At 58.6% G+C, this 55,211-nt stretch carries 40 protein-coding genes; 12 read left to right on the top strand and 28 right to left on the bottom strand.

Annotated elements, in window-relative coordinates; genetic code table 11:
* Nucleotides 1-198 precede the first annotated feature (198 nt).
* On the bottom strand, nucleotides 199-3,195 hold the full coding sequence (locus QQJ86_RS13275) for a TonB-dependent receptor plug domain-containing protein (RefSeq protein ID WP_284321437.1): 2,997 nt from the start codon (nucleotides 3,193-3,195) through the stop codon (nucleotides 199-201).
* 716 nt (nucleotides 3,196-3,911) lie between these two features.
* Here QQJ86_RS13275 and QQJ86_RS13270 point away from each other — a divergent pair.
* Nucleotides 3,912-4,349 carry a DUF2501 domain-containing protein gene (locus tag QQJ86_RS13270; protein ID WP_284321436.1) on the top strand — a complete coding sequence of 146 codons (438 nt, stop codon included), beginning with the start codon at nucleotides 3,912-3,914 and terminating at the stop codon, nucleotides 4,347-4,349.
* 56 nt (nucleotides 4,350-4,405) lie between these two features.
* Here QQJ86_RS13270 and QQJ86_RS13265 read toward each other — a convergent pair whose 3' ends face one another.
* From QQJ86_RS13265 to QQJ86_RS13225, 9 genes are all read right to left on the bottom strand, one after another.
* Nucleotides 4,406-4,852: an SRPBCC family protein gene (locus QQJ86_RS13265; protein ID WP_284321435.1), complete on the bottom strand. Its 447-nt coding sequence runs from the start codon at nucleotides 4,850-4,852 to the stop codon at nucleotides 4,406-4,408.
* Nucleotides 4,853-5,027: 175 nt separating this feature from the next.
* Entirely contained in the window at nucleotides 5,028-5,312 is a 285-nt protein-coding gene (locus QQJ86_RS13260) for a hypothetical protein (protein WP_284321434.1), read from the bottom strand.
* Nucleotides 5,302-5,751 (bottom strand): hypothetical protein, encoded by a 450-nt coding sequence (locus tag QQJ86_RS13255; RefSeq protein WP_284321433.1) that lies wholly within the window; start codon nucleotides 5,749-5,751, stop codon nucleotides 5,302-5,304. Before QQJ86_RS13255 ends, QQJ86_RS13260 begins: the two co-directional genes overlap by 11 nt.
* Before the next feature lie 189 nt (nucleotides 5,752-5,940).
* Nucleotides 5,941-6,243: a hypothetical protein gene (locus tag QQJ86_RS13250; protein ID WP_284321432.1), complete on the bottom strand. Its 303-nt coding sequence runs from the start codon at nucleotides 6,241-6,243 to the stop codon at nucleotides 5,941-5,943.
* A gap of 140 nt (nucleotides 6,244-6,383) precedes the next feature.
* Entirely contained in the window at nucleotides 6,384-8,591 is a 2,208-nt protein-coding gene (locus QQJ86_RS13245; RefSeq protein WP_284321431.1) for a penicillin acylase family protein, read from the bottom strand.
* Nucleotides 8,592-8,760: 169 nt separating this feature from the next.
* Nucleotides 8,761-9,168, bottom strand: a complete 408-nt coding sequence (locus QQJ86_RS13240) for a GFA family protein (protein ID WP_284321430.1) — start codon at nucleotides 9,166-9,168, stop codon at nucleotides 8,761-8,763.
* 56 nt (nucleotides 9,169-9,224) lie between these two features.
* A complete protein-coding gene (locus QQJ86_RS13235; protein WP_284321429.1) occupies nucleotides 9,225-10,646 on the bottom strand; it encodes a GGDEF domain-containing protein in 1,422 nt (473 codons plus the stop codon).
* Between the two features lie 212 nt (nucleotides 10,647-10,858).
* Nucleotides 10,859-11,704 carry an S-formylglutathione hydrolase gene (fghA, locus tag QQJ86_RS13230; RefSeq protein WP_284321438.1) on the bottom strand — a complete coding sequence of 282 codons (846 nt, stop codon included), beginning with the start codon at nucleotides 11,702-11,704 and terminating at the stop codon, nucleotides 10,859-10,861.
* 155 nt (nucleotides 11,705-11,859) lie between these two features.
* Entirely contained in the window at nucleotides 11,860-12,969 is a 1,110-nt protein-coding gene (locus QQJ86_RS13225) for an S-(hydroxymethyl)glutathione dehydrogenase/class III alcohol dehydrogenase (protein WP_284321428.1), read from the bottom strand.
* 218 nt (nucleotides 12,970-13,187) lie between these two features.
* Here QQJ86_RS13225 and QQJ86_RS13220 point away from each other — a divergent pair, with 218 nt between their 5' ends.
* The 4 genes from QQJ86_RS13220 to QQJ86_RS13205 all read left to right on the top strand — a co-directional run bounded on the left by QQJ86_RS13220 (nucleotide 13,188) and on the right by QQJ86_RS13205 (nucleotide 18,276).
* Nucleotides 13,188-14,543, top strand: a complete 1,356-nt coding sequence (locus QQJ86_RS13220) for a hypothetical protein (RefSeq protein ID WP_284321427.1) — start codon at nucleotides 13,188-13,190, stop codon at nucleotides 14,541-14,543.
* Between the two features lie 243 nt (nucleotides 14,544-14,786).
* On the top strand, nucleotides 14,787-15,620 hold the full coding sequence (locus QQJ86_RS13215) for a CPBP family glutamic-type intramembrane protease (RefSeq protein ID WP_284321426.1): 834 nt from the start codon (nucleotides 14,787-14,789) through the stop codon (nucleotides 15,618-15,620).
* Between the two features lie 92 nt (nucleotides 15,621-15,712).
* Nucleotides 15,713-17,086 (top strand): alkaline phosphatase family protein, encoded by a 1,374-nt coding sequence (locus QQJ86_RS13210; RefSeq protein ID WP_284321425.1) that lies wholly within the window; start codon nucleotides 15,713-15,715, stop codon nucleotides 17,084-17,086.
* Between the two features lie 170 nt (nucleotides 17,087-17,256).
* Nucleotides 17,257-18,276 carry a LamG domain-containing protein gene (locus tag QQJ86_RS13205; protein WP_284321424.1) on the top strand — a complete coding sequence of 340 codons (1,020 nt, stop codon included), beginning with the start codon at nucleotides 17,257-17,259 and terminating at the stop codon, nucleotides 18,274-18,276.
* Between the two features lie 138 nt (nucleotides 18,277-18,414).
* Here the strand turns inward: QQJ86_RS13205 and QQJ86_RS13200 are convergent, their stop codons facing one another.
* The 4 genes from QQJ86_RS13200 to QQJ86_RS13185 form a co-directional block, all read right to left on the bottom strand.
* Nucleotides 18,415-20,463, bottom strand: coding sequence for a M13 family metallopeptidase (locus QQJ86_RS13200; RefSeq protein WP_284321423.1), 2,049 nt, complete (start codon nucleotides 20,461-20,463; stop codon nucleotides 18,415-18,417).
* Between the two features lie 242 nt (nucleotides 20,464-20,705).
* Complete coding sequence (locus QQJ86_RS13195) at nucleotides 20,706-22,010, bottom strand: c-type cytochrome (RefSeq protein WP_284321422.1); 1,305 nt, start codon at nucleotides 22,008-22,010, stop codon at nucleotides 20,706-20,708.
* Nucleotides 22,007-24,283, bottom strand: coding sequence for a xanthine dehydrogenase family protein molybdopterin-binding subunit (locus QQJ86_RS13190; protein ID WP_284321421.1), 2,277 nt, complete (start codon nucleotides 24,281-24,283; stop codon nucleotides 22,007-22,009). The genes QQJ86_RS13195 and QQJ86_RS13190 overlap by 4 nt, the downstream gene beginning before the upstream one ends.
* The gene (locus QQJ86_RS13185; RefSeq protein WP_284321420.1) at nucleotides 24,280-24,783 is read right to left on the bottom strand and encodes a (2Fe-2S)-binding protein; all 504 of its coding nucleotides are present in this window, start codon (nucleotides 24,781-24,783) and stop codon (nucleotides 24,280-24,282) included. The genes QQJ86_RS13190 and QQJ86_RS13185 overlap by 4 nt, the downstream gene beginning before the upstream one ends.
* 240 nt (nucleotides 24,784-25,023) lie before the next feature.
* Between QQJ86_RS13185 and QQJ86_RS13180 the strand changes: the two genes are divergently transcribed.
* The 4 genes from QQJ86_RS13180 (at nucleotide 25,024) to QQJ86_RS13165 (ending at nucleotide 29,278) form a co-directional block, all read left to right on the top strand.
* Nucleotides 25,024-26,115 carry an XdhC family protein gene (locus tag QQJ86_RS13180; protein WP_284321419.1) on the top strand — a complete coding sequence of 364 codons (1,092 nt, stop codon included), beginning with the start codon at nucleotides 25,024-25,026 and terminating at the stop codon, nucleotides 26,113-26,115.
* Nucleotides 26,115-26,738: a nucleotidyltransferase family protein gene (locus QQJ86_RS13175; RefSeq protein WP_284321418.1), complete on the top strand. Its 624-nt coding sequence runs from the start codon at nucleotides 26,115-26,117 to the stop codon at nucleotides 26,736-26,738. Before QQJ86_RS13180 ends, QQJ86_RS13175 begins: the two co-directional genes overlap by 1 nt.
* 514 nt (nucleotides 26,739-27,252) lie before the next feature.
* Nucleotides 27,253-27,825 carry an acetate uptake transporter gene (locus tag QQJ86_RS13170; protein ID WP_284321417.1) on the top strand — a complete coding sequence of 191 codons (573 nt, stop codon included), beginning with the start codon at nucleotides 27,253-27,255 and terminating at the stop codon, nucleotides 27,823-27,825.
* A 25-nt stretch (nucleotides 27,826-27,850) separates the two neighbouring features.
* Nucleotides 27,851-29,278, top strand: coding sequence for a hypothetical protein (locus QQJ86_RS13165; RefSeq protein WP_284321416.1), 1,428 nt, complete (start codon nucleotides 27,851-27,853; stop codon nucleotides 29,276-29,278).
* Between the two features lie 155 nt (nucleotides 29,279-29,433).
* Here QQJ86_RS13165 and QQJ86_RS13160 read toward each other — a convergent pair whose 3' ends face one another.
* The 8 genes from QQJ86_RS13160 to QQJ86_RS13125 form a co-directional block, all read right to left on the bottom strand.
* On the bottom strand, nucleotides 29,434-30,972 hold the full coding sequence (locus tag QQJ86_RS13160) for a peptidoglycan-binding domain-containing protein (RefSeq protein WP_284321415.1): 1,539 nt from the start codon (nucleotides 30,970-30,972) through the stop codon (nucleotides 29,434-29,436).
* Nucleotides 30,973-31,028: 56 nt separating this feature from the next.
* On the bottom strand, nucleotides 31,029-32,006 hold the full coding sequence (locus QQJ86_RS13155) for a hypothetical protein (RefSeq protein ID WP_284321414.1): 978 nt from the start codon (nucleotides 32,004-32,006) through the stop codon (nucleotides 31,029-31,031).
* A 99-nt stretch (nucleotides 32,007-32,105) separates the two neighbouring features.
* Nucleotides 32,106-33,890 carry a type IV secretory system conjugative DNA transfer family protein gene (locus tag QQJ86_RS13150; protein ID WP_284321413.1) on the bottom strand — a complete coding sequence of 595 codons (1,785 nt, stop codon included), beginning with the start codon at nucleotides 33,888-33,890 and terminating at the stop codon, nucleotides 32,106-32,108.
* Between the two features lie 268 nt (nucleotides 33,891-34,158).
* Complete coding sequence (locus QQJ86_RS13145) at nucleotides 34,159-35,616, bottom strand: efflux transporter outer membrane subunit (protein ID WP_284321412.1); 1,458 nt, start codon at nucleotides 35,614-35,616, stop codon at nucleotides 34,159-34,161.
* A gap of 7 nt (nucleotides 35,617-35,623) precedes the next feature.
* A complete protein-coding gene (locus tag QQJ86_RS13140) occupies nucleotides 35,624-36,646 on the bottom strand; it encodes an HlyD family secretion protein (RefSeq protein WP_284321411.1) in 1,023 nt (340 codons plus the stop codon).
* Nucleotides 36,647-36,672: 26 nt separating this feature from the next.
* The gene (locus QQJ86_RS13135) at nucleotides 36,673-36,870 is read right to left on the bottom strand and encodes a DUF1656 domain-containing protein (protein ID WP_284321410.1); all 198 of its coding nucleotides are present in this window, start codon (nucleotides 36,868-36,870) and stop codon (nucleotides 36,673-36,675) included.
* Complete coding sequence (locus QQJ86_RS13130) at nucleotides 36,860-38,986, bottom strand: FUSC family protein (RefSeq protein ID WP_284321409.1); 2,127 nt, start codon at nucleotides 38,984-38,986, stop codon at nucleotides 36,860-36,862. Before QQJ86_RS13130 ends, QQJ86_RS13135 begins: the two co-directional genes overlap by 11 nt.
* A 12-nt stretch (nucleotides 38,987-38,998) precedes the next feature.
* Nucleotides 38,999-39,490: a MarR family transcriptional regulator gene (locus tag QQJ86_RS13125; protein WP_284321408.1), complete on the bottom strand. Its 492-nt coding sequence runs from the start codon at nucleotides 39,488-39,490 to the stop codon at nucleotides 38,999-39,001.
* Nucleotides 39,491-39,701: 211 nt separating this feature from the next.
* Here QQJ86_RS13125 and QQJ86_RS13120 point away from each other — a divergent pair, with 211 nt between their 5' ends.
* A complete protein-coding gene (locus QQJ86_RS13120) occupies nucleotides 39,702-41,171 on the top strand; it encodes an MFS transporter (protein ID WP_284321407.1) in 1,470 nt (489 codons plus the stop codon).
* A gap of 261 nt (nucleotides 41,172-41,432) precedes the next feature.
* Here the strand turns inward: QQJ86_RS13120 and QQJ86_RS13115 are convergent, their stop codons facing one another.
* A complete protein-coding gene (locus QQJ86_RS13115; protein ID WP_284321406.1) occupies nucleotides 41,433-42,413 on the bottom strand; it encodes an LLM class flavin-dependent oxidoreductase in 981 nt (326 codons plus the stop codon).
* Nucleotides 42,414-42,972: 559 nt separating this feature from the next.
* Between QQJ86_RS13115 and QQJ86_RS13110 the strand changes: the two genes are divergently transcribed.
* Nucleotides 42,973-43,950, top strand: coding sequence for a hypothetical protein (locus QQJ86_RS13110; RefSeq protein WP_284321405.1), 978 nt, complete (start codon nucleotides 42,973-42,975; stop codon nucleotides 43,948-43,950).
* Nucleotides 43,951-44,113: 163 nt separating this feature from the next.
* Here the strand turns inward: QQJ86_RS13110 and QQJ86_RS13105 are convergent, their stop codons facing one another.
* From QQJ86_RS13105 to wecB, 4 genes are read right to left on the bottom strand one after another with little or no spacing between them, the layout of a single operon-like run.
* On the bottom strand, nucleotides 44,114-45,016 hold the full coding sequence (locus QQJ86_RS13105) for a DUF4434 domain-containing protein (RefSeq protein ID WP_284321404.1): 903 nt from the start codon (nucleotides 45,014-45,016) through the stop codon (nucleotides 44,114-44,116).
* Nucleotides 45,010-47,913, bottom strand: coding sequence for an NfrA family protein (locus QQJ86_RS13100; protein ID WP_284321403.1), 2,904 nt, complete (start codon nucleotides 47,911-47,913; stop codon nucleotides 45,010-45,012). Before QQJ86_RS13100 ends, QQJ86_RS13105 begins: the two co-directional genes overlap by 7 nt.
* Nucleotides 47,910-50,132, bottom strand: a complete 2,223-nt coding sequence (locus QQJ86_RS13095) for a glycosyl transferase family protein (RefSeq protein ID WP_284321402.1) — start codon at nucleotides 50,130-50,132, stop codon at nucleotides 47,910-47,912. The genes QQJ86_RS13100 and QQJ86_RS13095 overlap by 4 nt, the downstream gene beginning before the upstream one ends.
* A 16-nt stretch (nucleotides 50,133-50,148) precedes the next feature.
* Nucleotides 50,149-51,261 carry a non-hydrolyzing UDP-N-acetylglucosamine 2-epimerase gene (gene wecB / locus QQJ86_RS13090; RefSeq protein WP_284321401.1) on the bottom strand — a complete coding sequence of 371 codons (1,113 nt, stop codon included), beginning with the start codon at nucleotides 51,259-51,261 and terminating at the stop codon, nucleotides 50,149-50,151.
* 407 nt (nucleotides 51,262-51,668) lie between these two features.
* Here wecB and QQJ86_RS13085 point away from each other — a divergent pair, with 407 nt between their 5' ends.
* Nucleotides 51,669-53,429 (top strand): DUF2334 domain-containing protein, encoded by a 1,761-nt coding sequence (locus tag QQJ86_RS13085; RefSeq protein ID WP_284321400.1) that lies wholly within the window; start codon nucleotides 51,669-51,671, stop codon nucleotides 53,427-53,429.
* 107 nt (nucleotides 53,430-53,536) lie between these two features.
* On the opposite strand, the gene QQJ86_RS13080 is transcribed toward QQJ86_RS13085, so the two are convergent.
* On the bottom strand, nucleotides 53,537-54,559 hold the full coding sequence (locus tag QQJ86_RS13080; RefSeq protein WP_284321399.1) for a cupin-like domain-containing protein: 1,023 nt from the start codon (nucleotides 54,557-54,559) through the stop codon (nucleotides 53,537-53,539).
* Nucleotides 54,560-55,211: the final 652 nt, after the last annotated feature.

The raw sequence follows: 55,211 nt of genomic DNA, 5'->3' as shown, positions 1-55,211 counted from the left end.
TGGCCCGTGGCACACCTTGCCACCTTGGTGAGGCCTCATACATAGATGCAGCCGGCATTCGGGGATGAAAAAAGCGGTTGACGAAGGGGGCGAGTCCATACATAAGCTGGGATGATAATCCCAGCCTTGTCATGCATGCCTATGACGCGATGCTTGGATTACCCCGGACTTGATCCGGGGGTAACCCAATCTACGGCTTCAGAACTTCTGCGAATAACGCAGATACACAAATCGCCCATAGTCATACGAGGCGTTATACGAATACGCACTGTCGCTGCCGGACGAACCGTAGAAATACGGCCCCTTACGATTGAACACGTTGTTCATGCCAAGCGCGATGATGCCGCCCCACGGCGCCTTCCAGTGCACCTGCGCATCGCTGAACGTCACCGATGCAATCTGCGTCATGGGCGTAACACCCACGCCCGGCTGGTAATAGTTGGGCAACGTGCAAGGGAATGCAGAATACTGCTGGTTGTAGCAGGAATCCTTCAGCGGCGAGTAGTAACGCAGCGTCCACTGCGCGCCGAAGTTGCGATAGTCCCAGTTGATGGTGAAGTTGGAGCGAAGGCGCCAGCTAGATCCGATGCCGTTGCCGGAGGTAACCGGCGTATTGGCATATTGCTGGTTGTCGTTGCGCGTGTAGTACGTGGACTGCGAGGTCAGCTTGAACTCGCCGAACGAAAACTTCGGCAACGCGTACGACACATTGACGTCGTAACCGGCAGCGCCCATGTAGCCCTGGTTTTCTTCGCCCATGAACAAGCTGCTGACCTGATACTGGTCTGCGGCCGTGCGCTGGAACAAGGCACAATCGGCGGCGATGGAAAGCGCATAACAGTTGTACAGCACCTCGTTCGCCGAGACGTACGAAATGACATGGCGCACTTTGTAGTTGAACCAGTCGACCGAGGCATTGACACCAGGCAGATAGCTGGGGCTGTACACGAAGCCGATCTGCGTACTCTTGGAGGTTTCAGGCCGCAGCTTGGAATTGCCGCCTGCGGTAAAGGGTTCGTACACGGGGGCACCACCCGGCGCATTCACCAATACGTTGGGTGATTGCTCCTGCATGAAGCCATTCGTGTACAGACTGCCAAGGCCCGCTGCATTCAAGGCATCCTTGCTCAATGCGGGCTGACCGCCGATGCCGTTGGCGCAGTTCTTGGCCACGGTGGCGTTGTAGCGGGCCAGACCATAGGTGACGTCGCAAGGATCGGTGTAGCCGGGATAGGTCGTGCTGACGCCACCATACAGATCCCCGACCGTCGGCGCGCGGAAACCGGAGCCGTAGCTGCCGCGGATCAGCAGGTCGTCGATCGGCTTCCAGCTGATCTTGTACTGGTTGTTGTGCGTGTTACCGAAGTTGGTGTAGTGCGAGAAGCGGCTGGCAACGTCGATACTCAGCGATTGCGCAAACGGCAGATCCTTGAGCACCGGCACGTTTACTTCGGCATAGGCCTCGTTGACGCCATAGCCACCGCTAGTCGGCTGTCCGGCGAGGTTGGTGGTAAGGCCATTCATCGAGTTCGTGTCCGGCGTGTCGTAACCGGAGATCGAACGGTGCGAAGCGCCCATGGCAAGATTCACCTCACCCGCCGGCAGTTCCAACACTTCGCCGCTCACATCCACCTGCGGCCCCTTTTCGGTGCTGCCGTAACGCTCGTACGAATCGATGGCGATGTAGTTGAGCATGGCCGCGGTGTATCCGCCGGGACCGGCCAGCGCATTGAGTGGCACGCACCCTGCAATGACGTTGCCAGGCGTACCGCATTCCACCGTGCCGTTGGACGCCATGAACGATGGCCCCAGCGCATTGGCCAGATGCGGCAGATAGAAATTCCCGGTGTCGGTGATGGTGCCGATGTAGCGCGTTTCGTAGTAGTAGGCATCCCAGCTGAACTGGTGATCGCCCAGGTGGAAATAGCCGTCCAAACCGGCGCTGAAGCGGAAGTTCTCCGACTTGTTGATGTTCAGGCGTGGCAACTCCACCACGTAACGCTGGAAGGACAGATCGGTCGGTGTCTGGCCATCCGCATTGGTGGGATTGTAGTAACTCTGAGCCGACAACATCGGATCGTTGTATTGCGGCTGCAGCGTCGACACGATGCTGGACGTGGAAAGCGGAAGACCACCCAGCATGCCGGTGTTGCTGTCCTGGTTGACGCTGGCGCTGAAGCTGGCCGAGAGATTGTCCGAGATGTTGTACTGTCCCTGCAGGAACAGGTTCTTCATGCTCGTTGCGCTTTGCAGCGTGGATTGATTGCTAAGGTTGTAGGTATCGCCCGCGCTGGTGACACGGCCATCGGCACCGACGGTAGGCTGCACCTGGGTGTGGTAGTCATTGATGTTGCGCGGATCACCACCCGCGTTGAGCACGGAAAGCGTTCCGTCCGGGTTGTAGAACGCACCGTAGCCACCCATGGTGCTGAGGCCGTTCAAGGGGAATCGCTCCGTCAGCGGATAATCGCTATAAGAACGGCGATCCGCATTGATGGCGTCCTGCTTCTGATACTGCGCCGAGAACAGAATCGAACCGCGCGATCCGCTCTTGCCGAAGGTAACGCCATACTGCCCTTGCGAACCGTCCCCATGCGGCATGAACTTGCCGTCGTACGTATCGATCTGCGCGCCGTTGAAATCCTTTTTGGTGATGACGTTGATCACGCCACCGATAGCGTCCGAGCCGTACACCGCCGATGCGCCGTCGGCCAGCACGTCGACGTGATCGATGATCGACACGGGAATGGTGTCAAGGTTGGCCATGCCCATGAACGAGGTGCCCATGCGCTTGCCGTCGATAAGCACCAGCGTACGCGACGAACCGAGGCCGCGCAGATCGACGTAGCTGCCACCGACATCGGGGCCGCCTTCGAACGGATCGGACTTGCTGATATCCGTGCTCGATGCAACGGTCAGGTTCTGCAGGAACTGGCCGAGCGTGGCGAAGCCCTGGCGCTGAATATCAGCGGACGAGAGGGTAACGACAGGCTGCGCCTGTTCGATGTCGACGCTGCGAATCAGCGAGCCGGTAACCTTGATCACCTGCAGCGACTTTTGCGAACCCGATGGAACGGTCGCTTGACTCGTATCGGCTGAGGTCGTCTGAGCCATGGCGACATCGGCATGTCCAAGCGTGCCTGCCAGCGAACTGCAAATAAGCATGCACAGCACTTTACGCTGCTGATCTTTCATACAAAAAAGCCCCTAACGGATAGTCGAAAACCGATGTTTCGGCATGAAGAAACCGCCTCAGCCGTTCAGAATGGCCAAGGAAAAAGATGTCGCGCCGTTTGAAATAAGTTAAGCGATTACCGTCAACGACTCACTGTCCAAAATGGGCCAATGAAATGTCTTAGCCGGCCGATAATTTTTGCGCCGGCATTCATCAAACGCGTCATTTCATTTATAAGTGGCCTAATGAAACCGGAGCTTGTCCCGTCGGGAGATGGAGAAAACCTGCATGAAAAATCTAGAATTAAAATCGCATAGCAAGTTCTTCGGCTATCGCCGAGTCGATACGCAGCGGATGGCACATACCTGCGGGTTCGATGTGTGTGGGGGCACAGGAAACGATATGCACGACGATTCCCGCTGGTTTTGGCGGGTACGTTAATCTGGCCAATGGCGCCGGCGATGCTTGTCATCGCCGGCGCTTTCTTTTTGTGGTTGGGTCAGGCTGCCGAAAAACTTCGCCGTAAAGCCGAGACCAAGCGACTTATAAAATCGTCAAAGACACTGGGCCCCGGCCCGCGCCGGGGCGACGAATCTGCTGCGGTCTTCTCTTCCCAGTGACGCACTGGCTATGCTTTGGCAGGATGACGACAAGTCACAAAGATAGGCGTCGACATACTTCTAACAAGCTTCGGTATTGAATGCACCAGTCCACAAGAACACAAGGAGGGATGCTCATGAACGCGCAAATGAAAAAAATCACCACCCACACCCTGGCAGCCTTGGCCTTGAGCCTTGCTTGCGGCACGGCGGCAGCGCAGGACCTTGGCAATCTGGGTGGAAAACTCGGCGGGGTGCTTGGCGGCAACACCGGCTCGATGAGCTCCGGCAGCATGGGCAACGTGGCCGGTCTGCTGCAGTATTGCGTAAAGAACAACTACCTCGGCGGCGACTCCGGCGCATCCGGCCTCGCCAGCAAGCTGCTCGGTAAAACCCAGGGTGGCACCACCAATACCGACTACCAGAGCGGCCTGAGTGGTCTTCTCAAGGGCAACAATGGCAAAACCACCAACCTGGCCGACGTCGGTGGTGGCAACAGCGATCTGAAGTCGAAAATCACGACCAAAGCCTGCGACGTCGTGCTCAAGCAGGGCAAAAACTTCCTCGGGCACTGAACGCATACAGCGCGCCATGAAAACGCACCGGCCGCTTGGCGACCGGTGCGTTTTTCTTATTGTCGAATCTCGGCTTCGACCAGTTGGGCAAGCAGCACCAGTGATTCCTGCCAACCTAAGTAGCAGGCCTCCACAGGAATCATCTCCGGAATCCCTTCCTGCACCACAGTCAGCTCGGTACCGCAGAACACTGCGCGCAGCGATACCGTAATCTGCATCGTCCCAGGCAGATTCGGATTGTCGAACACGCCGGTATATCGCAGCCGCTCATTCGGCACCAATTCCAAATATTCCCCGCCGAACGAATGGCCGTCGCCCGTGGTGAAGTTAGTGAACGTCATCTTGTATTGTCCGCCCACCTTCGGCTCCAGCTTGTAGACGCGGCCCGTAAACCCATTGGGCGGCAGCCACTTGGCCATGGCATCAGCATCGAGGAAAGCGCGATAGACGCGCTCGGGAGTGGCACGGAGTACACGGTGAAGGCGAACGGTGTTGGTAGTCATGGCTTTGGTCCCGGTCTCGGAAGCAGAGGAAGGCCCTCTGATAGGGATGACGAATGGAGCCTAGCGGAATCGACATCGTGTTCTTGCGTTTGTGGCGATAAAGCGTAGGTGGATTCGTCCGGCGGCTATCTAGGTAGGCACGGCCGTCACCATCAACCGCGGCAAAGAAGCCCAGTCATTTTTGGGATGGATGATCTTTATCCAGAAGTGCCGACCAGGTCTGGGGATCATCTTCAACTTCGGAGCGACAACCAATACCCGCACCACTTCCGCTTTGCGATACGAGAAAAAGCCCGAACAGAACCGCACCTAATATCGGCAATAGCCAAATAATGACAATTTGAGAGATTTTTTGCCGTGCGCTATAGCAGCCGCTGATAGCAACGGCTACCGAAACGAAAACATTGAGAACTACTGCGACTATCAACACGTATTCAAGAGCTTCAACATTACCTGCCATCAGGATCTGCTCCTCCCGTGTCAGCGGCATGTTTCGTTTCGCCTCTTATGCCTTCCATAAGCGACATGGCGCCATATCCAAGTATGCTTCCGCACGCGACAAACGCGCCATATCGAATTGACGCGCCGAAACTCAATCGCCAAGACAAGACCAGCCAGCAGATCGCTACAAGGGTCGCCCCGCTTAAGCCGCACTCGATCCAACACACCCTTCGACTTGGCGCGCGTCTCATTACTGCACGCCAGAGCACAAGTGCTAGTGGCCAGAAGAACAGCAGCAACAAAACTGTCGAAAACAGGCTCGGCCACTCATAGGCATTGCTGGCCGATACCGCCAACGGCGGTGATGCATCTTCCATTTTCTGTGAACACTGAGCCAGCGGCAGGAAGAAGCTTATAGCGAGCAAAAACGCGCAAATACGTTTCATCAACTTGCTCATTGTCTCCTCCGAAAAATGCTCCCGTTTGTCCGGATCTAGAATCTGACTGGCAAGCTAGCTCCGACTTTCATCGCCGCCTCTATCGCTACGACACGCGTAAAAGCGTGGCTGATAGATGTTTGGTTCAACGGCATAACGCTGTGACATTTGTTCCGAATCACGACTATTCATAGCAGGTTACTCACCATCTTATGACTCGCGTAGCGCCCTAAACACCGCGATACCAAAGAAAAGAAGGACCTGCATGATCAGCAATGCGCCCCAGCCGCCTTTGAAAAGATAGGCAACAACGAAAGAGACCACTATTGAGAGTGCGGCCCAGAGTATGCCGTGGTTGCGATTGCCCTGCTGGGCTTCATAGGCGCCGAGGACGTAATACGTGTAGGCGCAAATCAGGGTTAGCAAGATGGGTGATTTTAGAAAATCCAAAGTACCCCCAATTTTCGAAATGGTTGGTGTCGGTGTGACGGGATCCCCTGCCTTTGCCGTCATTCCCGCGAAAGCGGGAATCCATTGTCGCTTTTTACCCAGAGCAAATGGATTCCCGCTTTCGCGGGAATGACGACGAGGATTCTGTGAAGCCCCCTAAATGATGGCCGAGAGACCCGCTCTGACGCGAAAAAGAAAAGCCGCTATGTCCCCGGATGATAAGCCCGCTCCACATGCCCCTTCAGCTCCTCCGGCCAGAAATAGACCTTCCGCAGATTCCCCGTCGTATAGCGCTCGGCTTCATCATCGAAATGCGGTGAATCAATGTGGCCACTTTCGCCGCCAGCAGTAATGGCACGCGCACGTACTTTGTCACCGAATTCGACCACCGCAACAAAACTGTTGCCGCTGGTGCCGTAGTAACGCTTGGTGCCGGGCCAGCGGTGTGCGCCGAAGGAAGCAAGCGAACCCCAGCGGGATGAAGTGAAAGGCACGGGGATGCTTGGCTTGGCGTCGTTGAAGGGTTGCACGATGTCGCTGGTTAGTCGTTGGAAGCGGTTTACTTCGCCCCATGGAATGCCCCAGCTGCCGAAATCTTTTTCCAGGCGGTCGGACGCTTCGCCGAGAGCCTGCAGTCGGGCTTTGGCGCCGGCTTTCTCGGCCATCAGGTCGTACATGGACAAGCCTTCGGCGTTATCGGCTTTGTCCATCTTGTCCCACAGTGTGTCGCCCCAGAACACCGCCAGCGTGGTGGGCATGGAAGCGATGCCCCAGCGGCAATCCCAGTTGCGCAGCATGGCGATCTGGCCGGCAAGTTTTTGCTTGAGCGGATCGCTGGCCGGCAGCGCGTCATAGTCGTGCACGAGGATAGGAATCTGCCGTGCAAATTCCGGCAGGTAGGAATCGAATGCCGTGGTGATGAGCGACTCCAGCGTAAAGCCCTGTTTGCCGGTCAGCAGCATGGTGGCGTGAATGCCTCGCGGGTTTTCACCGACGGTGTCCATATAGCGCGGATAGTCCTCGCGCTTGGGGCTGTAAGCACCTGCGGCTGAGTACGGCCAATCGTTGGTGTTCATGATCCAACCGTTCGGTGGATTCAACAGATGTGGCAGCTCATTGAGCGCATGCAGCCCCTTCCAATCGGTGGCCGGATCGCTGCCGTCGACCGGCTTGGTGTAGTCGAAACGGTTGTCGCGCCTGGGAATGAATTGCGGATGCAGATAGGCGATCTCGCCTTTGTCGTCCGCAAAAATGGTGTTGTTGGAGGAATTGGCCTGCAGCTCGGCCACTTTCATGTAGCTGGCGTAATCGGTGGCTTTGGTACGCAGCCAACTTTGTTCCAGCGCCTGCAAAGGCTTGTTCATCAACGCCATGGCGATCCATTTGCCATCCTTTTCTTGCACGATCGGGCCATGGTGCGTGGCATAGGCAGTGAAAGTGCGTTCCGCCATCGAGCCGTCGCTCTTGCGATAAGCCACGGTAATCTGGCGTACGGAGATCGGACGCAACTCGCTGCCGTAGCGATAAAACAATTTTCCATCCTTGTGCACGATGGTTTCGGCGAACTCGTCGACGGCATCGGCGGTGGTGGAGGTATGCATCCAGCCGATGTGCTGGTTGAAGCCCTGATAGATGAAGAACTGGCCCCACGTCACCGCACCGTAGGCATCGAGCCCCGCATCGCTGGACATTTGCAATTCGGAGCGGAAGTAGAACGAAGTGTGCGGGTTGATCAACAGCAACGCATGACCGTTGGTGGTGAGCTTGGGCGCGATGGCCATACCGTTCGAACCGGAAGGTTCCGCCCAGCTCGATGGTGTTTCGGCGATCACGACTGTTTCGCCGTCGTGTCCATAAAAAGCTTGCAGCGCCTTGAGCGATGCACGCTCGATGTCACCTCCGATGCTACCCTCGCTGAAGCTCAGCGCCATCCACGGTTCGAAATGCTTGATCACACGCGGATGTACTTGCGGGTGCGTGGCCAGGTAGTTGTTCAAGCCATCGGCCCATGCGTTCATCAATGCCTGCAGCCATGCAGGGCTCTTGGCGTACTGGCGCTGCAGTTCGGAGGGATCGATGAAAAGTTTCTGGCGCAGATCGCTCCAGATGGCAGACTCGCCTTCTGCCTCAGCCAGGCGTCCCAGTGAGTTGAGGTAGTTGGTTTCTACGCGGTTGAAATCATCCTCGGCTTGCGCATAGGCCATGCCGAATACTGCATCAGCATCGGTCTTGCCGTGCACATGGGCGATGCCCCAATCGTCGCGCGTGATGGTGACGGCCTGGGCTTCGTTGTGCCAGCGGGTTGCTTCGGACGTCTGTGCGTGTGCCGGGGTAGTCAGGACCAGGGAGAAGCCGATGGCCGCAGTAAAAGCTCGCAGCTTCAGGCGAGTGGATGCTGCAACGTTTTGCATTGCGTCACTACCAGTCCGAGGAGATCGGAACATGGTATCGGCTAGGGTGAATGAGGGTAAGTTGACCTTTGGGCTAGGCGGCACGTGGAGTTTGTAGGCTGGGATGCAATCCCAGCATCGCATGGCGGGCGTATATGGCAATGCTGGGATTGCATCCCAGCCTACATGATCAATGCACGGGCATGCGCTCGAACGTCGGCACGCCATCCGGAATCTGATGGAAGGACTGTTTGTCGCAGGTAAAAATGGCCATTTTCGGCGCGCCGAATTGGCGTGGATCGTCGAGCGTGCCCACTTTCATGATGACGATCGGCATGTCCGGACGCCGTGTAACGAGATGCGTACCGCACTCGGCGCAAAATTCGCGCGTAACGGGGTGTTCCAGATCGGCGCGCTTATATGCTTTGGGTGTGCCTTTGGTGTAACGGAACGCCGCAATGGGCATGACAATAAACATCTGCGGCGCACCACCGCTAATGTACTGACATTCACGGCAATGGCACTGCCCTTTCATCACAGGCTCGCCTTCCGCCAGATAGCGCACTGCACCGCAATAGCATCCACCTTCGAACGTCATGACACTCCCTCGATTATTTGCGCGAACGGGTAGCTTACAGCGATCAGGAAGAAGAATTATGCGTGCCGCGCGGTATCGGAAGACGATCGTGCTGCCCCCTCTTCGCCCTCGCCGCCGAATACACGCTCCACGCGCCTGCGTTCGCGCTGCCTCAACCCTGCCCGCTCGATCAGATGATGAAACGATTCACCCGAATCAGGATCACTGATGGCTTCGCCTACGCTGAAGCGGATTTTGTGAGGACGGTCCGCGGTATTCAGCGACTCCACCGTTTCGCCAACTCGCATCAGTGCGATGACGCCACCGGTGTTTTCGTCCTTGGTGATCACGGCAAATTCATCGCTTCCGGTACATGCGATGATATCCGCCAGTTCGAAGCTCGCCTTGAGAATAACTGCAAAGTCCTGCATCAAATGAGTGCCGGCATCGTATTCCTCCCTTTCATTGAGTTCCCTGACGCTTTCGACGCTGAACACCAGCAAGGCCACCGCATGGTGGCTTCTTCGTGCTTCGCGGAATGATTGTTCACCGAGCAGTTCGAAGCCGCGGTAGTTGAGTACGCCGGTCGATTCGTCCATCAATGACAAATCGTGCAAATCCTGCTCCAGCGCATTGATGCGCCGTCCCATCAGCGAGACCAGCACACCTAGCGCGGCAGCCAGCACGGCAATGGTCAAACCCAGCGCCACCTTCGGCGACAGCCAGCCTGCGCCGGCCAAGGCGGTGCTGCTCAGCATCAGCACGAACGGCAACAGCACGGCCAACGGCAGTACCTGTCGCGCCATCCGACTGCCTAGGCCCGTGCCCACCAATACGGGAAAATATCCCAACTGCATGCGCCAGCCGATCAAGGCGATGGCCAGCAGCAGCATGCATGCGAGCGTATGCGGCGAGGTGCGCGTGGACATGCTCTGTCCGAACAGTTGCGCGGCGTCGAAGCAATAGCCGGAAAAAATGATCAATGCGTGCAACGTGAGCAGCACAGTCAGCGTCACAACCGCAACGCCGGCTCTATGGCCCTGCACCGTGGCGAGCAGCAGGCCCAGCGCCATCAGCAGGAAATAGACGGCCGTCTGCACCGACATCAAGCCCGGCTTGTTGCTGGTGGTATCCGCCACGAACAGTGTATCGAAACCGGTAGATCGCCCGCTGGCATGCTCGTATAGCGCCAGCACCGCAAGCAACATCACTAGCAATGCCAGCCCGCGCCCAGCCCACGTGCGCAAAGACGATGATCCGTTGGACAGCATGGCAAGACCCGCTGCGCTCAACAGTACGCAGGAGGCGGTATCGAACTTCATCAAATACCAGCCGTCCGGATACCACGCGCGCGCACCGCTCACGAACCAGGCAAACAAGATTGCCACCGCAATCAACGCGGCCACGGCCAAGCAAACCGTCTCCACGACGGCTACGCGCCGTAAAAGCGCGGTATCGGACTGGCTCGTTGGCAAAACAATCGAGTCGGTTGTTTTCATGGAAGAGCGGAACAGGCGGTAAGCGGTGATCCATATGGACGCTTGAACGTGCACGATCCGTCGAAAATCTTGCGTCGCTTATGTTCCGGACCGCGGGATCAGCATACACCCGGCCTCGCTTGGCGGCATGTCGAATGCTGCAAAACAGAGACGGGCTGCGCAGACTGTTTGCAGTGTGAAAGTTACGTGTAGGCTGGAGTGCAAACCCCAACCTACGTGCGCAATGCGGCTGCGTGGTAGGCCACGTGGTCGCCGATGAAGCTGGCCACAAAATAATAGCTGTGGTCGTAGCCAGTGCGCATGCGCAGTTCAAGTGGATAACCTGCGGCCTCGGCGGCCGCTTGCAGCAGTTCTGGCTTGAGCTGGGTACGCAGGAATTCGTCGGCGTCACCTTGCTCAATCAACATCGGGATCTTTTCGTTGGCCCCTTTTTCATGGGTCAATTTCACGAGTTCGGTAGCATCGTAAGCACGCCAGGTTTCGCGATCGCTGCCCAGGTAGGTCGTCAACGCTTTTTCGCCCCAGGGTACGCGCGACGGCGCGACGATCGGGGAGAAAGCCGACACGCTCGAATAGCGTCCGGGATTTTTCAGCGCAATCGTCAACGCGCCATGGCCGCCCATGGAATGGCCGCTGATGGCGCGCTTGTTCGTCACGGGAAAGCTCTGCTCGACCAGCGCCGGCAGTTCGTGCACCACGTAGTCGTACATGCGGTAGTGCTGAGACCATGGCGACACAGTGGCGTTGACGTAGAAACCGGCACCTTGCCCCAGGTCGTAGGCCGCATCGTCCGCCACGTTATCGCCGCGCGGACTTGTATCGCACACGACCAGCGCCAAGCCGTGCTCGGCAGCATAGCGCTGCGCGCCGGCCTTGGTGATGAAGTTCTGCTCAGTGCACGTAAGACCGGAAAGCCAATACAGCACCGGTACTTTCTGGTGTTCGGCTTGCGGCGGCAGATAGATGGCAAAACGCATGTCGCCGTCGACAGCACGCGAGCGATGACGATAGACATCCTGCCAGCCGCCGAAACAGGCGCGATGTTCGATGCGTTCCAACATGTTCGCTCTCTCGAAAATGGACCTGATTAGCGTAGCGTCTCAGCCAGCGGGTAACTGCCCTGACGCGAGCTTCGCTCGCGTCACCCCACCCTAACCCTCCCCTGCAAGCAAGGGAGGGAACTGTACGTCGCGCAGCTGAGACGCGACGTTAATCAGAAGTGGATGACGGTACGAATCGACTTGCCTTCGTGCATCAGATCGAACGCTTCGTTGATACGCTCCAGCGGCAAACGATGCGTGATGAACGGATCGAGCCTGATCTCACCGCGCATCGCCTGCTGCACCATGCCCGGTAACTGACTGCGCCCTTTCACGCCGCCGAACGCGCTGCCGCGCCATACGCGGCCGGTGACGAGCTGGAATGGACGCGTGTGGATTTCCTTGCCGGCACCGGCCACGCCGATGATCACGCTTTCGCCCCAGCCTTTATGACAGCACTCCAATGCAGCGCGCATCACGTCCACGTTGCCGATGCATTCGAAGCTGTAATCCACGCCACCGTCGGTCAATTGCACGATCACGTCCTGGATCGGCTTGTCGTAATCCTTGGGATTGATGCAATCGGTTGCGCCCATCTCGCGCGCCAAGGCGAATTTGTCGGGATTCACATCGACGCCGATGATGCGCGATGCCTTGGCTTGCACCGCGCCCTGAATCACGGCCAGGCCGATACCGCCCAGCCCGAACACCGCCACTGTCGCACCCGGCTCCACCTTGGCGGTGTTGTGCACGGCGCCGATGCCAGTGGTGACGCCACAACCGAGCAGGCACACCTTGTCCAACGGTGCTTGTGGATCGATCTTGGCTAGCGAAATTTCCGGCACCACCGTGTATTCGCTGAAGGTGCTGGTGCCCATGTAGTGGTAGATGGGCTTGCCCTGATAGGAGAAACGCGTGGTGCCATCCGGCATCAAACCCTTGCCCTGCGTGGCGCGCACCGCCTGACACAGATTGGTCTTGCCGGAAAGACAGAACTTGCACTTGCCGCATTCGGCGGTGTAGAGCGGAATAACATGATCGCCAGCCTTTAGCGTAGTCACGCCCTCACCCACCTCCACCACGACGCCGCCACCTTCATGGCCGAGCACTGCCGGGAAAATACCTTCCGGATCGTCGCCGGAGAGCGTGAAGGCATCCGTGTGGCATACGCCGGTATGCGCGATCTTTACCAGCACTTCGCCGGCCTTGGGCGGCGCCACGTCGATCTCGACGATTTCCAGCGGTTTGCCCGGGGCGAAGGCTACGGCGGCACGCGATTTCATGAGGATGCTCCTGCAAGCTGGAATGGAAGGGTTCGATTATCGATCATGCTTGCGGACGATCGAATACACAAAACTCCATCGTTGCTGAGTTCTTTACGCATGCAAGGAGCAACACGACAGCAAGTGGCCTTATTGCACCGCGCAACAAGTGGCTATTGGGCGCAGGGTCCCGGCAAGTGCATGATGCGGGAGAGCCTTTGGGAGTAGGTCTCGACACCATGACGATACGCCGCGTCACCGCCGTACTGGGATGCCTGTTGTGGTGGGGCTGCATGCCTATCGCCACTCATGCGCAATCGGCGGCGGCCTGGCAGGCACAGCAAGCAGCCGCCGGGGAAAAGGCCGACAAAATGTTGACCGAGGCGAAACAACACAAAGGCCTGTTGGCGCAGTACATGGCGCTGCGGCAGGACTTTACCACCGACAATTCGCCAGCCTTCCGCATGATCTTCGGGCAGTACGTGGCTTGGTACGCAAGCTACATCGGCGATTATCCCGTCGCGATGAGCGCCTTCGCGATCAGGCAATCGCCACAGCCGGGCGACAATCCCTCGCCTTTGGCACAAGGCGATTACGTTGCTCAGCCGGCGGTGGATGCTATTCCTGAGCTTGCGAAGAACTATCAAGTCGTGCTGCTCAACGAAGCACATAACATAGGGATGACGCGCAGCCTTACCGTGCCCTTGCTGAGCCATCTATATGACCAGGGCTTTCGTTACTTTGCCGCCGAAACACTGATGGAGAGCGACACGGGATTGCAGGCACGCGGTTATCCGACCCACGACAGCGGCTTCTACACCGAAGAACCTATTTATGGAGAAATGGTACGCACCGCGCTGAAGCTCGGCTTCAAAGTGATTGCGTATGAAGCCACATCGGATAGCCCCACCGCCGATGCACGCGAAGCCGAACAGGCGCGTCATCTTTACGAACGCGTGTTTGCGAAAGATCCGCACGCACGGCTGGTGATCAACGCCGGCTTCGATCACATCGTCAAAACTGGCGTATATCTGGGTGGAAAGTCGATGGCGGAGCATCTGGCCAAGCTCACTGGAGCGACCATGCTGTCCATCGATCAGACGGCGATGTATCCGCGCCCCGGCAGCAACAGCGATCACCCGTATTACACGGCGGTCATGCAGCAGGAGAAGCCGAAAGAACCGATCGTGTTCGTCGACTCGAAAGGCAAACCATGGTCGTTGCGCCCCGCTTACGACGTCACCGTGTTCTTTCCGCCTGAAAAACTGGAACGGAGTCGTCCAACCTGGCTAAGCCTGGGCGGCCTGCGCAAGATGCGCTTGGTGAGCGCAGACGGTTGCCGTGATCACTATCCGTGCCTGATCGAGGCGCGTTACAGCAACGAAGGGCCGGACGCGATTCCCGCTGATCGGCTAGTGCTGGACCAGATGCCGATCACCGTGTCCATTTCGGGCGTACCTGCATACGGAAGCACACAAGGAGTACCTTCCGGTGATCTTTATTTGCGGCCAGGCAGCTACGAGCTGAGCTTTATCGCAGATGGGGACCAGACGGAGCATCGGGAAACCATCACCGTACCGGAAACCCAACCTTAAGGATGCTCTGATCTATTCCACGCACCCGGCATGACGTCCAGTAGGCTCGCAGGGTGTGTTGCGCGGCGCAGGGCAGACTGGCCGTCTGTTTAAGTCGCGCGGCGCAGGCTGCGGGCCTTCTGGACGTCACCCCGTCATTTAAATTCAAAATGTTGGGGCCGCAGTGTATGCGCATTTCGCTGCGGTGACGGGTACGTGGAATAGATCAGAACATCCTTAAACACCACAAACGAGGACACATCGATGCATCCGTCTTTTCGCACACCTGCATGGTTCTACTTCGTGTTGGCGTTCGGCATGGCATGGATCGCTTGGTTTTTTTCTCTGCTGGGGAGCCGCGGTATCTTGCCGCTCTCACCTGTTGCGCAATTGATATGCCTGTTCGTTGGTTCCTTCGGACCCTTTGTAGGCGCCTTTGTTGCCGCCTATCGCGACGGCGGCTGGCCTGCGGTGCGCGAATTTGCCGGTCGAAGCCTGCGCTACCGCATGGGGCTTATCTATTTTCTCGCTGCCATGTTGCTGGTGCCTGTTGCTGCCGGCCTGTCCATGGCGTGGCTGGCTAGTCATGGTGGCCCGCCCTTCGCCTTTGCGATGCCGCTTAGCCACCTGCCCTTGCTATACGTGGAACTGCTTCTTATCGGTGGTTCCATCAACGAGGAGTTTGGCTGGGCTTACGCGATCGATCGCCTGCAACAGCGCTATAACCTGCTTTGGGCTGCGGTTTTGCTGGGTGTGATCTGGGGTTGCTGGCATATCCCGCTGTTCTTTATCGTCGGCCTCACGCAGTCGTTCATGCCCTTCTGGGCATTCCTGATCTTTACCGTTGCGCTGCGCATAGCGATCGTCTGGGGTTATGCGAGCAATCGCCAAAGCATCCTGATTGCGCTGCTCTTTCACACAGCGAGCAACGTCTGCTTCAATCTCTATACGATCGTTGATCGTTCACCGCGGCACGATGAGCGCGGCTTCATTGGCACGGCGCTGATCATGCTGGCTGTTTCGCTTCTGATAGCACTTACGGCGCGCTGTTACCGCGCGCAGAGCTCGATCATGACTATGGAGACGGGCGCGAAGTAGCGTAAGTTTGAGGGCCATGTAGGCTGGGATTGTCATCCCGGCCTACCGCTTCCGTGCTTACAATCAGCCCGTTTTATCCTGCCCGGTGATTCATGCGCAAACTTCTCGTTCTTGCTCTTACGCTGGTCTCGGTGTTTACCGTACCGGCTCGCAGCCAAACGTCGCAACGTTCCAATGACGGCACTGCCGCCACGCATGGCCCCATCGTGGTGCTGATCACCATCGACGGTTTCCCCGCCCGTGCATTGAAAGACCCACGCCTGCCGATGCCCACGCTGCGTATGCTGCAGCAGCAAGGTGCGTATGCGGAGGCCATGCAGCCGATCAATCCCGCGGTCACTTGGCCCAACCACACCAGCCTGATCACTGGCGTAAATGCAGCCGAGCATCATGTGATGGCCAATGGCCTGATCACGTTCCCGGCCGACGGCGGCATGCTTCAAGTGAAACCGTGGACACCCAAGACCGAGCTGGTGCATGCGCGCACGCTGTACGACGCGCTGGCGGAAAAAGGCATGAGCACCGGCCAGGTGGACTGGGTGGCCATCCACCACGCCGAGTCGGTGCGCTGGGCGTTTGCAGAAGTGCCGGATGCGGACGGCCCCATCGCGCAGGATCTGATTGCGCAAGGCCTTGTTACCAAAGATGCGTTGAAAACCTTCAACGATGACAGCAGCCCTGCTTGGCGTGACCAGATCTGGACCGATGCCGCCATCGACATCCTCACGTATCACACACCCAACCTGCTGCTGTTCCATCTGCTGCAGACCGACACGCTTCAGCACGAATACGGTGCGCTCTCGGCGCCGGCCTATGCGGCGTTTGCCGATGCGGACGCGAACATCGCAAGGCTTATCGATGCTGCGCGCAAGGCAGGGTTACTGGAACGCATCACCTTCGTCATCGCCTCCGACCACGGCTTCACCGATTACACGCACATCGTTCGTCCGAACGTCGCGCTGGTGCAGCAAGGCTGGCTGCATAAGGAAAAAGGCAGCTATCACGGTGACGTGTGGATTCAGCCCGAAGGCGGCGAGGCGTCGCTATACGTTCACGACAGCGCCAAGCGTGCTGCACTGCTGCCCAAACTCACCGCGTATTTCCAAACCATGCCCGGCGTGGCAGCGGTTTACACCGGCAACGATGCACAACGGCTCGGCATTCCGGCGCCTGGCTCTACCGATCAAGCGCCAGATCTGTATCTCGTCGCCAAAGCGGGTTACACGTTCATGGACGGCACTGAGGAACCGCTGATCACTCATGTCGATCCTGCGCGCGGCGCGCACGGCTATCTCAATACCGATTCGGATATGCAGGCGCTTTTCATCGCCTCCGGCGCGCATATCCGACGCGGTGTGCAGCTGGGTGAGATCAGCAATTTGCGTGTGGCGCCAACTATCGCCAAATTGCTTGGTATTTCGTTGCCAGCGGCCACACAAGCGCCACTCACGAACATGCTGCAGTGAGACCTGCGCAGCAGATTTCACAACTGCAGATTTGCTTCTGGACGCCGAAGACATTAAAAACGGATGGAGGGGACGTCCTTTCCCCGTGTTTTTCATCTGCCTGCCCGTCTACGCCGGGCTGGCGCAGCCGGGAGCGTGTTGCAAAAGGGGCCGTTCCCACCTGGTAGTTTATGCAGATAAAAAAAATCCCTACCCGCGCCACCGCCATCGTCGCAGCCTGTGCTCTGGGCGTGGGTCTTGCTGGCTTTGCCAACTCAGTGCAAGCCGTCGACATTCCTTCTCCGCCCGGCTGGCAGTTGCAGTGGGGTGATAATTTCGCCGGACCGGCGGGCTCCCTGCCTTCTGCAGCAAATTGGCGCATCGATACCGGTCACGGCTACCCCAACGGCCCAGTCAACTGGGGTACGTCCGAGACTGAGAACTACACCAGCGATCCAGCCAATCTGCACCTGGATGGCAAAGGCCATCTAATGATCACGCCGCAACGTGATGCGAGCGGTGCGTGGACGTCCGGACGCATCGAAACCGTTCGCGACGATTTCACGGTGCCGGATGGCGGCGTGCTGCGGATGGAAGCGCGCGTTCAAATGCCCGATATCACCGGTCCGCGCGCGCTCGGCTACTGGCCCGCGTTCTGGGCGCTGGGCAGCAACTATCGCACCAGCATGGTGTGGCCCAAGGCGGGTGAGTTCGACATTATGGAAAGCGTGAACGGGCTGGATGCCGCATGGGGCATTTTGCATTGCGGCGTGAACCCCAGCGGCCCATGCGGCGAGCCGATCGGCATCGGCGCCCGCCTGCCCTGTCCGCACGAGGCATGCACCGCCGGCCCGCACACCTTCACGTTCGAGTGGGATCGCGGTGTAACACCGGAAAGAATGCGCTGGTTCGTGGACGGCCAAATGATCAATCAGGTGGCCGAAAACCAGATGCCCGCCGAAACCTGGCGCGAACTCACCGATCAGCGCGGCTACTTTCTGTTGCTCGACGTGGCGATGGGCGGCGGCTTCTCGTTTGTGATGGCCGGTTGGAAACCCACGCCCACACCTGAAACGGAACCGGGACATTCGATGGTCGTGGATTACGTGGCGGTGTGGACCAAGCCTGGCACCGGCAAGAAGATTCCGGTGCAGCCGGAGATGGCGGCGGATGCGAACAAGACGGGGCGGAAGCCGGTAATTAAGGGCTAAGTGCGAGTGGTGGTCGCCGTCAAAGCACGCATTCCCTCATCGCCGTCATGCCCGCGAAAGCGGGCATCCATTTTCACAGATGCATCAGAGCAACATGGATGCCCGCTTTCGCGGGCATGACGACCGCGCGGACACTCGCTACCAGATCTTCACCCGCTGCTCCGGCGTGAGATACAACTTCTCGCTCTGCTTCACTTCAAACGCTGGATACCACCCATCGAGATTGCGCACGGCCTGTGCGCGAATGCTTTCAGGCGCATGCACATCCGTCGCAAGCTGCTGGCGCAGCGCGGCGTCGCGGATCTTTGAGCGCCAGCTTTGCGCATAGGCAATAAAGAAACGCTGATCGCCCGTCAGGCCGTCGATCACCGGCGCAGGCTTGCCGTGCAATGAGCGGTGGTAGGCCGCGTAAGCGATCGCCAGACCGGCGACATCGGCGATGTTCTCACCTAGCGTTTGCTGTCCGTTGACGTACATGCCCGGCAGCGCTTCGTAATGGTTGTACTGTTCGGCCAGCTTTTGCGTGTCGGCGTGGAAGTGCGCGGCATCCTGCGGCGTCCACCAGTTCGCCAGCCTGCCCTGCGCATCGAAATCAGCACCAAGATTGTCGAAGCTGTGACTGATTTCGTGACCGATGGTGGCGCCGGTGGCGCCGTAGTTGGCGGCATCATCGGCATCTGGATCGTAGAACGGCGGTTGCAAAATGGCAGCGGGGAAATTGAGCGCGTTCTGCAGCGGCAGATTCACAGCATCCACCGTTTGCGGCGTCATCCACCATTCGCCGCGATCGACCGGCTGATGCAACTTGGCCAGTTGATAGCGATAGTTTTGCGCGGAAGCCCGCTGATGATTGCCCAGTGCATCGTCCGCGCGAATCGCCAGCTCGCCGTAGTTGCGCCAGGTGTCGGGGTAGCCCACGCCCACGCGCAAGGTATGCAATTTTTCCTTGGCCTTGGCGCGCGTGGCCGGTGTCATCCATGCCAGTGTGTCGAGTCGTTCGTCGAAAGTGGCGATCAGGTTCTTCACCATCTCCTGCACTTTGGTTTTGGATGAAGGCGGGAAATAGTGTTTCACGTAGACCTGGCCCACGGCATCACCCAGATCCGAACTGGTGGCACTCACCGCGCGCTTCCAGCGCTCCGCCTGCTTGGGCGTGCCTTGCAAGGTCGTGCCGTAAAAATCGAAATGCAGTGCCGCATAGGGCTTGGGCAGCAATGGCGCTGCTCTATCGATCGTGTGATAACGCAGCAACGCTTTCCATGCATCGATGGATTCGCTTCCCACCAAGGCGGCAAGACCAGTCGTGCCAGCGGGTTGCCATACACCGAAACGTGACTGGTCGCCAAGCTGCGCCGCGTCGAAATAGACCTTCCAGTTTAATCCCGGCGCTTTCTGCGCAAAGTCAGACAAGGTCCACACATGATTAGCCTTGTGGATGTCTTCGCTGTCGACCAGGCTTTCCTGCGCCTGCGCGATCTTGGTTTCCAGTGCAACGATGGCGTTGGCTTGCGCCTCCGCATCGGGCGTCGCGGCCAGCTTGAGCAGCAATGTCACGTACGCCTGGTATTTGGTGCGCGCTGTCGCCATGTTGGCGTCTTGCGACAAGTAGTAATCGCGGCTGGGCATGGCCAAACCGCCTTGCAGCAGATACGGCATGTTGTGCGCCGGATCTTCCAGACCTTGCGCCACAAACAGGCCGAACAGATTCTCGGTGTGAAAATTGGTGGCATTGACAGGATCGACATCGGCACGCTGCTCACTGCCCAGCACGCGAGCCAGGTCGTCGCGCGTCTTGATGGCATCGATCTGCGCCAACTCGACCTTCAGTGGCGACAAGCCATGCTTTTCGATAGCAGCGTCATCCATGAAGGCGGCGTAGTAGTCGGCGATCTTACGATCATTGGACCCCGCAGCCGGCTGTGTCTTCGCCATGTTGCGGATCAGGTCAGCCGTGCGCTGCTCAGTAAGTTCTTCCAACTCTTCCGTGGGGCCGGTGCTGGAACGATCGGCGGGAATATCGGTGTGCTTGACCCAGGTGCCGTTGGTGTAGCTGAAGAAGTCATTGCCCGGTCTGACGGTGTGATCGATGCCGGCAAGGTCGATGCCGCTCTTCATTTCTGGCGCTGCGATAAGGGCCGATGCGGTGCCTAGGAGTGCGAACGCAATGATGCGGGCTAAGGGACGCATGAGGGTGCACCGTGCTGGATGGAATGCGCGGAAGCATAGCGCTCGGATGCATGAACTTGCAGATGACATTTGGGCTAGCGGCGCTTTGCCCTTGCCTGCGTGCGGATATCTATATACCGCCTCACCGTCATCCCAGCTTTCGCTGGGATGGCGAACAAAAAAGCCCGTAGGCCCGGGAGAAACCCCAATATGGCTATGCCGATCAACACCGCGATGTTGGGGTTTGCACCCCAACCTACCGCTTACATCTGATTCCGCCGCGCCGCGACATCATCCGGCGTCACGGTCCCCTGCTTGTTGCCGAAATGCCCGATCACATAATTGCTGATCGCGGCAATTTCGGTATTCGAGTACGCATCGCCAAAACCGGGCATGAAAATACTCGCGCCCTCGCCCCGCAAGCTGGAGCCGTGCAAAAGGATTTGCGTGACGTTGACGCCGCGCATGTCGTTGACGCCACGCGTACCGATCAGCGAAGCATAAGGCGTCTGCTGGCCCTTGCCGTTCCACTGATGACAGCCGGCGCAAGCGCCTTCGAACAGCTTCGCACCTTGCGCATCGGCATGGTCGTCGCCAGCAGGTGCAAAGTCGCTGGAAGCCAAGGCTGCCGCAGGTTTGGAATCGACGGTAATGGGATCTTTGCCCGTGCGCGCAGGCACGCTACGCAAGTACGCAATCAGCGCTGACGTATCGGCGGGCTGCAGGAAGCGCAGGCTGTTCTCTACCGCCTCGGCCATCGGGCCTGAAGCAGAGCCACGACCGTCGGCATGACCGGTGCTGAGATAGCCGGCCAGTTCGCCATCGCTCCATGCGCCGATGCCATGGGTTTGGTCGGACGTGATGTTGTAGGCATGCCAGCCTTGCAGTTCTTCCCCGGACAGCTCTTCACCGTGCTGCAAGGCGAACATGCCATTTCTAGGTGTATGGCATTCGGCGCAATGCCCCAGTGCCGTGGCGAGGTATTTGCCGCTGTTCCACTGTGGCGATTGCGCAGCATCAGGCTGGAAGCGCTGGCTCTTGAAGAACGCCGCATTCCAGAAACCGATCGACCAACGCTGGTTGTAGGGGAAGGAAAGATCGTTAGGCTTGTTCGGTAGCGATACCTTCGGCAGGCTGAAGAGATAAGCCTTGATTGCCAGCACATCGCTGCGGCTCAGCAGCGTATAAGAGGTATAGGGAAACGCGGGATACAGATGCTCGCCGTGCTTGCCGATGCCGTCGTGCAGCGCGCGCACGAACTCGTCATCGCTCCAGCTGCCAATGCCGGTGCTTTCATCTGCGGTGATGTTGGAGGAATAGATCGTGCCGAACGGCAAACGGAATGGCACGCCGCCCGCAAATGCTCTGTTGGAACCGGGTACCGTGTGGCAGGCTGCGCAATCCGCAGCCTTGGTGAGGTACTCGCCGCGTGCAAGCACATCGGCGGAAGGCGGTGCGCCTGCGACGGTGGGTGCAGTGCCGTCAGCTTGATCGCTGCGGTTCAAATACAAGTACACGCCCGTGCCGACCAGCAGCAAGATCACCACGATGAGCAGGAAGCGTCTCATGCGATGTCCCTCCTCTCATGCGTCGTAGCCGACACCACCGATTTGAGTGCGTCCGGGCCTTGCACCAACAAGTCGCGATCCACCGGCAGTTTGTACAAGCGCACGCCGGTGGCCGCGAAGATGGCATTGGCGAGCGCAGGCGCGGCGATAGCCGTACCCACTTCGCCGATACCGCCGGGTGCTTCCGCATTGATCACGCGATGCACCTCGACCATCGGCGATTCATTGATGCGCAAGACGCGATAGTCGTTGAAGTTGCTTTGCTCCACCGCACCGTTCTTGAGGGTGAGGCCGCTGTACATCGCGGCGCTGAGGCCAAACAGCAGGCCACCCTGTATCTGCGCTTCGATGGAACCGGGATTGACGGCGATGCCGCAATCGATCGCAGCTACCGCTTTGCGCAAACGCACCTCACCCTGCGGTGTGACTTCGACTTCCACGATCGCGCACACATGGCTGCCGAACGGCTCGCCCAAGGCAATGCCGCGTCCCACGCGCGCTGGCAGCGGCTGACCACCCCAGCCGATTTTCTCGGCGGCGAGATTGAGCACGCCCAATGCGCGTGCATTCTTTTGCACCAGTGAGCGCCGGTATTCGAGCGGATCCTTGCCGGCATGATGTGCCAGTTCGTCGATGAAGCTTTCGACCACGAACAGGTTGTGCGTAGGGCCAACACCGCGCCACCAACCAACGACGATGCCGGGCGGCATATCGTGGCGCATCCATTCCACATGGCCCTTCGGAATGTCGTATGGCAGTTCCACCACGCATTCCACGGCGTCGCCGTCGAGACCGTCCTTGCCCATGGCACCCGGTGCAAAACGCGCCAGCACCGTGCCACCGCTGGTGCGATAGCCGTACCAGACCGGGAGGCCATTGGCATCGACCACTGCAGAAATAACGTCGTGATACATCGGCCGCATGCGATCGTGGCGGATGTCTTCCTCACGCGTCCACACCACTTTCAGCGGATACGGCACCTGCTTGGCGAAGGCTACCGCCTGTTCCACATAGTCGGTTTCGAGCCGGCGACCAAAGCCGCCGCCCAGGTACTGTTGATGCAGGAGAACCTTGCCTTCGGGCAGGCCGGTGATCTTCGCCGCTTCCTGTACAGCACGCATGGGCACCTGCGAGCCGACCCAGATTTCGCACTGATTGGCAGTTACGTGCACGGTGCAGTTCATCGGCTCCATCGTCGCGTGCGCGAGCATGGGCGACTGATATTCCGATTGCACGACGGTGCCTTGCGGCCGATCGCCATCATTGCGTGCGACGATACCTTTGCCATTGCGCGCGGTATCCGCAATGGCATCGCGCAATTGTTGCGTGGTGAGATTGGCGTTTTCGCCGCGGTTCCAGTCGATGACGAGCGCTTCGAGTCCCTTCTTCGCCGCCCAGAAATGCTCGCCCACTACGGCGACGGCGTCATCCAGTCGAAGGACATCCACCACACCGGGAATCTTGCGCGCGGCCTTGTCGTCCACCGAAGCAAGCTTGCCGTTGAAGGTGGGGCACGCCATCACGGTGGCCACCTTCATGCCCGGCATGCGCACGTCGATGCCGAACTGCGTGGCGCCCTTGATCTTGTCCTCTGAATCCACGCGCCGCATCGGCTTGCCGATCAGCTTGAAATCCTTCGGATCAGTGAGCTGCACCTTGTCAGGCATCGGCAGCTTGCCCGCATCGACAGCCAACTGGTTGAAAGTAAGGCTGCGACCCGATGGCACGTGATGCACCACGCCACGTTCCACCGTGCAGGTGGAGGGATCGACATGCCATTTCACGCCAGCGGCACTCACCAACATGCTGCGCGCCACGGCGCCGGCTTCGCGCAGTACCGACCAGGTACCACGCGTACTGGTAGAGCCACCTGTGATCTGCCCGCCCAGCAAGGGAATGCCATACAACTCGTCGCTGGCCGGCGAATGTTCCACCTTGATCTGATCCAGCCCCACGCCGAGTTCTTCAGCCAGCAGCATGCAACAACCGGTGTAGATACCCTGCCCCATTTCCACAGTAGGCATCACCAGCCGCACCGGACCTTCGCTGTCGATGCGGATGAAGGCGTTGGGCACGAACGGGGGATTGCCGTCGGCCATGGCAGCGGCCGTGTCGCCCGGCTGGCGGCGCGCGCTGATCATGGCAGCAGCCGTACCTGTGCCGCCTAACCACAAAAAGGCGATCGCCAAGCCACTAGCCTTGAGCATATGGCGGCGATGCGGATTGACGGGTTCGTCTTGCTTCGAAGCTTGCGACAGAAGTTCGGTGCTCATGACGCAGCTCCTTCCGGCATGCTGACGATTGTTTGCTGGAGCTCCGCCTTGCCGGTCGCTGCCTGCTTGATCGCGGCGCGAATGCGCACATAGGTGGCGCAACGGCAAAGGTTGCCGGACATTGCCGCATCGATATCCGCATCGTTGGGATTGGGCGTATGCGCGAGCAGCGCTGCGGCGGCCATGATCTGGCCGGACTGGCAATAGCCGCATTGCACGACGTCCACATCCAGCCATGCCTGCTGGATCTTCTGCCCGCTGGGCGTGTTGCCCACGGCCTCGATGGTGGTGATGGCGCGGTTGCCAATGGTGCCAACCGGCAGCACACACGAACGCACCGCCTGGCCATCCAGATGCACGGTGCACGCACCGCATTGCGCAATGCCGCAGCCAAACTTGGTACCGGTCAGGCCGATGACGTCACGCAGCACCCATAGCAGCGGCATGTCATCGGGTACGTCGACGGGATATGTCTGACCGTTGATAGACAAGGACACCATGAAGCTTCCCCTTGTATAAAAGAACAGCGTACGTTGCCTGATACTCGGCGCGCTTGCCTAAAACTGCCGTGTTCTTCACGCACGTGATGAGAAATGACTATCTCAGCAAATCCAGCGTAAAAAAGCCGTAGTCCGACGACCGTTGCTCCACCCACCCCGTGCGCAGGATGGCATCGAACGTCAAAGACGTGACACCATCGCGCTTGGCGATTCTGCTCCTTTTATCCATCGACAGCAAAGATGAATTCGGCCCACGAGCTAAGCATCTTGATTGCGGCATTGCGCGACGTGCACCGCACCGCGGCGCCGAAAGCCGCCCTTGCCACGCTTACCCGCACGCGCGGTTCCACCTTTCGCCGTCCCGGCACACGGATGCTGGTGCTCGGTGATGGCCAGGTGGTATGCGAACTTTCCGGCGGTTGCCCACAACGCGACATCGTGGCGCGCGCGCTGGAGATCATCGACAGCGGCGAACCCAAGCTGGTGCGCTATAACGCGGAATCCGGCCTGGACGTATTGATCGAAATGGGTTGCGGCGGCGAGCTGGAAGTGCTGATCGAGCCACTGCTAGCGATCCACGATACGGATTTCATCGACACGCTGGCGCGCTGCCTCGATGAGCGGCGCACCATTCACATGGCTACGCTGTTTGCGGAAAACGACCAAGTGCTCATGCCGCGGCGATTGGCGTGGCATGGACACGACGTGCTTTACGATGCCATCGGCGATGCATCGCTGGTGCAAGTCATCATGGCGCAAGCAACTAATCTCCCCTCACATCGCGCTCGCACATTGGACCTTCCATCTGCACAGGGCAAGGTCGACGTGCTGGTGGAAGTCATCGCTCCGCCACATGCATTGGTCGTCATCGGCAGCAGTGCCGCAGCGCGCGCCCTGTTACCACTGGCCAGCGCGCTGGGATGGCGCACGACGCTGGTCGATCACGATCCAGCGCGCTTGCGCACAGCCGATCTGCCTGAGGGTTTGCACACCGCATGCGCCACACCACAGCAGCTCAATGACGCGATAGCGCTAGACCCACATAGCTCCGTGGTAGTGATGACGCACAATCTCGAACAGGACATCGCCTATCTCCGTGCATTGCGTGGTGCTCCTGTGGCTTATGTCGGCGCATTGGGCTCGCGCGAACGCGTTGCGCGCATGCGCCACAATCCCGCACTCGATGGCGTGCATGTGCATGCGCCAGCGGGCCTGGATATCGGCTCCGAAACGCCTGAAGAAATTGCGCTGGCGATCGCCGCCGAAATCATGGCAGTGATCAACCGTCGTAACGGTGGTCACTTGCGCGATAACGACGGCGCCATCCACTGATGCCGTCAGCCGTCTCCCTTTCGCCGGTGATTCTCTTGCTCGCGGCAGGCGAAGGCAGCCGCTTTGGCGGCGCCAAACAACTCGCGGATATCGACGGGGAACCGATGGTACGACGAGTGGCACGCATGCTGCTGGAAGCCGACATCCCCGTCATCGTTGTAACAGGCGCTTATGCCGATGATGTGGAAGCCGTAATCGACGACCTGCCACTGCGCCTAGTGCGTTGCAAAGATTGGCAACTGGGCATGGGTAGCTCGCTGGCTGCCGGTGTGAGCGAAGTCATGCGCACGTTCCCGCATGCTTCGGCGGTGCTGGTGGCCTTGGCCGATCAACCGTTACTTGGTGCAACGGCATTCAAAACCATGCTGGAACGGCATCGGCAAGCACCCGGCCGCGTATTCGCAACGGAGCATGACGGTATGCAAGGACCACCTGCCTTGTTTCCTCGTGATTGCTTTGATGCGCTGGCGGTACTGTCCGGCCCGAAAGGTGCGCGTGCCTTGCTCCAACGCGAAGCAGCTCGACTGGAAGTGTTCGCCTCGGATGACGTTGCGGATATCGATACGCAGGAAGATCTACGTAGAGCGCAGGCGTTGCTCGCTGCCCCAAAGCCGCTCCCGTAGGTAGGGGTGCAAACCCCAGCATTGCCATGTTGATCGGCATAACGATGTTGGGGTTTGCTCCCCACCCACGAGAGCCGCGTGTTTTTTTGGTTTACGCGAAATGACGTCCACAGGCCTACTATTCCTGTCGCATTTCTGTAAAGTTCCGGTATAGGTCCGGGCATTCGCGGCCCACCTTGCTGCCTTGCAGCACCCAGCCGCGTTGCGCGGGTCGGAAGCCTGGCGGGTCACCAGGCATGCGGAGGGAGGACTCACGTCAAACGGTACGGGCCGTTGCGACGACAGCACCCTTGCGAGCACGCAATCGGCGCCTGTTACGACAGGCCGCGGCCGGCAGCATCCGGCATTTTCAACGTATCAGTGACACCGCAATAAATACGGTCTGCTACTCAAACCTGCATGGTGGCGGGGAGCGCACCATGCACGCCCATGCGCCAATCAGGAGCACGCATCGCGGGCAACGCGGAGCCACGCACTCCATCCCATCAACGCACTTTTTGGGGAGGTTCCTGCTATGAGCAATGAACAGGCTGTTGCGCGATTCTCGAATCCAGCCCCGCTGGGTCTGGCGGGGTTCGCATTGACAACGTGGTTGTTGAGCATGATCAACGCCGGCTGGTTCACCGGCGACGCCATGAACATGGTGCTTGCGGTGGCCATGGCCTACGGCGGTACGGCACAGATAATTGCCGGCATTATGGAACTGCCGCGAGGCAACACCTTCGGTACGACTGCCTTCGTAAGTTACGGCGCGTTCTGGTGGTCGTTCGCGTTGTTCGTACTGTTTTTGCACGACAAAGTGCCGGGTGCTTTCGTGGGTTGGTATCTCTTCATGTGGGGCGTATTCACGTTCTACATGTGGCTTGGCACGTTACGCGCTGCACGTGCGTTGCAGCTGATCTTCCTTGCTTTGTGGATCACCTTTTTCCTGCTTGCTGCGGGTGAATGGACCGGTATGGCCGGATTGCATACGGCCGGCGGTTACGTAGGACTGCTGACCGCCTTGCTTGCGTTTTATCTATCGGCAGCGGAAATCATCAATGACGGGCACAAGCGAGTCGTGTTGCCCGTTGGCGCGCCCAGCTGACATACCCAACGATAAGGAGCACTCCATGAAACGACATACTTTGTTTCTGGCCCTTATGGCACTGGGCCTGACCGCGACCATGCCTGTATTCGCTGCACAAGATAGCCGGGAGAAGGAAATCAAGGCGTTGAAGGCATTGGTGGAAAAGCAGCAACAGCAACTCAATCAGCAGCAGCAGGATCTGCAACAAATGCACGAAGCGCTGACTCAATTGCAGAACCAGCAAACGCAGCAACAAACGCAGATCCAGCAAACACAACAGGCTCAGGCACAAGTGCAAACCACCGTGGCGGCGGTCCAGAAACAGGCGCCGACCTTCAGCAGCGCGCCGGGCGTATCGGTGGCGTTGCATGGCTTCATCGACGCCACGGCGTTCTCGCAGAGCAAGAGCTTCACCTTCGGCAATGGCCAGAACGCCGAGTATCCGATTCCCGGTTCAACGGGTCGACTAAGCGGCGTGGACGTCCGCAATACCCGCTTCTGGTTCGATCTCACTGGAGCGAAAGTGGCCGGCGATTGGACCGGCGGCGCGCATCTGGAAATGGATTTCTTCGGCGGCAACAACGGCACCGGACCCTACTCGCAAGAGCAGCCGCTGCCACGCCTGCGCCAAGCCTATATGGTGCTGGAAAACCCGGTGACCGGCAGTTCGTTCAAGATTGGCCAGATGTGGGATCTGATGTTCCCACTGGACGATCTGCCCAACTCGCTCAGCCATATCGCCTTCCCATTGGGTTATGGCGCCGGCATCATCGGCTGGCGCTTCCCCGGTATAGTGTTCTCGCAGGATCTCAACCACGGTTCCACCGGCCCGCAATGGCGGCTGGATGTCGGCGCATTTGAAGGAACGTGGAACGGTCCGGGCAACGAGGTGAACTACATCAGCGCAGGCAACGCCGGCTTCCGCCCGCAGATCGAAGCCAAGCTGCACGTGGAGCAACCGAAAGAATGGATGCTGTTCGCCGCGGCGCACTGGAGCCAGATCAACCTGGCCGGCGTGGGCAATACCGAACCGACACCGATCAAACGCCAATTCTCCAGCGAAGCCTTCGAACTCGGCGGCCAGTGGACACCAGGTCAGTGGGTACTCAGGAGCGTGGGATACACCGGCAGAGGTATCGGCCAGATCTTCGGCGACCTCTCGCAATTCGGCGACATCAAGGACACCGGCGCATACGTGATGGGCGGCTACAAGTTCACGTCGAACTGGAGTGCCAATGTGTTCTATGCCTTCAGCAAGCCCAACACCAGCGATGTGGTTCGCTGGTTCAATCACGGCTCCACTGGATTACTGAAGAATCGCCAAGTAGCCGCGAACCTGCAGTACACGGTGGGGGATTACGCGTTTGCGGTGGAATGGATCCACGCGATTCTCAACTCCACCTCGAACGGGGTGAATCGGGTATCGACCAGTGGGAATCAGGTTAATGTGAGTGCGTATTACAAGTTCTGAGTGGCGCTGGGTCCCCCTCCTCTTTCGGGAGGGGGATCAACCTCACGGTGCAGGTCAGGAAGCGCATAGTGTAGGTTGGGATGAAAAACCCAACATGCTCTTCTACATGTATGGCGATGTTGGGGTTTGCGCCCCAACCTACCGAATATTCGTCATCACGGCGACAGCGAGTGTCCGTGCCCACGGCTCTGCGTCTGTTGTTCCCGCAACGCATGCTGTTGCGTCAGGGTCTGTTGATGATCGTCCACTTGTCGCAGCGTCTCCTGCACCGACGGCGCGGGTTCTTTTAGATCCACGCGCACCCGATTAGCCCACGGGCTGAAGTCCGAGACATACACCGCGTCGTTGTGCACCTTGGCGTAACCTTCCCAGTTCGGCTGGAAACCTCGCGTGTGCATTTCGCCGACGACCTGGGTTAGCCGATCTTCTGGAAGGTGGTGCCCGTCGGCTTTCAGGCGTTCTTTTACGTCAATGTAGAGATCGTGTTGCGGGTGGCGTGGGTCGCTGTAGCCCAATCGCCAGGTGATACGCTGAGCCGGGGTGTACTCGTCAAACGCAGCGTGCCGGGGCGTTTCGCTTGACACAGCGAACGAATCGCCCCTTTCCTTCTCGTGCCCCAGTTCGCGTTGCCGAATCATCGCCTCCATTTGCCGTTGCATTTCAAGTACCTGTGCTTGCAGTAGTACCAACTGCTGGTTCGCGGTATCGCTCGGGTAGACAGGTGATGTATCCACCGGGTCCTGTGAGGATTGCTGGTTCTGCCCGGAGATTTGGGTCACCGTGGGCGCAACCGATGATATGCGTACTACATTGCGCAACGCAGCCCATGTATTCGGACCAACCACACCATCTGCATTTAGGTCATGATCACGCTGGAAGTTTTCGACAGCATGGTGCGTGTTGCGACCGAATCGACCATCGGGCTCCAGAGGATCCCCATGAACATCGGTATAGCCGAGGTCACGCAGATCGGTTTGAAGTTTGACGACATCAGCACCATGCTTATCCTGGCGCAGAACTTCATGGTTTTTGAAGAGCCCCACTGAACGATCGTCTTGTATTTGAAAGTGTTGTTCCCGATGGTGGTTCATCACTTGATTTAAGCCATCACCATTACGTGTAATGTCTTCTAAATACTTAATGTTGCTTGTTTGATAGTCATCATTGACAGCAATGCCTTCCAATGCCTTCCTGGCACCAGCTGGGCCGGAAATGTGTCGAGCTTTAAGATAGCCTGCAATCTTCGAATCATCGTCTCTTTCTCTAAGAACTCCTTCTCGGATCGCCTGTTTGTAGGCCTTGTCACTGATTATCTTGAAAGCTCTGTCCTGTAGTTCTGCAGAAGCCTTGTACTGATCCAAGCTCAAGCCATTCTTCCAGTTGGCTGAATCATTCAGAAATTCTGTCATATGGCCTTTAGCTCCCCACGCTGCCTCGCGTGTAAAACCATCTCCAGCCATCGCCGTACGCAATTTGTTGCTATCAATATAGTCGGCATCAGCAAGCCAACTAGCACCGGCTTGATACCGACCGACGTAACCAAGGCTATTGGTGATATCCAGATCACCACCATTGCTTTCAGTTAAAACCACAGAAGCAATTAGACGCCGGGTCATCGCATCGTCTAAACCTGCAATATTACCTTGATTGTAGGCATTCGCAGTTGCTACAGCCTTATCTTGTCGACTGGACATCGTGATATTGCTCCTTGATATGCTTGACTAGATGACATGAGCTAAAAATAAGTGCTCTAAAGCTCGTGACAACGCATCTTTGCGATCCTTCGCGATGGCTTGCTTCGATAAAAGACAAATACAGTCGATCCGAGAGCTGAGGCGCTAGCAGTGGATACGTCATCATCGTCAACTGAAGCTTCTACATACACAGCGCCAGCAGCGAGGCGAATCTCGTAGAACTTGTTCTTACCCGTGTTCTTGCCTGTGCCGTACTCGGCGAGCGCGCAACGGTCGGCGATCAGCGCAATGGTATCGCCGGATTGCAATTGCTGCTGGATGATGTCTTGATAATTTTCGCTCGGGTAAAACTTTACTAGCGAAATTGAATACACATGATCCGCATCACCATTCAGTGTGACGCCCACATTGCCTTCGTTACCTTTCACTAAACCGAAATCAATGCCAACCTTGCCGTTTGGCATGTCCACGACGCCGAATCCAGCAAGAAGAAGTTTTCCTCCTCTGTAAAATGCCCTCTCTTTGTCGCGTACTTCCAGATTTTTTATAGGCTCTGGATCATTCCACTGCACGCAAGGAATCGAATTGAAGGCCGACCACGCAGCCGCGTTGGGTGCGGCGAACACATTGAGCAAATTTTGCAGCGGGGACGTCGCGTGCTTCCCTTGAACGCTGACCTGGTCGGAAGGTGTGAAGGAAGCTGTGGCCACCTTGTTAAGACTGTTCGTATCAACCGATCCAGCTATAGGCGCCGCGGGATTGCACGCCGCCGTTCCCACCGCTAAGGCAGCTATGGAGGCAATCTGGTTTAGCTTCATCTTGTCGTTCTCCTCAGCAATTGGTATTCGAGGCACCTTTCGCCCAAGAAAGTCCACATAAGGCGTATTAGGCTTGCGCTTTTTCCGTACTGGGAACCCGCCAGGCGGTAGTGGCCCCAACTCGCGCACGGTATACTCGGTGGCCACTCGCATCATGCGCAGCAGATTCAATTCATGCTGCGGGTCGATGACCGTTTGTCGGTGTATTGCAATCAAGGACGACGGCGTGCACCTTCACCATCCTTATCCTCCGCAGCAGTAAAGCGTGGACGGACTGCCTGCTCCCAATCAGGGTTCTCGCCGTCATCGTTCGGGTTACGCATGGCGCACTCCTTGTGACTGTGGCGATGCTGCAGTAGTTACGGCTGCCATGGCGGGAATAGACACCGGGTCCATCAGGCGCTGTTTGAAGAACAGATCTTTGAAGTACCAGTTCTTCTTGCAACGAATCGGCGGGCAGCCTTCCACGAAGATCAACTCTTCATCCTTGGGGAATTCCTTGATCTCCTGCGGCAGCATCAATGGGCGACGTTCTTCGGTGGTACTGTACGAAACGCTGCTGCCGCCGGCACCACGACTGACGCTGCGGTGCTTGCGGCGCACCGTGCGATCACCGAGGGCACGGGAATAAGCTTCGGCGTCTTCTTGCTCGCGTGGGGTGAACACGATGCTGGCGGCGTGGTTGGTGATGAAGTTTTGCGCGTCTTCGGTACCGTACACCGAACGCAACTGTGGTCGGCTCTGCACGATGGTCAGATCACGCACACCGTAGCTGGCGGATACCGAGATGCGCTTGGCCCACACGTCCAAACGCCCCATTGAGGTGAATTCGTCCATCAGCATTAGTACCTGATGCTTGATGGTGGAGTCGGTAGTTTTATCGCCCTGTAGATTGCCGCCAATCACGCTGCTGAAAAAGATGTTTAGCAGCTTGCCTGACTCGTCCAGCTTTTTAGGTGGAATCACTACATATACCGTCATCTTGCGTCGACGCACGGCCATCACGTCGAAATCTTTGGCATTCGTGGCTGCGGCCAGAATTGGGCCAAGGAATTGCTGCAGCGGCGCCTGTACGGTGGCGATCACCGAGGAGAAGGTTTCTTCGGCCAAACCTACGAGACTGGAAAAGGCAGTACGGGTTTGGGTACTGATATAGCCATACTGCTTGCGGTCAGTCAGCACCGCCTCCAGCATTTTTCTGACGCCGCGCTCGCACCCTTCGCCGGAGGTCATTCGGTAGATACGTTCGAAACTCGGGAAACGCGGGTCGGCATTGGGATCAAGCGCACGACCATGAGCAGCGGGATATTCCGTACGTGCCAAATCATCCCAGCTCTCGAACATGCATGAAGCAAATGCCACGAACGCAGACCGCGCCTGATTTGTCCAAAACGGATCTTTGCCCGGCTCATCCGGATACAAGATGGCGGCGATAGTTTGCAGTTCGCCCAGGCGATTGCGCGAATCCAACCGTAGAAGCTGGGTGAAAGGATTGAAGCGGTGGGTGCGTCCAGTTTCGTCGTAGGGTGACCAGACGTAAATCTTCTGACCGAGTTTCTGGGAACGATAACCGCTGGTGTGCTGATATAGCTCGCCTTTGACGTCCAGCACGACGACAGAACCTTCATAGGTCAGCAACACCGGTATCGCCACGCTGGTGGATTTACCGCTGCGCGTCGGTGCAACCACCATCACGTGTTGGGCGCCGTTGAGCCACAGGTATTTACGGCCGAATTTACCGAGCAGAATGCCCTCTTCCGGGTTATGCGTCAGCATTCCGGCTTTGGCTAGATCCGCCTTGGTGGCGAAACGGGCGTCGCCGTGAAACGCCCCTTCGCGCGACTTCAACAGGGGAATCAGTAGCAACAACCAACCAAGCAGCGGTACACCAAAACCCACCGCACCACCCATCTTGATCTTGGTGACGTACGGCGCAACCTGCGGCAAGTCGAGCGCCTTGAAGTAGGCCCACCAGGTATTCCATTGCAGTGGGGCCGAATCCAGGCCCAACAGTTTCAGGGTCGTCCAACCCGATAGATACAAACCGGCGACCACGGCCAACAAACCCGACACGATCGCCACGCTTCCCTTCCAACGCATTGCCTCTCCTTATCCGTGCGATGGCACACCGTGCGCATACTGTCGATAACAGCATTCCAGTGCGTGGGATCGTAAAACACGCACCGCCGTTAACGATAAGGAAAAGGGAAAATTGGATGTAGGGGGATTCCGAACATCCAAGCCTTTCCATGACCATCATTCTCGCGAAAGGGAGAATCCATCTTTGCTTCTACATCGGAGCAAATGGATTACCGCTTCCGCGGGAATGACGGCCGCAAGGATTAAGAACTTCGTCAGAACGGTGTTGTTATCTCTCGGCCGCGGCCCCGTAACCACCACCCAGCGCATCAATCAACCGAATCGACAAATCCGCCTGCTGGCTCTGCAATGCCGCCAGGCGTTGATCGACCTGCAGCAATTGTTGGCGACTGGCCAGCGGTGTGAGCGGCCCGCTCACACCACCTTTGTAGGCGGACATTGCATCGTGCCAGCTCTTCTCCGCATCCTGCTTTGCACGCTGTTCAAGTGCGATCTGCTTGCGCACTGATGACAACGCAGAAACAAGATCCGATACGTCGTTCAACGAAGCGATCAGCAAGCTGTTGTAGTGCGCCACCGCTTCGTCGTAGCGCGCGTCTGCGCCGGTAAGATTGGCACGCAGACGGCCGCCATCGAAAATCGGCAAGCTCAGCGCAGGTCCTACCGAATACGTACGCGCAGGCAACTGAAACACATTGGTGCTGCCGCCGACCGCCACCAGGCCGGCCATCGCGCTCAGGCTGATGTTCGGCAGAAACTCCGTCTTGGCGGCTTTGATGTCTTGGGATGCCGCTTCAACCTGCCAGCGCGCAGCCACCAGATCAGCACGACGGCCGATCAGATCCACCTGCAGCTTATCGGGCACTGCAGTCAGGCCAGGATCGAGTAGATGCGGACGCTCGATGCTCAAGCCGCGATCCGGTCCCTGCCCCAGCAGTACAGACAGACTGCTGCGCGCTGCATCGATGGCGCGATCGGCTTGTGCTTGCTGTTGTTCCGCGCTGGCGACTTGCGAGTCGGCCAAAGCTTCCTGTTGCGGCGTGCCCAGGCCGCCTTGCACCAGACGTTGAGTAATGGAAAGCGTTTGCGTGACGCGCTGCCATTCGCCATCCGCTACATCCTTTTGCGCGAAGGCGTAACCCAGCGCGACGTACGCACGCGCGACGTTGACGGAAAGCTGGATGCGCGCCGCATAAGCTTCGATTTCCGCAGCGCGACTGCGTCCGAGTGCAGCTTCCCATGCGCCGCGCTTGCCGCCCCACAGATCGATGTCCCAGGAAAAATTCGCCGTAACAGCCTTGCCCCAGGCGAAATGGCCCAGCACATACTGCGGATAGATCGGATCCTTCAAGGATAATCGAGTGCCCTCCGCACCGGCCTCCAGGTCTGCCTGTGGCAGACGTGCCGAGTACGCGATGTCGACGATCGCCTGCGCCTGCTTCGCGCGCGCTTCGGCTTCCGCCAGAGTGGGATTGCTCTTCAGCGCTTCCTCGATCAATGCGCTCAGTTGCGGATCACCGAAGCTCTGCCACCAATCCAGTGCCGGCCATGCGGTGGGGCTGAGCGGCACGTTGGCGAAGCTCTGATCGCTCTTGAGGCTGCCCGGGTCCAGCGTTTTACCGGTGGGATGTAAGCCACCCGGCGTGACACAGCCGGCTAGCGCCGCGCTCAGCGCAAGCGCCAACACTACACGGAATTGAGAAAACGCATTCATATCAGTACGCATGGCACGCTCACTGATGTTCCGCAAGCGCATCGCCGTGCCCACCCGGCTGCACGACCAATGTGGCCGTCTGTCCTGCCACCAGCACCGTGCCCGCCGGCATATGATCCGTATCGATGCGTATGCGCACCGGCACGCGCTGCGCCAGGCGCACCCAGTTGAAAGTGGGATTGATGTTGGCCAACAGATCCGTGCCGGTAGGATCAACGGCGCCGCCAATGCCGCGAGCCACACCATCCACCGTCCCGCGGAGATGCACACCGCCGCTCATCAGCCGGATATCAACCGGATCGCCGACGTGCAGATGCGGCAGCTTGGTTTCCTCGAAATAGCCATCCACCCAGAACGAGCGATTGTCGATCAACGCAAGCCGTGGTGCACCGGCACTGGCGTAATCACCCACTCGCACCAGCAGATTGGTGATGTAACCATCGACCGGCGCACGCACTTCCGTGCGTTGCAGGTTGAGTTCCGCTGTTGCCAATGCAGCTTGTGCCTGTTTGACGGCTGCTTGTGCCTGCAACTGTGCAGCCGCGGCTTGTTCCTCGCCGGCACGCGCCTTGTCCCAGGTGGCGCGCGCAGCATCGGCGGTGGCGCGGGAATTGGCCAGGTCTTCGTTGGAAACCACGTCTTTCAAACCCTGTCGGCGCTTGGATTGCGCTTCGTACATGGTGAAATTCGCCTTACTTTGCGTGGTACCGGCCTTGGCCGCATCGATGTTCGCTTGCGCAGCAGCTACCGCTGCTTGTGCAGCGGCGAGATTGGCCTTGGCCTGCTCCATGGCATCTTCGTAACGGGGGCGGTCGATCACGAACAGCACGTCACCCTTTTTCACTTGCTGGTTGTCGACCACGTTCACCGCGGTTACCAGGCCGGATACATCCGGTGCAATGCGCACCACGTTGGCGCGGATGCGTCCATCGCGGGTCCACGGCGAATACATGTAGTGCCGCCACAAGCCATAGCCGATGAACGCGGCGATCAGCACGAAGAAGGCGGTAATGGCGATGCGGATGTAGAGAGTATTTTTCATAGGAATATGGGGACGTCTTGTTCTGCTCAGATGGTTAACAAGGCGAGGCCGCCGAAAACGCACACGAAGAAAGCCAAACGCAACAGCGCCGGATGCCATACGTAGCGATACAGACCGTATCGGCCAACCACCCAGTCGAACAGCAGTAATAGCGCCACGGCGAGCAGAAACCAGACCAGCAGTCCGGGAACCAGCGCGCCGCCAATGGCGATTTCACGTGGCATGAGCAACTCCTTGTGCGTTGGGCTGAGCTTGCATGTAATCGGCAAGCACGGATTGTTCGTCCAGCATGGCCAGGCGCAACACATGCAGATGATTCAGCAGCAGCGCCATGGCTTCGTCGCCTTCGATCATGGCCATGGTGGCGGCAAGGGCGCTTCGCGCCTGCGCATAGGTCGTCGTATCGGGATATTCATAAAGATGCGCAATCGCATCAATCGTGCGCTCGATCGCCTCGCGTACTTCTTCGGGCAGCGGGCGATTGGCCATGTCGTTGCGCAGCTCGATCAAGGTGCGCCCCACTTCGTGCACCGACAACGTCCAGGCGGTCAGGCTACGCGAGGCCTGACTGCCGCGCTCGGTTTGCGCGACGATCTGGCCGAACAGATCGTGGTTGATGCTTTCAAAGCGAGCACGCAAGCCGGGCAGTGGTGCGGTAGCAGCAAGACGCACCTGACGGCGCAACCGGTCCAGTTGACGGCGACGCAGCCCCACGCTGCCGATGGCGGACGGTAGCAACAAGAAGGCCACTCCCGTGGCCGCCAGGCCGATGTACTGGGCCAACGTGTCGTTCCAGAAAAACACCACGTCGTAATTCATCTCGTTCCGAATAGCGACGGTCAAGGTAAAACCCATGCAATAGCCCACGCCGGCGCGCGCGGTAATGGGCCACATCATCATCGCCATGCCGATCATCAGGAACGGTACAGAGCCAGCCAGCAGCAATCCAAAGCCATCCATCAAGGGCAGCACGAAAAACTGGCAGATGAAACTTGCGCACGTACCGACCGCAAAGCCCAGCGAGGTGTGCAGCACCCACTGACTGGGATTGGGCGCTGCGGCAAACAGGCCGGAAAATACCGTTGCCAGCAGCATCGCTGACCCGCCCGATGGCCAGGCGGAAACGATCCAGAAAAAGCTCAAGATGCCCATCACAAGCGAGGTACGCAGCATCGCCAGGGCCGCGCCACGATAGTCACTGCTACGCTCGAAGCTCACGCGCTCGGCAACCGTGCCGGAAAGCCTGGGCGCCTGCAGCGCAGACGCCGCTTCAACATATGCGTAAAGTTCGTCGACGAAGCGATCGATCAGCGTGGCACCGGTATCGAAATCGAGCATGTCGTAGGCAGACGCCATTTCAGCGCGCAGGGTCGCCTTGCGCTCCTTGATCGCCTTCCGTGCACCATCCAGCCGCGGCAACAGTACGCGCGCCGCAGCACCTGCTTCGATCGGCGCATCGAGCGCACCCGCTAGTGGCCGATACACCTCGATCAGCGCGTTTGCCGCAATATCGTGCCCTTTGCGTTTCAAGCGATTGATCAGATGATGCAGCGTCTGCAACGTCGTGGAGGTCGCCATGAAGCGCTGGTTAAGCAGCAGCATATGTCCACTGCGCGCACGCGCTTCCGGATCTTCGAAGATCACCGAGCTGCGCAGGTCTTCCACCGTGACCGCATCGCGCACGAAGCGCAGATGCGCATTCTCGATATCTGCACGCGCCACCTTGCCGCACATCGCACGCTGCACGAAATCGATGAAGTTGGCGAACTGTGCACGGCAAAGACGGCGCAGATCGTCGCGGATGCGGCTGGGAAACACGATGTCGCTTACCGCGGCCGAAACGCCGATACCCAGAAGCACCTCGCTCAGGCGCCATACCGCTGAATTGAACACTTCCAGCGGACCATTGATCACCGGCAGCGCCACGATCGCCGCGGTATAACCGGCCAGCACGAACGCATAGGACTTGAAATTGCGATACAGCATGGCGCCGCCAGCGCACACGCCGACCCACAGCGACAGCGCGGAGAGGAACAGCACGCGTTCCTGCGGAAAGAAGGCCACAATCAGGAAGCCAGCCAGCGCACCGACCAGCGTACCGATAGCACGGTAAAAGCTCTTGGCCAGCACCATGCCGGTCTGGCGATTGGCGACGATGATGGTGGTGAGCATCGCCGTGGAAGGCTGCGGCAGCGCCAGGCGCATCGCCAGCCAACCGGTGATGTAGAAGGCGAGCAGCGTCTTCACCACGAACAACCAAGTGGCGGTCTCTTCGCGCAGGGTCGCGAACACGACCTCGCGCGTTCTGGGCGGTGCTGCTTGGGCTTCGATTACGGACATGAGGGCCCCGACTCAGTCTGCCAATCCGCTCAGAAACTTCTTCAACAGCTTTTCGAGCTGAACCTGCTCGGAAACCTTGAGGTGACGTCCCTGCCCCGCCAGCAACGTACAAATATCCGGAAGAAGACTTTCAAGCAACGCCTGTCCTTGCGGCGTCAAGCTGAGTTCGATCTTGCGCCGATCGTCAGCGCTGCCGCTACGGTCGATCAGACCTTTGTCACACAGCTCGTTGGTCAAGCGCGTGATGTTGGCCGACTTCTCCCCTGCCGCATCCGCCAGCTCCGACGGCGACATCGTACCGCTGGCCGAACCGTACAACATCATCAGCAGGTTGTATTCCGGATGATTGATGCCGTAGGGCTTGAGCGAAAGATTCACCTGATCATGCAGTTGCTTGTGGATGTGCTTGATCAGGCGCGCGAGGGTGGCCGGGCGCCGCGGGAAATCGGGATAGCGACGGCAGGTGACGGCGAGGCGCTGTTCGGTGGTAGCGAAATCGGCCATGGCAGGTTTTCCTGAGCTTTGGGCACGTACTACATTTGTATATAGTATATAAATGTAATATTTAGATGTAAATCAGCTTGGACCAAGACGACATGTAGGTGGAGACGCCAGACCAAACATTGCCATGCATGCATAAAACGTGATGCTGGGATTGCCATCCCAGCCTACGGCAATGCACAGTCGTACCTCAAACTGACACATTGAGACCCTCATGAAGTTATCGGCAGGCACGTCTGCGCAACCCAATCCTGTTTCCGGTGTGGAAAGGGAGCCGGATGCCCTGCCCTCCGGCGCATCGGCCGCGATCGCCGCACGTCTTGACCGGCTTCCCTCGTCGCGCACGTTGTGGAAAATCATCGCGCTGATTTCCCTGGGTGGATTGTTCGAATACTACGACCTGTTCTTTACCGGCTATGTCGCGCCAGGCATGGCCAAGTCCGGGCTGTTTTCTCCGGATTCCCTCGGCTTTTTCGCCAGTCTCGCCGGCATCAAGGTGGCAGGCTTTGGCACCTTCGTGTTCAGCACCTTTGCCGGGCTTTGGCTGGGCGTGGTGCTGTTCGGCCAGCTTGCCGACCGCTATGGCCGTCGCCCGGTGTTTACCTGGTCGCTGGTTTGGTACGCGTGCAGCACCGTCATCATGGCCTTCCAGCACACGGGAGAGATGGTCAACGTCTGGCGCTTCATCGCAGGTGTCGGATTCGGCGTGCAGTTGGTCACCATCGACGCCTATATCTCCGAACTCACGCCATTGGCACTGCGCGGACGTGCTTTCTCGATGAACCAGTTCGTATCGTTTTGCATCGTGCCGGTGGTGGCCCTGTTCGCCTGGCGGTTGGTACCTGTTGCGCCGTTCGGACTGGATGGTTGGCGTTGGGTGGTGCTGATCGGCTCGGCCGGTGCCGCTGTGGCGTGGTTTCTTATCCGGCAAGTACCGGAGAGCCCGCGCTGGCTTGCGCTACATGGGCGCGTCGCTGAGGCCGATGCGATCACCACTGACATCGAACGCCGGATCGAAACGGAAACTGGCACACCCCTTCCGGCTCCTCATGTCGAAGTGCCGGAAGAAGAAAGCGCAGGCAGGTTTCGGGAAATCTTTGCGCGAAAGTATTGGCGTCGCACACTGATGCTGTCCGTGTTCAACATGGCGCAGGTGATCGGTTTCTACGGCTTCGCCGCATGGGTACCGACGTTGCTGATCGCTCGCGGCATCAACATCACGCACAGCCTGCAGTATTCCTTCATCATCGCCATTGCCAATCCATTCGGCCCGCTGGTTGGCACCTACTTCGCCGATTACCTGGAAAGAAAAACCCAGATCATCCTCGGCCTGATCGTGATGGGCGTTTCGATGCTCGGGTTCGCACACGCTACCTCACCCGTGGTACTGATTACGCTTGGCGTGGTGTTCACGCTTGCCGCCAACATCATGTCCTACGCATATCACAGTTATCAGGCCGAGTTGTATCCAACGCGGATCAGGGCCCGCGCCGTCGGCTTCGTCTATTCATGGAGCCGCTTTGCTGCTGCCTTCGCGGGGCTGGCGGTCGGTTATTTCCTCAACCTTGGTGGCGCACTCGCGGTCGCTACGTTCATCGCGATCGCGATGGTTGTGGGCATTACCGTCATCGGCGTATTTGGACCATCGACGAAGGGCATCGCGCTGGAGCAGATCAGTCATTGAACGCCACGTTCGTAGATTGCCAGGAAGGTCAACTGGCCACGCTGATCAGCATCGAGCCTCAGCTGGGTGTGTCGTTTGTCGTGACATTGCCTGCGGCGCTTTCGGACCCTAAAGGGCCCGAGTCACTTTTCTTTGCTGGCCCAAAGAAAAGTGACCCGGTCGCTTCGCGACCGGAAGCGCCGCAGGCAATGGTCCAACCCACGAAATACCCAGCTGAGGCGAGACGCTAATCAGGACTGGCCATGAGCAAATATGCACAACCTACGGACGCGACGACATCGCCAACTCGAACGAACGCTTACGCGCCGCGTGATCAAAGATATTCGCCGTCAACATCAACTCATCCGGTCGATGACGCTCGATGAACGCAGCTAACCCTTCTCGCACTGTCTCCGGTGAACCCACGATCGCACACGCTAACGCGCGTTCCACCATGTATTTCTCGGCCGGCGTCCAATAGCTTTCCATATCGTCAATCGGCGGTGGAATAAGCCCCGGGCGTCCGCGGCGCAGATTGACGAAGCTTTGCTGCTGCGTGGTGAACAGCCGCCGCGCTTCGCTATCCGTATCGCTGGCGACCACGTTTACGCAAAGCATGGCGTAAGGCTTATCGAGACGCGCAGATGGCTTGAAATCGCGCCGATAAAGCATCAAGGCTTCGTCCATCGCATCTGGCGCGAAGTGCGAGGCAAAGGCGAACGGCAAGCCCTGCGCCGCGGCGAGCTGAGCACTGAACAGGCTTGAACCCAACAACCACACAGGCACATCGATGCCCGCACCGGGAACAGCGCGCACGGTTTGATCAGGCGAGGCGGGCTCGAAGAATGCGAGCAGTTCATGCACATCGTTCGGGAAGGTTTCGGCGCCTTCGTAATAACGTCGCAATGCGCGCGCAGTCGCCTGATCCGTACCAGGCGCACGTCCAAGTCCCAGATCAATGCGTCCCGGATACAACGAAGCCAGCGTGCCGAACTGCTCAGCCACCTGTAGCGGTGCGTGATTGGGCAGCATGATCCCGCCTGCACCTACGCGGATACGCGACGTGCTGCCGGCAACATGACCGATCAACACGGCCGTCGCGGCGCTGGCAATGCCGGGCATGTTGTGGTGTTCGGCCAACCAATAGCGGTGATAGCCAAGCTGCTCCGTCCACTGCGCTAAATTCGTCATGTTCGCGAAAGCTTCAGCTGGCGTGCTGCCTTCGGTGACGGGGGCGAGATCAAGTACGGAGAACGGAATCATGCGAGAGCCTCAGCAACGAAGCCTGCAATTTGGGGACGGTTCACCGTAATGCCAGGGCTTGCTGCCACAACCGCCTGGTTGCCTGCAACGGAAGCGATAAGACGTTTTTCAAGCGCCATCCGTGTGATGCCTGTCACAAAAAAGCAGACAAATGGCCTGATCTAACCAAATTTTGATGACCGTGAGCCATCGGTCGTTAGACTCGACCCCCGCCAGCGAAATCCAGGTGCGTCATTCCCAGGATTGGTACCGTGCGGTTTCACTCGAGGAACCGGCCGGCGTACGGCGAGATGATCTCGGCATGTCGATCATCTACGCAGTACTCAAGATCTTCGCTGGTTTGTAAACGGCTGCTCACATCATCTTTCGCGCCTCGGCGCTCAGGGGAAGACGATAGGCCGCTCTACGGACGACCTTCATTGGTGCTCGGAAAAGCACGACCAAGCCCGGTTCCGCATCTTTTATTTGCGGCGCCGCCGTTATGTCGTGGCAAAACCCCTGCGTTATAGCCACTACTCAAACCAGGCGAAGGAGCGCCGATGCATGTGAATTTGAATCAATGACAAAACTTGCAACCGTTACGAAAAAACTACTTGCTCCACTTGCCATATCCATCTCACTCTTCACCGCTTCCGCACCGTTTGCTCCGACTGCAAACGCGCAGGCGGCCGTAACACTCAAAGCGCCGATCTATGGCGTAACACTGGATGATCTGTCCAACATCAACGCCATCATCACGTCGTTGAGCAAGCTGCCCTACCGTCCCACCGTTCGCGTGGTATTCGATCCGGGCACTACCGCTGCCGAGTACTACCCTTCCCTGGTCAAGCTGCACATGGTCGCCAACGTGATGGGCGAGATCATGGATTCGTATTACTTCCCGACCGACATCAACACCTACACTGCGCGCACCAAGGAACTGGTCAACGGTTTGAACGGCACGGTGGACGTGTGGGAAATCGCCAACGAGATCAATGGCGAGTGGCTGCGCCAGAATCCGGACGGCACTAACAGCGTCGTCAATGCAGAAGAAACCCAGATCGGCCAGATGGTCGCCGCGGCCAGCTCGATTGTGAAAGCCGCAGGTGGCAAGACCGCAGTCACGCTGTATTACAACGACGACAGCAAGGGCAACAATTGCTGGGAAAAACCGCAGGATTACTGGAAGACCTGGCCCACCACCTTCCTGCCTGCAAGCGTGCGTCAAAGCGCCGACTATGCGCTCTTCAGCTACTACCCGTACCAGGACTGCCCAGGACTGTCGCCTTCGTGGAGCTCGGATTTCAGCGCACTTGAGAGCATCTTCCCGAATGCGAAGGTCGGCTTCGGCGAAATCGGCACATCCAGCACTGGCGCTCCTTCATCGGTGCAAACGGGCCTGATCAAGTCCTACTACCCGATGGTGAACAGCTTCAAGGATCCGAAGTTCATCGGCGGCTTCTTCTGGTGGTATTACGCCGAAGAGATGGTGCCGTACACCAAGACGTACTGGAGCACGCTCGATCAGACGATTGCGCCGCTCAAGGTTCCACAGTAATGGCATGACGCCCTCCCCTGCTTGCAGGGGAGGGTTACGTAGGTTGGGATGCAAGCCACAACAAGGCTATGCACATACATCGCAATGTTGGGGTTTGCACCCCAACCTACAATACTGCGCCGCTCCCTTGCCTAGGTGGAGGGTGCAGCTTTTTTCGCGCTTCCTAGCGCTTCATTACCCCCTCCATTTCCGGTAGATAGCGCAGCTCGAAAAACACGCTGTCGCCATCGCACGGCGCTCGCTGCGTCAATGTCGCACTCGCTTCGGCCGCGTTTAGCGACGACGCGCTGAACGCCTGGTCACCGCCGATCTGGTGAAATATCTCGAAAACCACGCCACTCGCATGCGAAGCCGCGCATTGGCTTGCTGCGTCGAGATACAGCTTGCGTTCTCCTGCACCAAGACGAGCAGTGCCTGCGCCATCCTGCACCCACACACGCACGCCGCTGCGTTGAATATCTTCAAGCAACTCGGCATAGCGCAACGGCGTCATGTTCCCCGCGAAAAACGAACTCACGTACACCGGCCGCTGCGCAATGCGATCCAGCTGCTGGCGCTCCAATGCGAGATACGCCTGCAATGGCTTGCGTGCATCGGGATCGCGCCAGCGCTTGTCGTCGATCTCGATCGGCAGATACCAGCCGGCGATGGCCTCCGCACCCAGTTCATCGACCCATTGGCGAGCCACTGCGTCGTTACGGCGCAACAGCGTGTGCAGATAATCGCCGAGCGCCGCGGTGGGCACCTGCTGACGCTGGAAAAACGCGGGATCGCTATTCAGTCCGAGCACAACGCGCAGCCCGGAAGCACGCGCTTCACGCACACGCTGCAGCAGCCACGCGTGCGCCTGTGGATCACCGAAGGCATCGCCGTATTCCGTCCACTGCACCACAAGCGTATCGAAGCCTTGTCCACGCAATTGCGCGAACAGCGTAGGCCACTGTGCTTGCGCGACATCACGATCGCGCAGCTGCGGCTGGTAGATGATCGCTGTGGTAGCGCCGGCCAACAGCGGCATCAGCAGCCACAGCAGAGCAGCCAGCCTTAGTAATGCGCGCCTCACCATTGCGTCCTCAGAATCAGGAATACCGCGTTTCGCTCGCGCAAGTAGCTGGTGAACGCGTGCTGGTCTTCTATCGCCACGCTGAAGCGATGCGGGTAAGCGTCATAACGCGTTTCGCCGAACCACAGATTCCATTGCACGCCGAGTCCGACGCGTGCGTCGCGGGTATAGCTCAAGCCCTGTGAACGATCGATACCGGTGTACTGCAGATGGACATAAGGCTCGATGGTTTGTCCCTGCACCAATTTGTCTTGCAGGCCAAACCGGTAGTCAAGCGTGAGTACGCTTTGCTTGGACCGAAGGTAATGCGCGAGATCGACATAGAAGTTCTGCGTGAACCATCCCCATCCGCTTGCGTGCCAGTCGTCGGTAAGTTTTGGACCGAACGACCACGAACCGCTTGCACGCAGCATGGTGTCGTTGTGCGTATCACGATTGTTGCTGGCCGGTGTTTGTTGTTCAACGGATAGCACGATGTTCTGCGAGATCAGTGGTTTCCAATGCAGGCCCACGCCCAGCATCACCGCATGCACCGGCCACACCGCGCTACTGCCATCACTACCGGCGAAAAGACGCGCATAGGCAGCCAGCGTATTGGTGTCCGCGCCAGAAAGCAGGCGGTACTGCGCTTCCAGTTGCGCATAGCTGCGGTAGGAAACACCGGGAGCCGCCGTGTTGGCGGCTGAAGATACGGTATCGCCCAGCGACATATCGGCGTTGAAGCTCCACTTGCGGCCAAGATCTTCGTGCAAGCGGCGCAAGGCAAAGCGCTGATCGTCCTGATCGCTCGCGTTGCCATCCGTGCCATCTGTGCTCGGCTCACTGGCTGCATCGAACTGATCGATCGCCTGTGTGGCATACCAACGCGCCTGCGCGGTATCGCCCAGTTTCTGGTGCACGTACAGCAATTGGCGGGTGAGCCCGGCATTCTCCGGATCAGCCTGATGCGCTCGCTCGAACTGCACCACGGCCTTGTCCGGTGCCCCGGCTTGCAGATAGGCATAACCCAGCGAAGCAGCCAACTTGCTGTCGTCAGGCGCAAGTGCGCTGGCATGCTGCAGTGAAATCAGCGCCTGTTGCGAATCACCCGCCTGGCTTTGCAGTGCCGCCAGGCGCGCGTAGTAACGCGCATCCGGCTGCAACGCCACGGCATTTTCCAGATCGTTGCGCGCCAACGCCGGATCGTGCGGTTCGTCGGCCTGCGCGCGCAACCACCAGTAATTGCCGTCTTTCTTACCGCCTTGTGCTGCATAGGTATCCAGCCACGAACGCGCTACCGCCGTTTCGTGAATGGTGAGCGCGGTGGTTGCCGCGGCGATCAGGTCTGCCGGCTGCATGTGCGCTGCCGGTACCGAGCGCCAAGCCTGCAAGGCTGTTTCGTAGTCCTGCGTGCTATAGGCCTGGTAAGCCAACGCGCGGGTGGTTTCGCTGTCGAAGCTGCGCTTGCCGGCTTCGGCATACGCGTATTCGGCCAAGCCGGGCCGCTCTTTGCCGTAGCAGTCGCCGAGCTGACGCCACGATTCGGCAGGATAGTCCGGCGACAGATCCGCCATCACCTGACGAATACCTTCACAGTCGCGCAGCGCGCCAAGGATATGCAACTGCTGGATGCGCAGTGGCATGCTTTCCAACGGACGCCGCAAGCGCGCGTGGTCGTCCGGCGAAAACAGCGCCGGCTGCTGGCCGGCCAATACAGCCACACGGGAAAACAAGGCTGCTGAATGCGGATTACCGGCAAACGGATACGCATCGAGCAGCAATTGCTTCGCCTCAAACGTTGCACCGGCTTCCAGCAAGCGATAGCTGAGCGGATCAAGCAAACGGTACCCCTCCGGCTGCGCGATCAGGGCTTCGGCCTGCGATCTTGCTTCGGCATACCCGCCCTGCTCCATGTCCAGATCGAAACGCTCTTCGCGAAAACGCTCCGCCGGCAACCGCGCAAGCATGTTGCGTGCAACTGCATGATCGCCACGCGCCATCGCCAACGATAGCGACAACTGTGCCTGCCATGTGGCATTGGCGGGATAACGCGCCGTGTAATGATCCAGCAACGCCGGCTGTTCGCGTGCAGCCATCGCCAACAGATTCACCCATTGGCGTTCGTCCTTTTCACTTGTGAAGACGGGCTGACGCGAAGCCATGTATGACGCGAGCAATTTACGATCACCGTGACTGCTGATCGCCAGCGCCATGGCTAGATCCTGCTCCGGTGCATCCAGGCCACCACGCGATTGCAGCTGGCGCGCAGCGTCGAACTTGCCGAGATTGAGCATCAGCGTGAACCATTGATGGCGCTCGTCGACACTAGTCTGGCCTTGTGCATCCAGCTCCGCTAGTTGCGTCTCGGCACGCTGATCGTCGCCTAGATAAATCGCGCGTTGCACCAGGGCGTGACGCAAAGTAAGCCCTTCCGGGCTGCGTGCGAAATCGGGTGCACTCAGTTCCGTCTCGGCTTTGGCGACATCGCCCGCTTGCAGATCAGCAAAGCCGCGTTTGGCACGGCACACCGGCCGGTTGTCGCGGCTGCAGTCGACAGCCGGTGCCGCTGGCGCAGACAAGGCAGCGTGCAGTCGCGCATCCTTCGGCGTGTAGTGAAGCTGTTCGTTCAACACCGCTTGCGCACGCTCCGGATGACCAAAATGCCGATACGCCTCAGCCAGATCCAGGGCGGTGTCCACACTTTGCGGTGCCAGTTGGCGCGCCTTCGTGAATTCAGCAATGGCAGCATGCTCGTCGCCCGCGCGCAGCGCTGCATAGCCGGCCTGCCGATGCGGATACAGCATGAAATTCTGGTAGCGGCTGCTATCGCCATTCGAATTCTGGCTCTCTGCACACCATGGCCACACGGACGCCATCACCAGCAACGCCAGCGCACAACGGGCCGGCAGCTGCCGTTTCATGAGGCACGCCCCACCGGCCCGAACGTGGCCCACTCCTGCTCGAACAGGCTCGCAACGCTCGGCTGCAGGGATGCTTGCAGCTTCAACAGGCGATTCAAGGTTTCCGGACTGATCACCCCCTGATCGATCAAGAACTCGCCCAGGCGCTGTTCGCTGCGCGCGTAACTGAGCAGCAGCGCCTTGAAGGCGACTTCATCCAGCAATCCTTGCGCAACCAGGATCTCGCCCAGCATGACCTGGCGCGACATATAGTCGTTCCACAGCAGCGATACACGATCCCGACGGATCAAGCCCTTGTCTGCAGCGGCGACGAGCAGACGATGAGGATCGCGCTCACCGTCGCGCACTTGCGCGTACCACAGACGTAAGCCGACCGTGACCTGGCCCTTGTGCGCGATCACGTAGCGAACCCGGCGTTCAAGCTGGCGCGCGATGGCGGCCAGTGAGACGGGATCGATGTATGACTCGCTCGCCAGCACCAGCATGCCGGCGTCCACGCGCAGAGGCACAACTGCGTAGTGCAGCGCGATCTGCCGCGGGACGGTATTCAACAGCTCACGCGACAACCTGGATGGATCAACAGACTCGCACGCCACACCGATCTGCGCGGCGGTCTGGAGGGCCAGTTCTTCGGCCGTGATCCGGCCCTCGTGGATCATCGAGCTGCCGAGCTGCAGACCATCGATGCGATGCAATTGCGCATCGTGCAACTCTGCTTCCGAGATGGCGCCATTCGCCACCAGCATCTCGTCCAGTGAATGCTTGGCGCGGTTCTCACCGCCAATGCTTGGAAAATCGTGCGTGGTCTTGTCCCAGGCCACGCGCCGCGGATCGCCGGTGCGGATGATCTGGCTGATGGCACGCCAGTTGGCCATGAAATTGATCAGGTTGCCCCACAACAGCCGAGGGATCGACAACAACCCCTGCTTCGCACCGTAATAGCTGGACACGAAAATGATCCGCTGCAGCATGCGATTGCCCATCAGGGAGATATTCGCTATCAACACCGCATCGAACCACGGTCTACCCTCGAAGATCGACATGAAGCGCGGCGCATCTGGCCACACGACCTGCAACAGACCGATCAGTACCAGCTGCGCCATGATCAGCATGGCGGCGAAACTAACGAAGTTGTTGATGGCGCCTTTGCGATCACGCCACAGGAAATAGTTCAGCACCAGGTTGCGTTTCCATCCGTGCGTGCGATAGCCCTGATAGACGATGCCGATGATCCAGCGCGACTTTTGGCGCACAGCCGTGGCCAGGCGATCAGGGAAGTATTCACGCACGCAGACCACATTCGCTTCGCGCCGGCTTTGGCCCAACTGTCCACGCTTGGGATGGCGCTGATAGCGCAACACCGGGAAGCGCACGAAGATCTCCGCCATGCCGCGTTCTTTTAAACGCAAACCGATGTCGTAGTCCTCGGTGAGGCTTTGCGCATCGAAGGCAATACCATTGCCGTCCTCGATCAACGCAAGAATGGCGCGCCGGCTGAAACAGGTGCCGACGCCGGCACTGGGTACCTGACCGGCCAGCGCTTCGCGCACTGGTATGTCCTTCCCGTGCAGCTCGGCGAATTCGTCCAGATAATGCAGGCTGGTGAAGTTGTTCCACTGCCGCTCGAACGGATAGACCGGAATCTGGATCAGATCCTTGCGGTGCACCAGGTAGTTGAACAGCCGCAGTTCGTGTTCGCACACGACGTCTTCCGAGTCGTGCAGGATGAACCCTTCGAACGTCACATGCGCGCGGCGCTCGAACTGCATGATCGCATCCAGCACATTGTTGAGGCAGTCGGCCTTGCTGGTCGGCCCCGGACGTGCGCACACCACTTTGTGCACGTTGGGAAAGCGTGCACAAACTTCGTCGACGTCAGCCTGCGTATCCGGATCGTTCGGATAGGTGCCGACGAAAATGTGGTAGTTCTCGTAATCCAGGGTGGTTGCCGCCAGCTCGGCCATGTGCCCGATCACGCCGGTTTCCTTCCAGGCCGGCACCATGATCGCCAACGGTCTTTCCGCCGGACGGTACAGCTCGTGGTAATGCGTGTGTTCGCACGTGTAGTAGACGAACAGCGAACGCCACAAGCGCCGGATCCAGTAAACGCTGTCGATGAAAAAATCGTCCAGGCTGCTGATCAATATCATCACCGCGATCACGGTGACGATCACACTCAAGCCATAGAGATAACTCGTAAATGCATCCAGCCACCGCATGGGAGGCCTCCTTTGCTCAGATTGCTTCGCGCTTGCGTTCGTTACCTGCCAATGCATCCCTGAGCCGATCGACCACGCGCACGCTCGCCGTGCCATCGCCGAACGGATTGCCGGCGTGCGCCATCGCACTGTATGCGTATGAATCTGACCACAGCGCTTCGACCTGATTGACGATGGTGGTACGCCGCGTGCCAGCCAGCCTTGCGCAACCGGCTTCGATCGCTTCGGGTCGCTCAGTTTCCGTGCGCAGCACCAACAGCGGCACGCCGAAGGTCGGCGCTTCCTCCTGCAAGCCACCTGAGTCAGTCAGCACCAGCCATGCGTCGATCAATGCCTGCTGCATCTGCAAGTAATCCAGCGGCGGGCACAGGCATACATTCGTCAAGCCACCCAGAATGGCGTGCACAGGCTTGCTCACCGTCGGATTGAGGTGCACCGGAAACAGTACCTGCAACTCGGGGTGGTGGTTGGCGACATCAGCGATCGCATAGCAGATCTCGCGCAAATCGCTGCCCCAGTTTTCGCGCCGATGCGCCGTGACCAGCAGATATCCGCGCCCTCGTATATCGCGCTTGATGCCATAGCGCTGCACGGCCCACTGCTGCGCGTCGATCACGGTATTGCCGGTGACGCTGATGCGATCGCGTGGAATGGCTTCTTCACGCAATGCCTGCGCGGCACGCTCGGTCGGTGCAAAGTGGAAACTGGCAATGCGGCTGATCATCTGCCGCAAGCCTTCTTCCGGAAACGGCCGCTCCAGATCGTAGGTGCGCAGGCCTGCTTCGATGTGCGCGACGGGAATGTGGTGATGGAAACCGGACAACGCACCCAGGAAGGTGCTTTCGGTATCACCCTGCACCATCACCAGCGACCACGCCGTATCGGCCATCACTCGATCGAGCAATCCGCGGCAGCTGGTGCTGAATTCGCACAGACCATCGCCACTGCGTTCCAGCGAGATATCCGGATGAATGTCGAAACATCCGAGCATCTGGCGCGCCATCTCGCCGTGCTGTCCGGTATGCAGCCAGTGCGGTCGCGCCCATCCACTGTTGCGCAAGCAGTGATATAGCGGCGCCAACTTGATGATCTCCGGGCGCGTGCCGGAGATGATGAGTATGTCTTGCATAGTCCACCCCCCTTGCAGAGTGCAGATACCACCCTGCTTTGCAGACATCCCTGCCTCGCCCCCTAAACGCTCCTGACTCGAGCAGCGGACAGCGGATCTGCCGAATGGATGGCATCGGTCGACTCGCTGGGACAAGCAGCGCAAGAAGCTACTTTGTGCGTATATTGCCAACTACAAGTTAAGCATACACATTAAATTCATCATATTTTCGTTAAATGCTACTTGACTCGATCCAATGAATTTGCTAGTCGACAAATGAAACGCATCGACGTAAGCTCACCTCCGGCGAGGCGTTCCATCTTCACGGGACAGGGGCCTGCGCATTCGGAATGTGATCGCACCACGGCAACGCGCGCGAGCGGCCGTTGCTACGCATCGATTCCATGACAGCGTTGTAGGGGGCTTCCATGATCAGACCATCACTCCGTGGCCTATCCACGTTGAAATCGTTCTTCATCGGTGTAGCACTTGTACTTGCCATGCCAGCGGGTGCGATGGCGCAGTCCCTCTTTAGAAACGCCCACGTACTTCCCGCGCCACCGGCACCGCCGCATGCGGCGCTGCCAAAACATTTGACGATCAAACTGACAACGTCGAGTACTTCGTCGACATTCAACGTCGCCGCGACAGCAGCACTGACCACAGCACCGAATGCCTATGCTGGTGCACCTGGTGCAAACCCGAACCAGAACACGCTGGTGCTGTACGACAGCACCGGTCAATGGGGATGGCTGGGCGAAGCCTATGCTGTGATGGCCGGCAATCTGGTCACGCATGGCAGCAAGTACACCATGCACGAAGCGGTGAACTACGTTGCCGGGGAACTCAACGGCTACACAGGCCTGGTCTATATCGGCTCAACTTACGGTGAACCCTTGCCCACCGCCTTGCTGGACGATGTGCTGGCCACCACCAAGCCGGTGTTATGGATGAACGACAACATCTGGCAGTTGTCCGCGCGCGCGACGAATTTCGCGGGACAGTATGGCTTCACGCCGCAGTTCTTCGATTTCTCCAACACGTTGACGGTGACCTACAAAGGCGTGCCACTGATGCGCAATTCGCTGGCGGTTCCTTCCGGCTTGTTGCAGACGACGATCAACGACGCCACCAAGGCACAAGTGCTCGCCGTCGCCACCAATGACACCGGCGGCACAGTCAACTGGGCTACGAAGGGCGCCAACCTCACCTACATCGGCGAGATTCCCTTCAGCTACACCGGGCCGAACGATCGCTACCTTGCCGCCATCGACTTGATCGGCAAGGTCTCCAATCCGAACATGCCATCACGCAAACGCGCACTGGTGCGTATCGAGGACGTTGCGGCGAACGACAGCCCTGCCCAGTTGCGTGCAATTGCCAATTATCTGTACAGCAAGAACGTGCCGTTCAGCGTCGCGTTGATTCCGTATTACATAGATCCGAACGGTTTCTACAACAACGGCGTGCCGGTTTCGATTCATCTGTACCAGGACACCGGTCTGGTGAGTGCGTTGAAATACATGCAATCCCATGGCGGCACGATGATGATGCATGGCTACACGCATCAGTATTCGAATATCGACAACCCTTACACCGCCGTCAGCGGCGATGATTTCGAGTTCTATACGGCGCACATCAACTCGGCCAATTCCGTGATATTCGATGCCCCCGTGCCGGTCGATTCCATGTCGTGGGCGCAAGGACGCATCACCAGCGGCTTCCAGGAATTCGCGAAGGCCGGCCTGCTTCCTCCCACGATCTTCGTGCCGCCGCACTATGCCGCCTCGGCCATCGATTACGTGGTTTTCCATACGCAGTTCAAAGCCATGTCACAGCGCGACCTGTATGCCATCGGTTGGTGCCCGAATGGCGCATGCGGCACAGGAACGCCTGATTACACGCGAATCTACGGTCAGTTTTACCCGTATATGGTGCGCAACATCTTCGGCTCTGTGGTACTACCCGAACAGCTGGGCGATGTCGAACTGACGGAATACAACAACAATCCGCCGCGTTTTCCGGCCGACATCCTGTACAGCGCCAACTGCAACACGGTGATCCAGGACACCGTGCAAAGCTTCTTCATTGACCCGACCCTGGACATCAGCTACTTGAAGCAGATCGTGGAAGGGCTGCAGGCAATGGGCTACACCTTCGTCTCTGTGAGCGTGATTATGCAGGGTTAACGGTTCATCGCCGAGGCTGTCCCCTGCATGCCCCGGCATGAAGAGCCCCCTTCCCGAGGGAAGGGGGCTCACTTTTAGAACATCATTCGTTTTTAGAACAGCTTCGCTCAGAACATCTGCTGCTGCGGATATTCCGCCATGAAGTCGTTATCCCAAAGAAAATTGGTGAACGACACGGTGACCGAGATATCCAAGCCTTCCACGAAGTGCCAGCAGCCCACCGGCAGGAACAGCACCTCGCCCGGATTCAAGGTGCAGGAAAGTACCTGCACATCCGCCATGTGCGGATAGCGCTGCAGGTCGATCTGCCTTCCATCCACGTGCGTAAAGCAATGCTCGTGGTTGTAGACATGCCCGATCTCGCAAGGCGGCATCATCAGGATGCGCTTGCGGCCCAGCACCTGTGCCATGAAGTTGTTGGTGAGGTCGTGATGGAACGGCGTGATGGTGCCGGCTGGGCCGAACCATAGAAAACCTTGCGTGGCGCCCTCGCCGTTCAAGTATTCGGGAATCTGCACGATGTCCTGCCACAATTCGGCCAGCGCCGTGCGATTTTTTCCCTCGTTGTAAGCCGTCATGTAGAAATCGTTGCTGCGGCCGGCGTTGCGCACCATCTCCACGTAATCGCCGAACAGCATCGTTTTGCGATGCGCGGTTTTGCGCAATTCGTATTGCGCATCGGTATCGCGTCCGAACTGGATCTCCACTTCACGATCGCCGCAGCATTCCTTGAAGTAATCCAGGCTCCATGTGGTCATCGCGGGCCAGTCTTCCATCATGCCGGTGATGATCACCGGGCGGCCAGCGGTGTAATACGCGTCGAGAAATTCCTCGCGCGAGAGCTTGTGCCGACGCGGCACATCGATACTGCGCAGGCGGTTCATATGACGCTGCGTTTCCAGTACCCAATCGTGTTTCGCCAAGCGATTGCGCAAGCGTTGTGCGCCGGCCAGATACGGGCTGGACATTGCCTGCTGCACTTCTTGCACGGCCTCCTCGTGCGGAATGCCGGCGTGCAGCATCTGCTCGTAGATGCTCTGCGGCGGACCGTTCAGCAGCAGATTCTCCGCAATCCACCGGCGCCACTCGTTGTCGACATGGACCACCGGCCTCAACTCGACGTTCGCCATGACATCCCCTCGCGTGTTGTCTAGCCGTGTTAGGGGCGAGCTTAGCGCAGCCCTGCTCGCCGCGACGTGGATTGTGTTGGGGAAATGACAACGATGTCCAGGGGTGTTTTTCTCCCCTCTCCCGGGGGACTCGATTGGTGTCTCGCCTCAACTGGGCATGTCGTGTGTTGGGGGATTGCCTGCGGCGCTTTCGGACCCTAAAGGGCCCGAGTCACTTTTCTTTGCTGGCCCAAAGAAAAGTAACCCAATGAAATGGCCTAACAAGCTCACAGCAGGGGAAAGGTAAAAGCCTGAAGGATGTCGCCTTGCTTTGATCGTTGGTGGGCCAAGCTTCCACTACCCCGCTATACCGCGAGGCGTCGAAGCGCTGAGGACTTAAAGCAGATCGGGCAGATCTCAGCAAACCTCAACCTTTCGGAGGGCGCGCCTTAAGCCCTCAATGCTTCGACGCTTCGCGGTATAGCGGGGTGGTGGAAGCTTGGCCCGCCAACAATCACAGCAGGGCGTCATCGTTCAAGCTTGTAACTTGGATGCGCCATGAGCTCTTCAGGCCATTTCTTTGGGTTACTTTTCTTTGGGCCAGCCAGTACTGTCCGGTAAAAACACCCGTCACCATCGTTAACCGACTGATATTTCGTTAATAATCATCCGT

The organism is Dyella acidisoli, assembly GCF_030160295.1.
Lineage (GTDB): Bacteria > Pseudomonadota > Gammaproteobacteria > Xanthomonadales > Rhodanobacteraceae > Dyella_B > Dyella_B acidisoli.
This window is presented reverse-complemented; position numbering and strand designations above follow the sequence as displayed.

Coding starts and splice junctions, on each gene's coding strand:
- QQJ86_RS13275 (WP_284321437.1), bottom strand. CDS start 3,195: ATGAAAGATCAGCAGCGTAAAGTGCTGTGCATGCTTATTTGCAGTTCG.
- QQJ86_RS13270 (WP_284321436.1), top strand. CDS start 3,912: ATGAACGCGCAAATGAAAAAAATCACCACCCACACCCTGGCAGCCTTG.
- QQJ86_RS13265 (WP_284321435.1), bottom strand. CDS start 4,852: ATGACTACCAACACCGTTCGCCTTCACCGTGTACTCCGTGCCACTCCC.
- QQJ86_RS13260 (WP_284321434.1), bottom strand. CDS start 5,312: ATGGCAGGTAATGTTGAAGCTCTTGAATACGTGTTGATAGTCGCAGTA.
- QQJ86_RS13255 (WP_284321433.1), bottom strand. CDS start 5,751: ATGAGCAAGTTGATGAAACGTATTTGCGCGTTTTTGCTCGCTATAAGC.
- QQJ86_RS13250 (WP_284321432.1), bottom strand. CDS start 6,243: ATGACGGCAAAGGCAGGGGATCCCGTCACACCGACACCAACCATTTCG.
- QQJ86_RS13245 (WP_284321431.1), bottom strand. CDS start 8,591: ATGCAAAACGTTGCAGCATCCACTCGCCTGAAGCTGCGAGCTTTTACT.
- QQJ86_RS13240 (WP_284321430.1), bottom strand. CDS start 9,168: ATGACGTTCGAAGGTGGATGCTATTGCGGTGCAGTGCGCTATCTGGCG.
- QQJ86_RS13235 (WP_284321429.1), bottom strand. CDS start 10,646: ATGAAAACAACCGACTCGATTGTTTTGCCAACGAGCCAGTCCGATACC.
- QQJ86_RS13225 (WP_284321428.1), bottom strand. CDS start 12,969: ATGAAATCGCGTGCCGCCGTAGCCTTCGCCCCGGGCAAACCGCTGGAA.
- QQJ86_RS13220 (WP_284321427.1), top strand. CDS start 13,188: ATGACGATACGCCGCGTCACCGCCGTACTGGGATGCCTGTTGTGGTGG.
- QQJ86_RS13215 (WP_284321426.1), top strand. CDS start 14,787: ATGCATCCGTCTTTTCGCACACCTGCATGGTTCTACTTCGTGTTGGCG.
- QQJ86_RS13210 (WP_284321425.1), top strand. CDS start 15,713: ATGCGCAAACTTCTCGTTCTTGCTCTTACGCTGGTCTCGGTGTTTACC.
- QQJ86_RS13205 (WP_284321424.1), top strand. CDS start 17,257: ATGCAGATAAAAAAAATCCCTACCCGCGCCACCGCCATCGTCGCAGCC.
- QQJ86_RS13200 (WP_284321423.1), bottom strand. CDS start 20,463: ATGCGTCCCTTAGCCCGCATCATTGCGTTCGCACTCCTAGGCACCGCA.
- QQJ86_RS13195 (WP_284321422.1), bottom strand. CDS start 22,010: ATGAGACGCTTCCTGCTCATCGTGGTGATCTTGCTGCTGGTCGGCACG.
- QQJ86_RS13190 (WP_284321421.1), bottom strand. CDS start 24,283: ATGAGCACCGAACTTCTGTCGCAAGCTTCGAAGCAAGACGAACCCGTC.
- QQJ86_RS13185 (WP_284321420.1), bottom strand. CDS start 24,783: ATGGTGTCCTTGTCTATCAACGGTCAGACATATCCCGTCGACGTACCC.
- QQJ86_RS13180 (WP_284321419.1), top strand. CDS start 25,024: ATGAATTCGGCCCACGAGCTAAGCATCTTGATTGCGGCATTGCGCGAC.
- QQJ86_RS13175 (WP_284321418.1), top strand. CDS start 26,115: ATGCCGTCAGCCGTCTCCCTTTCGCCGGTGATTCTCTTGCTCGCGGCA.
- QQJ86_RS13170 (WP_284321417.1), top strand. CDS start 27,253: ATGAGCAATGAACAGGCTGTTGCGCGATTCTCGAATCCAGCCCCGCTG.
- QQJ86_RS13165 (WP_284321416.1), top strand. CDS start 27,851: ATGAAACGACATACTTTGTTTCTGGCCCTTATGGCACTGGGCCTGACC.
- QQJ86_RS13160 (WP_284321415.1), bottom strand. CDS start 30,972: ATGTCCAGTCGACAAGATAAGGCTGTAGCAACTGCGAATGCCTACAAT.
- QQJ86_RS13150 (WP_284321413.1), bottom strand. CDS start 33,890: ATGCGTTGGAAGGGAAGCGTGGCGATCGTGTCGGGTTTGTTGGCCGTG.
- QQJ86_RS13145 (WP_284321412.1), bottom strand. CDS start 35,616: ATGCGTACTGATATGAATGCGTTTTCTCAATTCCGTGTAGTGTTGGCG.
- QQJ86_RS13140 (WP_284321411.1), bottom strand. CDS start 36,646: ATGAAAAATACTCTCTACATCCGCATCGCCATTACCGCCTTCTTCGTG.
- QQJ86_RS13135 (WP_284321410.1), bottom strand. CDS start 36,870: ATGCCACGTGAAATCGCCATTGGCGGCGCGCTGGTTCCCGGACTGCTG.
- QQJ86_RS13130 (WP_284321409.1), bottom strand. CDS start 38,986: ATGTCCGTAATCGAAGCCCAAGCAGCACCGCCCAGAACGCGCGAGGTC.
- QQJ86_RS13125 (WP_284321408.1), bottom strand. CDS start 39,490: ATGGCCGATTTCGCTACCACCGAACAGCGCCTCGCCGTCACCTGCCGT.
- QQJ86_RS13120 (WP_284321407.1), top strand. CDS start 39,702: ATGAAGTTATCGGCAGGCACGTCTGCGCAACCCAATCCTGTTTCCGGT.
- QQJ86_RS13115 (WP_284321406.1), bottom strand. CDS start 42,413: ATGATTCCGTTCTCCGTACTTGATCTCGCCCCCGTCACCGAAGGCAGC.
- QQJ86_RS13110 (WP_284321405.1), top strand. CDS start 42,973: ATGACAAAACTTGCAACCGTTACGAAAAAACTACTTGCTCCACTTGCC.
- QQJ86_RS13105 (WP_284321404.1), bottom strand. CDS start 45,016: ATGGTGAGGCGCGCATTACTAAGGCTGGCTGCTCTGCTGTGGCTGCTG.
- QQJ86_RS13100 (WP_284321403.1), bottom strand. CDS start 47,913: ATGAAACGGCAGCTGCCGGCCCGTTGTGCGCTGGCGTTGCTGGTGATG.
- QQJ86_RS13095 (WP_284321402.1), bottom strand. CDS start 50,132: ATGCGGTGGCTGGATGCATTTACGAGTTATCTCTATGGCTTGAGTGTG.
- wecB (WP_284321401.1), bottom strand. CDS start 51,261: ATGCAAGACATACTCATCATCTCCGGCACGCGCCCGGAGATCATCAAG.
- QQJ86_RS13085 (WP_284321400.1), top strand. CDS start 51,669: ATGATCAGACCATCACTCCGTGGCCTATCCACGTTGAAATCGTTCTTC.
- QQJ86_RS13080 (WP_284321399.1), bottom strand. CDS start 54,559: ATGGCGAACGTCGAGTTGAGGCCGGTGGTCCATGTCGACAACGAGTGG.